Raw genomic sequence first — 41892 nt, forward strand, 5'->3', positions numbered from 1 at the left:
ATTCCACCCCCAGCCCCTATCCCCGAACATCACATAACCAGTCTCGGTCACCGCCACCGTATCCTCCAGCTTGATGAAGCCGCGCGTCGGATGGAGCATGGTCGTCTCGACCGAAAGCACCATGTTCCTTTCCAGCGGCTCGGCCGCATAGGTGCCTTCATAGGCGACCGGATGGTTGGTCATCAGGAACGGCGCCTCATGCGTGATCAGCCCCATGCCGTGGGCGAAGAAATCCGTGTAGGCCGCGACCTTGGAGGCCTTCAGCACGCTCTCGGCATGCGCGATCATGTCGCCGCCCAGTATACCCGCCTTGACTTTGGAAAAGGCCGCCTGCTGCACCGCTTCGACTTCGGCCAGAAGATCCTCCAGCTCGGCATCCGGCTCGCCGAGCACGCCCATGCGGCAGAGGTCGCCGATATAGCCGTGATAGTTGCCGCCGGAATCGATCGACATCACCTCACCCGTCTTCCACGCCTGGCTGGACGCGGCGCGGTTATGGCTGGAGCCCAGCGTCAGCAGGCAATATTCGAAATGCGCGCCGCGATTGGTCTCCTCGCGCCTGAGCTGCTCGATGATGTCGGTTTTGCTCGTGCCTTCCCGCGCCCAGCCAATCGTCGCCAGCATGGAATCGGTGATCAGCTCGGAGGCGATGCGCAGTTGCTCCAGCTCCGCCTCGGTCTTGATGGCGCGCATGCGTTCCAGCATGTCGGTCGCATCGACCAGCTCGGCATCCGGCAACGCCTTGCGGATCAGCATATAGGCGTCGGAGGGCAGGAAACCCGGTTCGATGCCGATGCGGGCCGCCGACTTGCCGATGTGGCGCAGATGCTCCACCGCCAGATTGGCGGCATCGAGCGTGCCCCAGCAGGCCGCGTGCAAGGTCGGCGTCCAAAACGGATGGTTCTGGTGCTCGCCGCCCTCCATCTTGTTGCCGATATAGGCGGCATGTTCCGGCCCGCCCTTCTCGTAAAGGACGATCGGCAAATAGCGGCTGTGGCCGATCGCATCCATCGCCGCGAAGAAGATGAACTTGTAGCCGCCGAGCAGATATTGGGTGTTGTGCTTGGAGGTGGCAAAGAGCACGTCGATGCCGGCCTCGTCCATCAGCCGGTCCACCCGCGCCTGATCGAACGGGACGCTGCTGACCTCGGTTTTGCCCGGAGCGATGTTCATCTGCTTCTCCTTGTTTTTCATCGGCCGCAGGAGCGCCGAACGTCATGATTTATGGCTGTCGGCCAAATCTGCATCATTTTGACCACTCTGGTCCAGCCAGAATTGATCACTTTCGCGCTAAAGGCGGTTCCCGCCCGAATCCTGATCCTTTTTCTCTCTGATCTGGTCCTACCAGATATGGGCATGAGGGCCTCTTTCGGCCGGCTGGTCCAGCGGACGGAAATTTCAAAGCCAAGCCATGATGCGCCAAATCCGTCTCTGGCGAAACCTTTGCCAAGGGCCATAATCACCGGATTGCCGCGCCTGCCACGGCGCGAAGAGGGGAGTTTGAGCGATGTCCGAATTGACGATTTCACGCCGCGGCCTGCTGGCCGGCTCGGCGCTGCTTCTGGCCTCGACCGCATTGCCGACCATCGGCTTCGCGCAGACGCCAAAGAAGGGCGGCCGGCTGATCCTCGCCGCCGATTCCGAGCCGCGCAACCTCAACCCGGCGATCGTCGCCTCCAACGGAGTCTTCTTCATCTCGAGCAAGATCGTCGAGACGCTGGCCGAAGCCTCCTTCGACGGGAAGGACGGGCTCGAACCGCGCCTGGCGCTTTCCTGGGAAGGCGCGGTCGACGGCCTGTCGGTGACCTTCAAATTGCGCGACGGCGTCAAATGGCATGACGGCAAGCCGTTCACCTCCGCCGACGTCGCCTTCTCGGCGCTGCAGATCTGGAAGCCGCTGCAGAATCTCGGCCGCACGGTGTTCAAGGACCTGGAGGCGGTCGACACGCCGGACGATCTCACCGCGATCTTCAAATTCGCCAAGCCGACGCCGTTCCAGCTGATCCGCAACGCGCTGCCGGCGCTGTCGAGCGTCGTGCCGAAGCACCTTTATGAGGTGGGCAAGATCGAGGACAATCCGGCCAACAACGCGCCGATCGGCACCGGCCCGTTCAAGTTCGCCGAATACAAGGCCGGGCAATATTACCGTCTGGCCAGGAACGACGCCTATTGGGGCAAGGACGAACCCTATCTCGACGAGATCGTCTACCAGGTGCTCCCCGATCGCACTTCGGCCGCCGCTGCGCTCGAGGCGGAAGAAATCCAGCTCGCCGCCTTCTCCGCCGTGCCGCTCGCCGATCTCGACCGCATTTCCAAGGTGCCGGGTCTCAAGATCATCACCAAGGGCTATGAGGGGCTGACTTACCAGCTCGTCGTCGAGATCAACCACCGCCGCAAGGAGCTGGCAGATTTGAAAGTGCGGCAGGCGATCGCGCATGCCATCGACAAGGATTTCGTCGTCAAGACGATCTTCCTCGGCTACGCCGCGACCGCGACCGGCCCGGTGCCGAAGAACGATCCGCAATTCTACACCGCCGACGTCCCGACCTACCCCTTCGACGTCGCCAAGGCCAATGCACTGCTGGACGAAGCCGGTTACAAGCGCGCCGACGACGGCAAGCGCTTTGCCTTGAAGCTGCTGCCGGCGCCCTATTTCAACGAGACGAAGCAGTTCGGCGATTACCTGCGCCAGGCGCTGGCCACCATCGGCATCGACGCCGAGATCGTCAACAATGATTCCGCAGCGCATATGAAGGCTGTCTACACCGACCACGCCTTCGATCTCGCCGTCGGCCCGCCGGTGTTCCGCGGCGATCCGGCGATCTCGACCACCATCCTGGTGCAGAGCGGCATCCCCGACGGCGTGCCCTTCTCCAACCAGGGCGGTTACAAGAACGCCGACCTCGACGCACTGATCGCCAAGGCATCGGAGACGCTCGATACGTCAGCCCGCACAGAACTCTACAGGGAGTTCCAGAAGAAGGTGGCGGCCGATTTGCCACTGATCAACGTCGCCGAATGGAGCTTCATCAGCGTGGCGAGCGACAAGGTCGGCAACATCGCCAACAACCCGCGCTGGGCGGTGTCTAACTGGGCGGACACCTATTTGGCCGGCTGATTTCCTTGCGGATCGGCTGTTGGGGTGCTCAGCTTTTAAGAATGAGAGTTCCTTCGCGCCCCCCTCTGTCCTGCCGGACATCTCCCCCACGAGGGGGGAGATTGGCAGCTTCCGCGCCCGGCTCAATCCTGCAGCATCTGCGATTGGCGAAAGCCGACGAGACAGCTGATCTCCCCCCTCGTGGGGGAGATGTCCGGCAGGACAGAGGGGGGCGCCGCAGAGCGCGACGCCCTCGGCTTAGCCTCAATCAGGCATCGCCATGACCCGCGCCCTCACGCTCCTGCGCCGCCGTCTCGTCGGCAGCGTCTTCGTGCTCCTCATCGTCGTCATCGGCAGCTTCCTCCTGCTCGAAGCCGCCCCCGGCGACGCCGTCGATGCCTATATCGTCTCGACCGGCGGCGATGCCGGCATGATCGAACTGCTGCGCCATCGCTGGGGGCTCGACCAGTCGGAACTGACACGGCTCGCCAATTACCTCTGGGCGCTGCTGCATTTCGATCTCGGCCAGTCGGTCACCTTCTCGCGGCCGATCCGCGAAATCGTTTTCGAGCGCCTGCCGACGACGCTGATCCTGATGGGCAGCGCCACCGCGCTTTCCTTCGGCCTCGGCTCGGCGCTCGGCATCTATGCCGGTGCCCGGCCCGGCAGCTTTCGCGACCGCTTCCTATCGATCGGTTCGTTGGCGCTCTATGCCGTACCCGGCTTCTGGCTCGGCCTTGTGCTCATCGTCGTCTTCGCCGTCGACCTGCGCTGGCTACCGATCGGCGGCATCGAGACCATCGCCTCCGGCAAGACCGGGCTGGCGCGGGCCGCCGACATCGCCACCCATCTCGTGCTGCCGGTGTCAGCGCTCGGCTTCATCTATCTGGCGCTCTATCTGCGCATGATGCGCGCCGGCATGGCCGAGGCCTGGCGGCAGGATTTTATCCTTGCCGCCCGCGCCAGGGGCTTGTCGCGCCGCCGCATCGTGCTTGCTCATGTCGCCCGCAATGCGCTGTTGCCTTTGATCACCATGCTCGGCCTGCAATCGGCGCAAATGCTCGGCGGCAGCGTCGTCATCGAAAGCGTCTTTGCCGTGCCCGGCCTCGGCCGCCTGGCGCAGGAAGCGGTGGCCGGGCGCGACACGCCGCTGCTTCTCGGTATCATCCTGGTCAGCGCGATGCTGGTCGTGGTCATCAACCTTCTCGTCGACCTCGCATACGCCTTCCTCGATCCGCGCGTCGGCGCCGGCGAGGCCGGCGCATGAACCGCCTGCGTCGTTTCCTGCGCACGCCGGAAGCAATCGCCGGCGCAAGCATCCTGGCCTTGCTCATCGTGATGGCGTTGGCCGCGCCGCTGCTGTTTCCCGGCGACCCGCAGGCGATCGCCGGCCCGGCGCTGCTGCCGCCGTTCCAGGACTGGTCGCTGCCGCTCGGCACCGACCGCCTCGGCCGCGACGTGCTGGCCGAGCTGTTCCATGGCGCCCGCACCTCGCTGGCGGTGGGATTGGCTGCAGCAGCGGCAGCGCTGGTGATTGGCGCGGTGGTCGGCACCCTGGCCGGCTTTGCCGGAGGCCTTATCGACGAAGTGCTGATGCGCATAACCGATGCCTTCCAGACCGTGCCGAGCTTCCTGCTGGCGCTCGCCTTCGTCAGCATTGTCGGGCCCTCGCTCGGCGTCGTCGTCGCGGCGATCTCGTTCGGCGCCTGGACCGGACCGGCGCGGGTGGCACGCGCGGAAGTCCTGTCGATCCGCGAGCGCGACTATGTCGCCGGCGCCCGCGTCATCGGCATGCATCCGCTCGAAATCGCGTTTCGCGAAGTGCTGCCCAATGCCTTGCCGCCGGTTCTGGCGCTGTCCTCGGTGATCGTGGCAGCAGCGATCCTCACCGAGGCAGCGCTCTCCTTCCTCGGCCTCGGCGACCCCAACCGCGTCACCTGGGGCGGCATGATCGCCGAGGGACGTACGGTGTTGCGAACCGCGCCCTTCCTGTCGGTCGTTCCCGGTATCGCGCTGGTGCTGACCGTGCTCGGTGTCTACCTCGCCGGCGAAGGCGTGGTGGAAAGCACCGCCGTGCGCAGGAGCCTGTCGTGACCGCGCTGCTTTCGATACGCGATCTGACGATATGCTACGGCCCCGATGGGGTGCCGGCGCTGAAGGGCGTGAGTCTGGATGTAGAAGCCGGAGAGCGCCTGGCGATCATCGGCGAAAGCGGCTCGGGCAAGAGCACGCTCGCGCTGGCGGTTGCGGGCTTGTTGACGAGGTCGGCCAAGATCGAAGGTTCGATTGAGTGGCAGAAACCTCGATCGTCCCGTTCCTTCGCGCCCCCCTCTGTCCTGCCGGACATCTCCCCCACAAGGGGGGAGATCAGCAGTTCCGTCGCCGGCTCTCCTTTTGCAACGCCGGCCATTGGCGAAAGCGGACGCGACAGTTCAATCTCCGGCAGGACAGAGGGGGGCGCGACAGAACGCGACCCATCCACGGTTGGCGAAAACCAGGCACCCCGCCTCGGCCGTGACATCGGCTTCGTCTTCCAGGACCCCTCCTCCAGCCTCGATCCGGTGATGCCGGTCGGCAGGCAGATCGCCGAGGTCGCCCGCACCCATCTCGACCTGACCTGGCCTGACGCCTTCGCCAAGGCCAAGACCCTGGTCGAACGCGTCCGTCTCCCCGATCCGGACTCGGCCCTCCACGCCTATCCCCACCAGCTTTCCGGCGGCCAGAAGCAGCGCGTGGCCATCGCCGCGGCAATTGCCGCCGGCCCGAAGCTGTTGATCGCCGACGAAGCCACCAGCGCGCTCGACACCATCGTCCAGGCCGAGATCGTTTCCCTGATCCGCAGGCTGGTGACCGAGGACGGCATGACGCTGCTTTTCATCAGCCACGACATCGCGCTCGCCGCCTCGATTGCCGATCGTATCGCGGTACTGCGCCACGGCGAACTGATCGAGCTCGGCGAGACGGACCGGATCATCAATGCGCCGCGCCATGCCTATACGCGGTCCCTGCTCGATGCCCATCTCGGCCTCGACGCCAAGCCTTTGCTCGGCCGGCAAGGTGCCTCGGCATGACCGTGCTTGCCGTCTCCAGTCTCGCCAAGCGCTATCATCGTGGCGGCAGGCCTTTCGCGGCGGTCGACGACGTGTCGTTCGAGATCGAGGCGGCGGAAACGCTGGCGCTGGCAGGTCCCTCCGGCAGCGGCAAATCCACCATCGCGCGGCTGGTGCTGCGTCTGATCGAGCCCGATGCCGGCCGCATCGAATTCGAAGGCGCGGACCTCCTCTCGCTGTCGGGCGCCGCGCTGCGCGCGCGCCGTGCCCGTCTGCAAATGGTGTTCCAGGATCCGCTCGCCGCCTTCAATCCGCGCGCCACGGTGGCGCGCGTGCTGGACGATCCCCTGCGCGTTCACAACATCGCCTCGCGCGCGGAGCGCCCGCGCCGGATCGCGGCGCTGCTGGAGCGTGTCGGCCTCGACGCCAGCCTGGCCAGCCGCGCCATCCACGAGATTTCCGGCGGCCAGCGCCAGCGCGTTGCGATCGCCCGCGCCATCGCCACGCGGCCGTCGCTGATCGTGCTCGACGAGGCGGTGTCGGCGCTCGACGTATCGGTGCGCGGGCAGATCCTGGAATTGCTGCTCGACCTGCAAAGACAGGAACGGATCGCTTATCTGTTCATTTCCCATGACCTCGGCGTCATCCGTGCCGTGGCGCACCGCGTCATCATCCTCGATGCCGGAAGGGTCGCCGAGAGCGGCGATGCCCGCGCCGTCATCGCCAACCCGCAATCGGCGATCGGCAAGGCGCTGGTGGCGGCGACGCCGAAGCTTGTAAGAACCAATCAGGACTCACCATGACCGATCCCGAATCCGCCAGAGCCGAAAAGTTGTCGGGCGAGCTCGACTCCGCCTTCCGCAACCGCGCCGACCTCTACCGCCTCTTCCTCGAAGAGCTGACAGCCGAGCTCGGCGCCGAGAGGGCCGAGGCGGTGATGATCCGCAGCATCGAGAAGCGCGGCCGGGAGGTCGCGGCGGCGGCCTTTGCCGGCTTCGGTCCCAATGACGCGCCGGCGATCGGCGAGGCCTTCCTTGCCGTCAGCCCGGATGGCGGCCGCATGTATCCCACCGATGTCGAGCGAGGCCAGAACCACATCGCCTTCAAGGTGAAGCGCTGCCCGCTGAAGGACGCCTGGGTCGAGGCCGGCGTCGGCGAGGAGAAACTCGCCACGCTCTGCCGCATCGCCGGCGCCTTCGACCGCGGCCTGTTCGAAGCGACCGGCGTGCGCTTCGCCAATGTCACCTGGACACCGGGCCACGGCTCCGGCTGCTGCCACATCGCGCTGACCAATCGAGACGCTTAGCCACGAAATCAAAGCATGTCTCCCGAAAGTGGGAACCGGTTTCGGGACAAAGACATGCGTAAAATCAAAGCCCTAAAGCGCACGGAGCGGATCTGAAAGATCGCGACGCGCTTTAGCTCTCGGCAAAGACGTGCAGCTCGCCGCCTGCCTCGTCGATCGCGGCGCGCAGTGCCGCCGCCGGCTCGCTGTCGGCGACGACATCGGAAATCTCGTTCAGCGCGCAGACGCGTTCGAGTCCGCTGCGGCCGAACTTGTCATTGGTGACGACCAAGATAGTCGACAGCGATCGTCCCATCATCGCGCGCTTCACCGCCGCGGCGCCCGAAATCATGTCGCTCGGGCCTTCGGCATTCAGCGCCGAGGCGCCGATGATGGCGACGTCGGCATTGTAGCGGCGCACGAATTCGACCGTGTCCTCGCCGAGCACCGCGGCCTCGCGGCTGTCATAGGTGCCTGGGCAAAGGATGACGCGGAAGCTGGGATTGGCGCCGGCCACCGAGGCGACGCCGATGGAGTTGGTGATGATCGTCAGATCCCTGCCAAGCTGCGAGAGGCTGCGCGCGACCTCGTAGGTGGTCGATCCGCCATCGATCATCACGATGCGGCCTCGCTCGATCAACCCGGCGGCGCCACGTCCGACGCGGGCCCGCTCCTCGACCATGGTAAGACCGCGTTCGGCGATCACCGGTTCCGACGTCACCAGCGAAATGGTGGCGCCGCCATAGGTGCGGTTGATAAGCCCCGCCTCGCCGAGCTCGATCAGGTCACGGCGAATGGTCTCGCCGGCGACACCGATCCGGCGCGCAAGCTTCGAGATGCGGATCGAGGCCGAGCGCCGCACCTCCGACAGGATCAGCTCATGGCGTTCCTTCTTCGTCAGCCGGCCCGGCTCGATATTCATCGCTCTTCCCTCTCAAGGTCCCCGGCGCGGAGACATTAGCCACGCCGGGGACAGGAAAGCCAGCGTCAGCGTCTGAGCCGATCGCGCATGGCGTACCACAGCATGCCGAGCACGTAGAGCGGGCCGCGCAACGCCGTTCCGCCCGGGAACGGCAGCGGCGTCAGCGTCGAGAACAGGTCGAGCCGCGAGGCATCGCCCGTGATCGCTTCCGCCAGAAGCTTGCCCGACAGCGTCGACAGGATGACGCCCTTGCCGGAATAGCCATGCGCGAAATAGACCTCGCCATAATGCCCGACATGCGGCAGGCGCGACGTCGTCACCGACACCAGCCCACCCCAGGCATGGTCGATGCGGCAGCCCTGGAGCTGCGGAAAGGTCTTTTCCATATGCGGCCGCACGAAGCCGGCGATGTCGGCCGGCGGCGACGGCGTGTAGCGCTCGCCACCGCCGAACAGCAGGCGGCCGTCCGCCGACATGCGGTAGTAGTTGACGACGAACAGCGTGTCCGAGACCGCGACATTCGCCGGGATGACATCCGCCTTTCCATCCAGCGGTTCGGTGGCGACGATATAATTGCCGACCGGCATGATGCGGCTGTTGACGCGCGGCTCCAATCCCTTGAGCAGCGCATCGCCGGCCAGCACCACATGCCTGGCGCGGACCGAGCCCTTGTCGGTGAACACTCGGATCGACGGCTCCCGCTCCAGCCGGACGGCAACCGAGTTCTCGTGGATGACGACGCCGGCGGCGGACGCGGCGCGGGCCAGCCCCAGCGTGTAGTTCAGCGGATGCATATGGCCGCCGAGCCTTTCGTAGACCGCGCCCTGATAGGGCGTATCCACCATCTGACGCGCCTGCGAAGCCGACAGGATCTCGACATCGGTGAACTTCATCACCTTGGCGAGGCATTCGGCCTCTTGCTCGAAGTCGCGCACATCCGAAGCGCTGACGGCGCCGACCAGATGGCCGGTCTGGCGCAAGTCGCATTCGATGCCGTGACGCTCGATGATGTCGAGCACCAGCCCGCGCGCCTCGAAGGCGAGGTCGAACAGCGCCTTTGCCCGTTCCGGCCCAAAGCTCTTGACCAAGCCCCTGGCGCCCTTGCGCAGGCCCGGGATCATCTGGCCGCCATTGCGGCCCGAGGCGCCCCAGCCGATCTTGCCGCCTTCGAGCAGCACCACTTTAAGACCACGCTCGGCCGCATGCAGTGCCGCCGAAAGGCCGGTGCAGCCGCCGCCGACCACCACCAGATCGGCCTCGACATCGCCGGCAAGTGCGGGATGGTCGGGCGCCGGATTGGCGGTGGCGACATAATAGGATTTGCCGATATCGAGACCGGAATTGAAACCTGTCGAACGCGAAGTCATGGTCACACCTTGAGCAACAGATGGTCGCGTTCCCAGGACGTCACGACGCTCTGGAACAAGTCGAGCTCGACGCTCTTCACGCGCAGATAGGTCTGGAAGAAATCCTCGCCGAGCAGCGCCCGCACGGGCTCGCAGGCGGCGAAGCGGTCGAGCGCTTCCTCCATCGTCTTTGGCAGTGTGCTCTTGTTTTTATAGGCATTGCCGAAGGCCTCTTCCGAGCGCGCAAGCTTCTCCTCGATGCCGAGATAGCCGGCGATCAGCGAGCCGGCCATGGCGAGATAGGGATTGGCGTCCGCTCCCGGCAGCCGGTTCTCGATCCGCCGCGCGGCGCGCCCGCCCATCGGCACGCGCAGGCCGCAGGAGCGGTTGTCGTGCGACCATTCGATGTTGGCCGGCGCGCTGTGGTTCGGCCGGATGCGCCGGTAGGAGTTCACGTTGGGCGCGAACAGCGGCATGATTTCGGGGATGTATTTCTGCAGGCCGCCGATGAACTGCGCGAACATTCCGGTGTCCTCGCCGTCTTCGCCGGCGAACAAGGGCTCGCCCGCTTCATCGACGATCGACATGTGCAGATGCATCGAGCTGCCGGCCTGCGCGGCGATCGGCTTGGCCATGAAGGTGGCGTGCATGCCATTCGCCTGCGCCGCCTGGCGCGCCAGGCGCTTGAACAACAGCACCTTGTCGGCAAGCGCCAGCGGATCGCCATGCAGGAGATTGATCTCGAGCTGCGCCGTGCCGGATTCATGGATCAGCGTGTCGAGCGGCAGACCTGCGACGGCCGCATGTTCGTAGATCCGTCGCGTCACCGCTTCAAACTCCTCCATCGCCTGCATGTCGTAAGGGTGCTGCACGCTTTCCGGCCGGCCGTTGCGCCCGGTCGGCGCGGTGATCGGGCGATCCGGATCGGGGTTCGGCGCCGTGAGATAGAATTCGAGCTCCGGCGCCATCACCGCGCGCCAGCCACGCTGGCGGTAAAGGTCGAGCACGGCCCTCAGCACATGGCGCGGCGAGGCCATCCACGGCCGGTCGTCCATATGGAAGGTGTCGGCAAAGACATAGGCCTTGCCGGCGCTGCCCGGCGCGACGCACAGCGTGGACGTGTCCGGCACCATGCGCATGTCGGGGTCCGAATAGGCAAAGCCCTCGTCGATGGAGCCGGAATAGCGGCCGTCGATGGCGACCAGGAAGGCACTGCTCGGCAGATAGAGCGCCCGGTCCTCGAGCGACTTGAGGAATTTGGCGACCGGCAAGGTCTTGCCGCGCAACACGCCGTTGACGTCGGGCACGAAGCACTCGACTTCATTGATCGCATGCGTTTTCAGCCAGCCTTGCGTGTCCGCGCCGGGGAATGAGGTGTTCAGATTGTCAGGCATTGGTCATGTCCGTACGAAGGAGAGATCGCTTCGGCGGGCATGTCCGTTCCGGGTGGGGCGTTATCTGAGCTGCGTTATCCGAGAACGGACGCCCGCCTGATGACCGGCCGAAAGGCCGGGTCCAACGCGCCCTGCACGCCTTCGGTCCAGCCGTCGCGAACGACATGCGAGCCGACCTTGGTCTCCTCCGCGCGCTGCAGGTTCTCGTGACGGCAGCAGCGCATGATCAGCGACACCCCGTACGCGCAAACGAGATACCGCAGGCAAAAATCGGACGCCTTTCGCGGTATTGATGTTTTGCTTGCATGACGGGTCTCACTAAAGGTGGAATTATGGTTTGACCGATCATCGCCGCCGGCGCAAGTCCGCTTTGCTGGACCAGATCAGCCGATGCTCTCGCCGCCATCGACGACCAGCGCCTGCCCGGTCATGAAAGACGAGCGATCGGAGACGAGGAACAGGATCGCTTCGGCTATCTCCTCCGCGCTCGCCCAGCGCCCCATCGGGATCTTGGTGCGGACATAGTTTTCGATCGCGTCGCGGCCGCCCATCTGGGCGATGAACGGCTCATTGAACGGCGTGTCGACCCAGCCCGGGCAGAGCGCGTTGATGCGCACATTGTGCCTGGCGTAGTCGAGCGACATCTGCCGTGTCATCGCCACCACGGCGTGCTTTGAGGTGGCATAGGCGATCATCTCGCGGTCGTAGAAGACTCCGGAATTGGACGCCGTGTTGAGGATGACGCCGCCACCTTGGGCAATCATCGCCGGCATGACGGTCTTCGCCGCCAGGAATTGCGCCCGCACATTGATGCGCCATGAGGCGTCCATGCCGTCGGTGCCGACTTCCGTCAGCGTGCCGCCGACCTGAATGCCGGCATGGCTGTGCAGGATATCGATCCGGCCGTGCTTGCCGAGCGTTCCCTGGATGAGCTCTTCGACGGCCGTGTCGTTGCCGACATCGGTGGCGACAGCCTCGGCGCGGCCGCCGGCGTCGCGGATACCAGCGGCGGTGGCTTCGCCCGCCGCCGGATCGCGGTCCGCGATCACCACGAGCGCCCCTTCCCTGGCCATGATCATCGCCCCGGCGCGCCCGATGCCCGACCCCGCGCCCGTCACCACGGCGATACGGTCTTTCAGGATCATGGATTGCTCTTTCAAGGCGATGGCTTTCGACGGCCGAGCTGCCATTGCGCAAGCAGCACGAGCAGGACGGATGCGCAGAGCACGATCGTCGCGATGGCATTGATCTCCGGCGTCACGCCGCGCCGGATCGAGGCGAAGACATAGATCGGCAGCGTCGTCTGCGCGCCGGCGACGAAGAAGGCGATGATGAAGTCGTCGAAGGAGAAGGTGAAGGCGAGCAGGAAGCCGGCGATCACCGCCGGCATGATCTGCGGGAGCACGATCGATCGGAACGTCGTCAGCGGCGTGGCATAGAGATCGCTCGAGGCCTCGACCAGATTGCGGTCGAGGCTGCTGAGCCGCGTGCCGACGATCATCGTCACCAGCGCCATCGAGAACAATCCGTGCGCGGCGATGATCGAGCCGTAGCCGAGCGAGAGCCGCGGCGGCTGGTCGGTCGGCCACAGCGAAGCGAGGAACGGATTGAGGACGGCGAAGAGCTGCACCAGCGCCACCAGCGTCGAGATGCCGATGACGACGCCCGGAACGACGATCGCGGCGCCCAGCAGCGCGTCGAACAGCGCCCGCGTCCGCGCGCCGACGCGCTGCAGCCCGAGCGCCGCGGACGTGCCGCAGAAGGCCGCGAGCAGCGCGCTCGTCGTGGCGATGAAAAGGCTGTTCTTCAGCGCTTCGACCAGGAAGGGATTGGACAGCGCCTTGCCGTACCATTGCACCGAGAAGCCGGTGAACTCGCTGGCATGATGCCCGGCATTGAAGGAGAACAGCACGACCAGCGCGATCGGCAGATAGAGGAAGGCAAAGACGGCAAAGACGAAGGCGCGCATCAGATCAGGTCCACCCGGCGTGCGCCCGAGAGCCGGGTCGAGATGCGATTGGCGACGATCAGCACCACGACCGAGACCAGCACCAGCGTGATGGCGATAGCCGATCCGAACGGCCAGTTGCGCGATTGCAGGAAGAGATCGACCAGCGCGTTGCCGATGAAGAACACCTTGCCGCCGCCGAGCAGCGTCGGGATCAGGTACTCACCGAGCAGCAGGATCATCACCAGCGAGAAGCCGGTCATGACGCCGGGCAGAGACAGCCTCAGCGTCACACCGAGGAAGGTCGACAGCGGCGTCGCACCCAGATCGGCGGAAGCCTCCAGCAGCCGGCGGTCGAGCCGCTCCAGGCTGACATAGATCGGCAGGATCATCAGCGGCAGGTAGCCGTAGACGATGCCGAGCAGAACCGCGCCCGGCGTGTTGATCAGCCGCAGGTCCTCGATGCCGACATAGGCGAGCAGGGCCGGGATGCCGCGCCCGCCGAGGATGTACATCCAGGCATAGGTGCGCATCAGAAGGCTGGTCCAGAACGGGATGACGATCAGCGCGAGCAGGATCAATCGCCAGCGATCCGGTGCCCGCAGCGCCAGACAATAGGCGACGGGATAGGCGACGAGCAGGCAGGCGAGCGCTCCGGCGGGGGCCAGCACCATCGTGTTCCAGAACGCGGTCGCCCGCGCCGGCAGGTTGGCGTATTGCGCGAAAGTCAGCGCTGCCTGGTAGCCGCCTTCGGGCGCTCGCTCGCCGACGCTGAAGATGGCGATGGCGACGAAGGGCAGCACCAGGAAGACGACCAGCCACAGCGCCGCCGGAGCAAGCAGCAGCGCCGTGATGAGGTTTTTGCGAAAGAGACTGCCGCGCATCGATAAAGCCGGTTGGGAGCCGGCGGACATTCGTCCGCCGGTCGCATTGTCTGGTTCAGGTTTGTGGCCGTTCCCGCTCAAGCCGACTTGAAGCGCGCCATCAGCTCGGCGCGGCCCGGATCGGTGAGCGTCGCGGCGGCGCCGAACTCCAGTGGCTTCAACAGGTCGGCGGCCGGATAGAGGATCGGATTGTCCAGCACTTCCTTCGGCAGCAGCGCGTTGACGCGCGCGTCGGTCGAGGGCGCGCCATTGGCCAGATGCTCCTTCACCGCGACCTTCGGGTTCATCAGGTAGTTGAGCAGCGCGTAGCCGGCCGGCTTGTTCGGCGCATCCTTCGGAATCGCGTAGAAATCGGTCCAGATCTCGCCGCCTTCCTTGCCGAGCACATAGGCGATTTCGGGGATGTCGCGATGGAGCTGCGCCCCGTCATTGGTCCAGCACATCGTCATCCAGGCATCGCCGGCGCGCATTCCCGGCTGATAGTCGCTCGACACCGCGAACAGATGCGGCTTGACCTTGAGCAGCAGTTCCTCCGCCTTGGCGAGCTCGTCCTGCTTCAGCGAATTGAAGGAATAGCCGTAATATTTCAGCGCATTGCCGATCGTCGTCAGCTGATAGTCGTGCACCATCGTGCGGCCGTCGCCTTCGGCCATCGCCGTGTCCCAGAATTCCTTCCAGCTCGACATCGGCTTGGTGAGCTTCTTGGTGTTCACGGCAAAACCGGTCGTGCCCCAGTTCTTCGGCACAGCGTAGGTCGTCCCGTCGATCGTGCCCTCGGCGGTGAAGCGTGCATCTTCCGACTTGCCATCGAAATTCCCGAGCTTGGCCATGTCGAGGGCTTCGATGATGCCGAGCTTCTTGTAGGTCGAGATGGTATAGTTGGTCGGCACGAACAGGCTCCAGCCCGAGCCGCCGGCCTGCAGCTTGGCCAGCATCTCCTCATTGGAGCCGAAGACGTTGACCTCGACGGCGACGCCCGTATCGGCCTTGAAATTCTCGAAGGTCTGCGGGTCGTGGTAGTTCGGCCAGGTGGCGATCGACATGCGGTCGCCGAGGTTCTCAGCGGCAAAGGCTGGCGTCGGCATGACGCCGAGCTCGCGCGCCATCACCGCGGTCGCGACGCCGAGGCCGGTGAGGCCGAGGAAATCGCGCCGGCTGATCGAGCCGCGCTTCAGGCGCATCAACTGGTCGACGAATTTATCGGGGCTTATCGGCAGTCCGTCACGATAGGATTTCGGCATGTTGGTCTTCCCTCTGGTTGGTCCCGTTGTTCTTGTGTCCCGGAAACGCCAGCGGCGCTCCGGCGGCAAAGCCGATGGCGACGGGTTCGCCCGGCTTGAAGAGATTGCCCTGGCCGATCACGTGATCGGCCTTGGCGAGCAGTGATCCGATACCCTGGACCTCGATCGCGTATTCCGCCGTCGAACCCAAGAATATGCGGTTGCGGACGATGCCGTTCAGGCTGCCCTTTCCAGGGGTCGAGAGGCTGAGCGATTCCGGCCGCAGGCTGACGGAGACGGCTTGGCCGTGTCTGAGCGGCACACGCTTGCGCGCGGCAATCACCGTGCCGTCTGCGAGCGCGACATCGACGAGATCGCCGGAGAGCCCGGCCACCTTGCCGCTCAAGAGATTGGTCTTGCCGACGAAATCCGCCACGAACAGATCGGCCGGCTCGTCATAGATTTCGCTTGGCTGTCCGATCTGGACGACGCGGCCGCCATTCATGACGCAGACGAAGTCGCTCATCGACAGCGCTTCCTCCTGGTCGTGGGTGACCAGCACGAAAGTGATGCCGATCTCGCGCTGCAGGTTCTGCAGCTCGATCTGCATGTCGGTGCGCAGCTTCTTGTCGAGCGCCGCCAGCGGCTCGTCGAGCAGCAGCACCGCCGGCTTGTTGACCAGGGCGCGGGCGAGCGCCACGCGCTGCTGCTGGCCGCCGGAAAGCTCGTGGATCTTGCGGCGTCCGTAGCCGGCGAGCTGCACCATGGCCAGCGCCTCGCCGGCCCTCCAGGAGATATCGCGCGACGACAGCCTGGGTCTCGCCTGGCGCAGCCCGTAGGAGATGTTGTCCTCGACATCGAGATGCGGGAACAGCGCATATTGCTGGAACACCATGTTGACCGGCCGCCGGTAGGGCGGCGTGCCGGCCATGTCGCGGCCGCGGATCAGCACTTGGCCTTCGCTCGGCTGCTCGAAGCCGCCGATCATGCGAAGGCAGGTCGTCTTGCCGCAGCCTGAGGGGCCGAGCAGCGCGACGAAGGCGGAAGGCGGGACGGCAAGGTCGATGCCGCTGACCGCGGTGACCGCGCCGTAGCGCTTGGTAACCGCGCGAAATTCGATATCGGGCACTGCAGTCAAGCCACGGGCTCCAGCGACAGCGTGAGGCAATGTCTTGACGCTAGCAGAGGCAATGCCGCCTAGTATATACCTCGCAGGTGGTATATTTAGCCGATTTTATCGTTTGGAGGGGTATGAGTTGGCCGCTTCCCGCAGTGACGACTACAACGCCTTGGCCACTGTCATCGCCGCGTCGCGCGAGACCGGCGGCGACCATTTCGGCAAGGCGATCGTCGGCTGGCTGCGCGGGCACGTCCGTTTCGACCACTGCGTGATCTTCGGCTATCGCGGCGCCTCGAGGCCGCCGCTCCTGTTCGAGACCTTCTCGCCGACGGAAAGCCACATCTTCGTCGCGCTCTATCAGGAAGGGCCCTATCTGCTCGACCCGTTCCATCACGCCGCTGTCGAGCGCAAGGAAGGCTTTTGGCGCATGCGCGAGCTTGCGCCCGACCGCTTCTATGCCAGCGAATATTACCGGTCCTATTACAGCCAGACCCGCCTCACCGAGGAGGTCGGTTTCTTCGTGCCTTTAGCCTGCAAGGACGCGCTGGTGCTGTCGCTGATGCGGCTGCGCGCCACCGGGCCGTTCGGAACGGCGGATGCCAGGCTGCTGCGCGACATGGCGCCGGCGGTGATCGGTTTCTGCAGGCAGCACTGGCCGTCCCTGCCTGCCGAAGAGGTCTCGACCCAGCCCTCCGGCGAAACCATCGCAACAGCCAACGAACTCGATCGCGCGCATATCTGGAAGAGCCTGTCGCTGACCTCACGTGAAAAACAGGTCGTCGATCTGGTGCTTCAGGGTCATTCCACGGAATCGATCGCCAGGGCGCTCAGGATCGTGCCCGGGACCGTGAAGGTCCACCGCCGCAACATCTATCGCAAGCTGAAGATCAAGTCGCAGGCCGGCCTCTTCGCGCGCTTCGTCGAGATCATCGACGCGCGGATCGGATAGCAACGCCGGCCGCCCTTGCGGCGGTTCGCGTTGAGCGTCTATCGTGCGGCCGAAACGACCGGCCAGCTATCCCGGCGGCGGATCAGCTGACGAAACAGATCTCGGGACGGATGAAGTAGCGTATCGCCAATGGCCGACAAATCGCATATCGGGCTGACCGCTGTCGATACCGTTCCCCTGCATGAGAAAGTCTACCTGGAGCTCGTGCGCGCCTTGATGTCGGGGCAACTCCAGCCTGGCCAGAAGCTGACCTCGCGCAAGCTCGCCAAGGAGCTCGGCACCAGCGACATGCCGGTGCGCAGCGCCTTCATGCGGCTGCAGGCGCTGAGAGCCCTGAGCCCGATGCCGAACGGCAGCGTCGAGGTGCCGCTGATTTCGGCCGACCGCTTCCAGCAACTGACCGCCGTGCGCACGATCCTGGAAGGCACGGCCACCGAGCTCGCGACGAAACTCATCAACGGCAACAATCTGCGCGCGATCCGGCGCCACTGCGCCGAGCTTACCGAAGCCGCCCGCGGCGGCGGGATCGATAACTATCTGCGCAAGAACTACGACTTCAAATTCTCGATCTACCGCCATTGCGGCAACGAGCAGATGCTCTTCCTGATCGAGACGGTATGGATGCAGGTCGGCCCCTTCCTGCGAAACCTGCACATCGGCTTCGAGGATGACCTGGCCGGCATTCTCGGCATCGACCACCACGAGGAGGTCGTGGCGGCGATCGAAGCCGGCGACGCCGAAAGGGCGCGCGCCGCCATCGTGCGCGATATCGCCGAGGGCGCGGCCCACATCCTCGGCCAGGTGAAATTTCCGCAACTGCGTCACTGACGGGCAAGCCGGCCTCGAATCCGGCTTGGCTTTCGTCGATCGGGCCGCTATGTTGCGATCGCAGATCGCAGAATTTGGACCCGAAATGCCGCCCGATATCCCAGCTAGTGACTTGAAAAAATGAAGGAAAACAACCCGGCAGCAGCCGTGTTGACCTTCACGAACTCACAAGCTGAAAAATTGGATATCGTAGCCGACAGGGCTACAGCACCTAGAAAAGGGGCTGGAAATTGAGCGATGCGATTGCGGACGTTTTGAAGTGGCTGGACGGCAGGAAGGACATCCAGAGCCTGCGGGCGGCGGTGTGCGACCTGAACGGCATCATGCGCGGCAAGCGCATTCCGGTCGAGCAGGCGCGCAAGGCGCTGGAAGGCAAGCTGCGCATGCCTTATTCGGCCATCGGGCTCGACATATGGGGCGAGGACATCGAAGGCAACGCCCAGGTGTTCTCGACCGGCGACGCCGATGGGCTTTGCCATTGGACGGGGCGCGGCATACTGCCCGTCAACTGGACGGCGCACCCGACGGCGCTGTTGCCGGTCTGGCTGGCGGACGACAGCGGCGCCCCCTACCTCGGCGATCCGCGCCGCGCGCTGGCACGCATTCTCGACCGCTACGCCGCGCTCCGCCTGACGCCCGTCACCGCGACCGAACTCGAATTCTACCTTGTCGACCCGACATCGCAGCGGCCTGTCGGACCGGTTTCGCCGGTAACCGGGCGGCGTCTCGATTCCGACGCGGCGCTTTCGATTGATGAGGTCGACGATTTCGAAGCCTTCATCCACGATATCTACGAAGCCTGCCGCATGCAGGACATTCCGGTCGACACCGCGATCGCCGAGAACGGCGTCGGCCAGTTCGAGATCAATCTCAACCACGTGCCCGACGCTCTGCGCGCCGCGGACGACGCCGTGCTCTTCAAGCGCACCGTCAAGGGCATTGCCCGCAAACATGGCTTCGCCGCCTGCTTCATGGCCAAGCCCTATGGCGAACGCGCCGGCAACGGCTTCCATGTCCATTTCAGCGTCCTCGACAAGGACGGCCGCAACATCTTCGACGACGGCTCGGATCAGGGCTCCGACACCATGCGCCATGCGGTTGGCGGCCTGCTTGCCGCGATGGCTCAAAGCACGCTGGTGTTCGCGCCGCATTTCAATTCCTACCGCCGGCTGCGGCCGCGTTCCTATGCGCCGACCGCCGTCGCCTGGGGTTATGAAAACCGCATGGTGGCGATACGCATTCCGGGCGGCCCGTCGGCCGCGCGCCGCATCGAGCATCGTGTCTCCGGCGCCGACGCCAATCCCTATCTGGTGCTGGCGGCGATTCTCGGCGCGGCGTTGATCGGCATCGAGCGCCAGCTCTCGCCCGGCGAGCCGACCGGCGGCGAGGGCCAGGGGCTGACACTCGCCAAGCTTCCGCCCGATTGGGCCTCGGCGATCGCCGCCTTCGAAGCCGGCCCGCGCGTTGCCGAGATCTTCCCGGATGTGCTGCGCGACGCCTTCATCGCCTGCAAGCGCCAGGAGCTGAACACTTTCGCGCTCAACGTCAGCGACTTCGAGATCGAAACCTATCTTGAAAGTGTTTGAGGTGCGTGGGTCACTGCCGCAATCCTGAACTACCGGGCCAGGCGCCTGGCCGCGCGGATTTCGCCGTTTCCGTGAAACGGTGAAACGCTCTAGATCACCGCTTCCTCGAGGAATGGTTCGTTGCGCGCGATCCTTTCGTAGCAGAATGGCGAAAGGTCCAGCGTCTGGAACGCGCCGTGGACGATCAGCTCCGACACCGCACGGCCGACCGCCGGCGACTGCTGCAGGCCGTGCCCCGAAAAGCCGTTGGCGAACATGAAGTTCTTCACTAGCGGGTGGAAGCCGACAATGCCGTTGTGGTCGAGCATGTTGTATTCGTAATGGCCGGTCCAGCTCGTCTGCACCTTCAGCGCGTCGAAGGCCGGAATGCGGTGCCAGAGCGCCGGCCAGATATGGTCGTCGAACTCCTCGAAATGCATTTCGAAGTCGTCGTAGTCGGCCGGCCCGTCGCCCTGCGGCGTGTTGCCGGTGAGGAAAAGCTCGCCCTCCGGCCGCACGAATGTGCCTGAAAGGTCGATGACATTGGGCATGCGGCCCGGGATCGCATTGGCGCTGGCAAACACGAAGCTGTAGCGCTTGTAAGGCGCGACCGGAATGGACAGCCCGGCCATGGCGGCGACCTGCTGGGCTCGCGGACCTGCCGCGTTGACCAGCGTGCCGCAAGCGACCGTCTCGTCCGTCGAGAGCCGCACCGAGACGACCCGCCCGTCAACGACGTCCAGCGCCGTCACGGCATTGTCGATATATTCGACACCGCTGCCGCGAGCGGCGCGGCGAAAACCGTTCAACATGCCCATGGAATCGAACCAGCCCTCTTCGCGAGCGCCCCACGAACCGCCGCCGAGATCGTCGACATTCAGCCACGGAAAACGTTCCTTCAAGGCGCCCGGTTCGAGGAAGACGGTATGGGCGCCGAGGCTGCGCTGCAGCTCGACCCGTTCGCGCGCCGCCTCCACACCCTCGGGCGAGCAGCAATAGAGATAGCCGTGCTCCTTGAAGCCGAGATCGGGCGCCGGCTCGTTCGTGTAGAACGGGGCCATCCGCTCCTGGAAACCACGGATGATCTCGATGCCGAACTGGCTGATCTTCACATTGATCGGATTGGAATATTGCTGGCGGATCGCGCTGGTGGAAAGCGCGGTCGAGGAGAATTCGTAGCTTGAGTCGCGCTCGACCACGAGGATCGAAGCGCCGCTGCCCAGCGCCTGGCTCAGCCAATAGGCCGTCGACGAACCGACGACCGCGCCCCCGACGATGACGATGTCATAGGCGTTGCGCGACGGTGCTTTGTAAGGGGGGATTGCCATGATTATTCCTACCGATTGAACGAGGCGACCAGGGCGTCCGAACCCCGCGCCAGCAGGCCGAGATCGGAACCGACCGCCACCATGGTGAAGCCGTCGGCGAGGTAGCGGTCCGCATCGGCCTTCACGGGAGCCAGGATGCCGCTGGCCTTGCCTGCCGAGGCGGCGGCCTTGCGCACCGACGATATCGCCTCCTGCACAGGCCCGGCGCCAGGATTTCCCATCGCGCCCATATTGGTGGAGAGGTCGCCCGGCCCGACGAACAGAACGTCCACACCGTCCACCGCAGCGATTTCGGCGGCGTTCGCCACACCGGCCCCGTCCTCGATCTGCACGGCAAGCAATTGCTGCTCGCACGCCTTGGCATGGTAGCCGGCGATGCGACCGAAAGCATTGGCGCGGTGGCCGACCGAGAAACCGCGGAAGCCACCCGGCGCATAGGTCATCGCCGCGACGATTGCGCGCGCCTGCTCGGCCGTGCGCACATTCGGGATCATCAGGCTGCGGGCGCCGACATCCAGCGCCTGTTTCATCAGATTGGGATCGTCGGATGGCAGGCGCACCACGGCTTCGCAAGGAAACGCCGCCACGACCTGCAGCTGCGCCATGATGCTGCGCAGGTCGTTCGGGCTGTGCTCGCCGTCGATCAGCAGCCAGCCCGCCCCGGAGCCCGCGACGACTTCGGTGGTGAGCGCCGAGGCCAGGGAGCACCAGATGCCGATATGAGCCCGGCCGGCCTGTGCGGCCGCCTTCAGCGAATTGATGCGCTCCTGCATGTGCGATCGGTCTCCGGTCGTGAAGAAGGTGCATTGAAATTTGTATGATGTCCTATATCATATGCCCAGCTTGAGCTGCAAGGCGCTCCGGCGCCGCGTGGGAGTTGCGTATGAAAATCGGCTTCATCGGACTTGGCGTCATGGGCGCGCCGATGGCCCGGCATCTCGCCGATGCCGGGCATGAGATCGTCACCGTCCTCAACCGCTCTCCCCTGCCGGAGGCCCTCGACGCATCGGTGGTCGCCTCTCCCGCCGAGGTGGCGCGGGCGTCCGAGTTCGTCATCACCATGCTGCCCGACACGCTCGACGTCGAGCGCGTCCTGTTCGGGCAGAACGGCGTGCTGGAAGGAATTTCGGCCGGCAAGCTGGTCATCGACATGAGCTCGATCAGTCCGATCGCCACGGCCGGCTTCGCCGCGGAGATAAGGCAGGCAGGCGCAGGCTATCTCGATGCGCCGGTCTCCGGCGGCGAGGTCGGCGCCAAGGCGGCCAGCCTCACCATCATGGTCGGCGGACCGGCCGCCGAGCTCGAGCGCGCGCTGCCGATCTTCGAGAGGCTCGGCAAGAACATCACCTTGATCGGGCAAAACAACGGCGCCGGCCAGACCTGCAAGATCGCCAACCAGATCATCGTCGCGCTCAACATCGAGGCGGTCGCCGAGGCGCTGGTCTTCGCCAGCAAGGCCGGTTGCGATCCGGCAAAGGTGCGCGGCGCGCTGATGGGCGGCTTCGCCTCGTCGCGGGTCCTGGAAGTGCATGGCGAACGCATGATCGCCCGCAGCTTCGCGCCGGGTTTTCGTATCCGGCTGCACCGGAAGGATCTCAATCTTGCGCTGGAAAGCGCCCGCGCGCTCGGCGTTGCCTTGCCGGGCACCGCAACGGCACAACAGCTGATGAATGCCTGTTCGGCCCGGGCGGGCGGCGCGGAGGCCGACCATTCTTCACTCGTTCGAGCCCTCGAAATCCTCAGTCATCACGAACTCTCAAACGGAAAGGAATAACGATGCGCGGAACCGGCAAGGCCGATGTTTTCGTCATGCTGGCCCATCCCGTGGGCCATGCGAAAAGCCCCGGCATCTTCAACGAGGTCTTCGAGCAGAAGGGGCTCGACAGCCTGATGGTGCCACTGAGCTGCCGCCCGGAGGATTTCGACACGTTCTGGGCCGGCATCACGGCGGCCGAGAACATCCGGGGCGTGATCATCTCGGTGCCGTACAAGGTTCCGGTCTTCCACAAATGCGCCGCCGCCCATGATCGTGCCGCGCGCGTGCAAAGCGCGAATTCCGTGCGCCGGCAGGCGGACGGCACCTGGTATGCCGACAATTTCGACGGCGTCGGTTTCATCGAGGGGCTGAAGGCCGGCGGACACCCTATCGCAGGCAAGCGCATCCTCCAGGTCGGCGCCGGCGGCGCGGGCGCCTCGCTCACTTACTGCCTTGCCGAAGAAGGCGCGGCGGAAATCCGTCTGGCCGACATCGACAAGGAGCGCGCGCAAAAGCTCGCTTCGCTGGTCGGCAAGGCTTTTCCCGACTGCCGCATCGACGTCGGAGAACCCGATCCGTCCGGCATGGATATGGCGATCAATGCCACGCCGTCCGGGCTGAAGGCCAGCGATCCATTGCCGATGGACGTCAGCAAGCTGACGCCGCAGATGACGGTCGTCGACATCATCATGGAGCCAGCCGAGACGGCGCTGCTCAAGGCGGCGAAGGAGATCGGCTGCCGTATCCAGCCGGGGCGCCCGATGATGGATTTCCAGGTCGAGGCCATGGCCGAATTCTTCGACATCGAGCGCAAGGATCGCCGCAATGGCTGATGCGATGACCGCCGTCGTGATCGGCGGCACGTCCGGCATAGGCCGCGCGATCGCCGAGCGCTTCGCCGGGGACAGCTATCAGGTTGTCGTCGCCGGCCGCGATGCCGTCCGAGGCAAGCAAGCCGCCGACGCCTGTCAGAGTGCCGGCGCGCCAAGCGCCCTTTTCGTGCAAACCGATGTCGCCGATCCCGCCTCGGTCGAAGGCCTGGCGCGAGACGTCGGCAATGCGTTCGGCACGCCACAGGTCGTGGTCAACTGCGCCGGTATCCTGCAAAGCGGCAAGCACGTCCTCGACCAGGATCTCGCCGAAGACGAGCGGATGTGGCGCATCAATTATCGCGGCACGCTGCTCGGCTGCCAGGTGTTCGGCCGGTTGATGTCGGCCGCCGGGCGCGGCGCGATCCTCAATGTCGGCTCGCTTGCCTCTTTTGCGCCACTGTCGCTGCCGGCCTACACGCCCGGCAAGCATGCTGTCCTGGCGCTGACGCAAATGCTGGCCGCCGAGCTCGGCCCGCATGGCGTTCGCGTTAATGCCGTGGCGCCCGGCTACACGCTGTCGGACGGGCTTAAGGCAAAGATCGAGAAGGGCGAGCGCAATCCGCAAGCCATCCAGGCTACGACTGCGCTGCGCCGCTTCGTCGAGCCGCGCGATGTCGCCGAGGCTGCCTTGTTCCTCTGCTCCGACCGCGCCGCATCGATCACCGGCGTCACGCTTCCGGTCGATGCCGGCTGGCTCGTCCAGGCGCCTTACGCGCAGTACCTGCAAGGCAACCCCATCCGGCAGACGCCGGCGATCTGAGAGAGAACAAGTGAGCGACATTCAGCGCTTCGACTTCGACACCCGCATCCATCACGGCGTCATCCACAACCGGACGCTCTACCTCACCGGCCAGGTCGCCCGGCCCGGCCAATCGGCTGCCGACCAGATGCGCGAGGTGCTCGGCAAGATCGACGCGCTGCTTGCCAAGGCAGGCACCGACAAGACGCGCATCCTCCACGTCCAGATGTGGCTGGACGACGTGCGCGATTTCGACGAGGTCAACACGGTCTGGGATGCCTGGATGCCGAAGGAGCACGCGCCGGCGCGATCCTCCGGCGAAGGTCGGATGGCCCAGCCCGGCATGCTGGTCGAACTGATCGTCACCGCGGCGGTTTGAATGGTCCTGCCGGTTCGGGCATCATCCCCGAATCTGGTCGAGCGCTTCAGCTTGTCACGGAAACGCCGAACCGCTCTATCTCTTTGTTTCTACGCAATTCCGGACGGAAAACCGCTACACACTTTTCCTGGAATTGCTCTAGGGGAGACTGATGACGAAGCGCAAGCCGCTGTCTACCGTCGTGGCGGAGAGCCTGTCCGAAAAGATCCGCTCCGGGTCGCTGCTTCCCGGCGCTCAACTGCCGACGGAGGCGGAGCTTTGCGCCGAATACGACGTCAGTCGCACCGTCGTGCGCGAGGCGGTGGCGCGGCTGCGCTCCGAGGGCATGGTTGTGCCGCAGCAGGGGCGCGGCATGTTCGTCAGCGAAACGCCCGCGCCGCGCAATTTCTCGATTCCGGAGGAGGCGCTGCGGACATTGCCGGAGACCATCGCCTTGCTTGAGCTCAGATTGAGCGTCGAAGTGGAATCCGCCGGGCTCTGCGCGGAACGGCGGACCGACAAGGAGGCAAGCGACATCCGCGCCATGATGGATGAGATCGACGCCCGGCATGCGGACCCCGCCGCCGTCCAGATCCACTACGACTATGATTTCCACCTCGCGATCGCCAAGGCTGCGCGCAATGAATTCATCCACGGCTTCTTGAGCTATCTCGGGCCGATGATCGTGCCGCGATTCCAGCTCGGCTACGTGGTCGAGCCCGCGCTCAAGGACAGCTACTACGCGCGCATCCACAGCGAGCACAAAGCGATCGTCGATGCCATCGAAAGGCAGGACGCAAGCAAGGCCCGCCAAGCGATGCGCAAGCATCTGCAGAACAGCCTGGGACGCGTGCGCGCGCTGGCGAAAGCTTCGGGCATCGAGGCCACCGAAGCAGAACAGAAAGCCGCTGCCGCCTCGCTTTTCACCGACCTGAGAAAGCCCTTGCCGACAGCCGGATAGTTTCGCCGGCTTCGATGTCGTTCGCCTCCGTCGCCGCGCGTCAAGCCAGTCGTTCGCGAAAGCCGTATTTTTTCTCGGTTTGCGGCCAATGGCCGGCTCTCGCGCGCTGAAGACGTTGTTTTCCTTGGGCTGTCTGCATTTGCCGCCGCACCGGAAGGTTGGAATATTCCGGTCGGCAGCAAGGCTTTCGAAAGCTTATCTTTCCTTTTTGCTGGTTTTCTTGGTTTCGCGGCATCGGCCCGCGCCGCACACTGAAAACTAGGCAAATGGGGAAGCCGCAATGGGGAAGCCCTAGTGACGACAGCCTTCATCACCGGAGCGACGAGCGGCATGGGACGGGCGATGGCGATCGCGCTGAGCGACGCCGGCTACGACGTCTATGCGGCCGGCCGCAGCCAGGCGGCGCTGAAAGACCTGCAGGCCGAGCGCTCGGGCATCGTCCCCATCGCCGTCGACGTCACCGATCGCGAGGCGCTGGAAGCGGTGCTGGCGGATCTCACCGTCGATGTGCTGATCAACAATGCCGGCATCATGCCGCCGCTCGGCAATTTCGCCGACATGAATATCGCCGACATCGACACCACGCTGGAGGTGAACCTCAGCGCGGCGATCCTGCTCACCCGCCTCGTCGTGCCGCAGATGCGCGAGCGGCAGTCGGGGCACATATTGTTCACCGGCTCCGTCGCGGGCCACGCCGCATTCTCCAACATTGCCGTCTATGCGGCCACCAAGGCGGCGATTTCCGGCTTTGCCGCCGCGCTGCGCGCCGACCTCTCCCCTTCCGGCGTGCGCGTCACCGAAATCGTCGCCGGCCGTGTCGAGACGCAGCTCTACCAGGACATCCTCGACGCCGAGGCGCGCGCCGCCATGTACGCCAGCAAGGTGGTGCAGCCCGATGACGTGGCCAGGATGGTCGTCGCGGTGCTCGCGCTGCCGGCATGGGCCGACGTTACCCGTTTCGACATCATGCCGACCTGGCCGACCTCGCCCAGCGGCACCAAGTAGGGAAAACTGGAATGAAGGATCTTTCCGTTCTGATCGTTGGTGGCGGCGCCGGCCTCGGCGCGCTCCTGGCCAAGATGGCTGTCGAAGCCGGGGCGGCAAAGATCGGCATCATCGACATCAACCAGCAGGCCGCGGAGAGCGCGCTCGAACCGGCGAAGGCCAGGGGCCTGCCGACCGCGGCGGCGACTGGCGACATCCAGGTCGGTCCGCAATGCCACGCCGCCTTCGACGCCATCGTCGCCAAGCTCGGGCGCGTCGACACGCTGATCAACTGCGCCGCCATCTATCCGCGTCGGCCGCTGCTCGAGATCACCGACCCCGACTGGGACGCCTCCAACGGCATCAACATCAAAGGCACCTACCATATGATGGTGGCGGCAGTCCGCCACATGCAGGCGCAAGAGCCGAAGGACCATGTGCGCGGGCGGATCGTGAACCTGACCTCCGTCGACGCTTTCAAGGCGCATCCGCAGAACGCCCACTATGCTGCGACCAAGGCAGCCGTCGTAAGCCTGACGCGGTCCTTCGCGCACTACGTCGCCAAGGACGGCATCCTGGTGAACTCCGTGGCGCCGGCCGGCATGGCTACCGAGAAGGCCAAGGCCCTCGGCTTCCTCGAGGAACTTGCCAAGGCAAGTCCGCTCGGCCGTGGCGCCGAGCCCACCGAGATCGCCGAATGGGTGCTGATGACCGGCGGCCCGAAGAACACCTACATGACCGGAGAAAACGTAATTGTTTCAGGCGGTTACATCTACGCATAGAGTCTCGGCGGCTTGGCGCCGCCGGACATGTGGCAGTGCATGATCGACGGAGCTCGAACGAAAGGAGGCGAAATTACCATGACCAGCAAGCTTCGCCTTCCTTCGCTCAATGCGCTTCGCGTCTTCCACGCCGTCGCGCAACACAAGAGCTTCCGGCAGGCGGCCGACGAGCTCTTGGTCACGCCGCAGGCGGTCGGGCAGCAGATCAAGCTGCTGGAAGACACGCTTCAAGTGACGCTGTTCGAGCGCAAGGGCCGCTCGATCGAACTGACGGAGTCGGCGATCCTTCTGTCGCACTACGTCAAGGCCGGCTTCGACGAGTTTTCCGAAGGCGTGCGCCGCGTCACCAAGTCGAACTACCGCGACCGCATCAACCTCAATGCGAGCCCATATTTCGCCACGCATTACCTGCTGCCCAGGCTTTCGCTGTTCCGCGATATGCTGCCGGGAGCGGACCTGCGCCTGACGACGATGGTCGACCTGCCCGACTTCGGCCGCGACGACATCGATATGACTGTACAGTGGGGCTATGGCAACTGGCCGGACTACGAGACCACGCTGCTGGTGCCGGATCCGAAGATCATTTGCTGCACACCGGCGATCGGCGAGAAGATCAAGTCGGCGCATGACCTGACGCGCTTCACGCTGCTCGACACCGTCAAGTCGAAGCGCCTGTGGCCGGACATATTGCGCCACCTCGGCGTGGAGCTGACCGACGGCGACCGCAGCATCAGCTTCGACGACGCGGCGACGATGCGCCGTGCGACCTTGCAAGGCATCGGCGTAGGCCTGGTCTCCGTCATCGACGCCGAGGAGGACTTCCGCTCTGGCGCGCTGGTCGCGCCGATCGGTCGCGACGCCATCGCCGACATGCGGCCGGAAGAAGTCCCCGGCTTCTACCTCATCGTTCCGCGTGGGCATCTGCGCGTGAAGGCTGTGGCCGCGCTCCATCGATGGCTGGCCCAGGAGGATTGGCGCAGCGACCTCAAGATCTCCTTGCCGAAACCGACCCCGCTTTCCGACTGACAATCGGCTTCGAGACCGAGCTCCGAAAGGCATCCTACGGGCTCCAACAACAAGAAACGGAACAACCTCAACAGTGGAGACAATCAAAATGAAAATGATCAAATGGGGGGCCGCCGCCATGGCCCTGGGCCTCATGCATCTGTCTGCGCCGGCGCAAGCCGCCGGCGGCAAGACGCTCGAAACCGTCAAGGCACGCGGCGCGCTCAACTGTACCGGCCATGACGGCTCCTATCTCGGCTTTGCCGAGGTGGACGACAAGGGCAACTGGAAGGGCATGGACATCGACCTTTGCAAGGCGGTGGCCGCGGCCGTATTCGGCGATCCGGCGAAGCTCAAGATCGTTCCGATCAGCTGGGCGCAGCGCTGGCCGTCACTCCAGTCGGGCGACGTCGACATCATCATCAAGGCCTCGGGCGGCACGCTCAGCCGCGACACCGAGCTCGGCCTGCAATTCTCCATGTCCTATTACCTCGGAACCACCAAGGTGATGGCGCACAAGGAGCTGAACCTGAAGTCGCTCAAGGACGCCAATGGCGGCACGATCTGCATTCCCGCCGGCACCTCGCAGGAGCAGCAGGTCGCCGCCTACGCCCAGAAGCTCGGCATCAAGCTCGAGCCGGTGCTGATCGAAAAGACCGAAGAGCTGGAACAAGCCTATTTCTCCGGCCGCTGCGACCTCTATGCGCAATGGGGACCGACACTCGCCATCGCCCGCATCGCCAAGAGCAAGGTCGAGGACCATGTGATCCTGCCCGACGTGCTCGCGGTCGAGCCCGAGGTGATGATCATGCGCCAGGGCGACGACAACTGGGTCGACATCGCCAACTGGACGCTGAGCACCCTGATCTTCGCCGAGCAGGAAGGCATCACCTCCAAGAATGTCGACGAGATCAAGGCCAAGCCGACCTCGCCGCAGGTGGCGAAATTCCTCGGCGTCACGCCGGGCATGGGCAAGGGTCTCGGGCTTTCCGACGACTGGGCCTACAACGTGATCAAGAAGGTCGGCAATTACGGCGAGATCTTCGATCGCGATCTAGGCAAGGACTCGCCCTACAAGATGGATCGCGAGCTGACCAACCTGTGGAACAATGGCGGCGTTCTGTTCCCGCTGGTGATCGATTGATCCCCTTGGTGACCGGCTGATCCGCGTCTGAAGTTATCCCGCTCTGGGCTCCGTCCGGCTTGCGCCGGGCGGAGCCGGCAGCAATTCGAGAAGGATAGGTCGATGGTCAGCCTGCTGAGAAATCAGAAGGTCCGCAACGCACTGTTGCAGGTTCTCTATGTCGGCGCGCTTGCGGCGCTCGTGCTCGCCGGCGTGGTCATCGCGCGGCGCAACCTTGCCGAGCAAGGGATCACCTCCGGCTTCGACTTCCTCTACAAGTCGACGGGCTGGGATGTGAACTTCTCGCTGCTGCCCGCCACGGCCAACGATCCCTATTGGTGGTTCTTCCTCATCGGCATCATCAACACGCTGTTCCTCGGCACCGTCGGGCTGATGCTGGCGACGCTGATCGGAACGATCGTCGGCCTGGCGCGGACGTCCTCGAACGAATTGGCGCGGCTGCTCGGCCGCACCTATGTCGATATTTTCCGCAACATCCCGCTGATCCTCCAGGTCTTCTTCTGGTACGCCGTCATCACGCACCTGCCGACGCCGCGCGCTGCGCATGAGGCATTCGGCATGCTGCTGACCAGCCGCGGCCTCTACTTGCCGGTCCCCAATGTCGGGGCCATCGCGTTTGCGGCGGCGATACTTGCCGTGATCGCGGCAATCGCGCTTCCCGTCTGGCTGGGCAGGACGTCGCGCCTTAGCCAACCATTCGGCGAGCGGCTCGGCATTCAACTGGCCGCGGCGGCGACGGCGCTGGCCACCGCCGCCGTCATCCTGGCGCTCGGTCGCTTGCCGGACCTGCCACTTCTCGACTTCCCCGCCTTGCAAGGCCTGAATCTTAAGGGAGGCCTGCGCATTCCGCCGGAGTTTTCCGCGCTGGCGATCGCCATCGCCATCTATGGCGGCTCCTACATCGCCGAGATCGTGCGCGGCGGCTTCAAGTCCGTCGGCAAGGGCCAGATGGAGGCGGCGCTCTCGCTGGGCTTGAGTCCTTGGCGCGTGTTCACGCTTGTGCGGTTGCCGCTGGCGCTGCGCGCCATGCTGCCAATCCTCGCCAACCAGTATGTCTGGCTGATGAAGGCGACGACGATGGGCATCGCTGTCGGCTTCACCGACTTCTTCATGATCGTGGCGCTGACCATCAACCATTCCGGCCAGACGCTGGAAACGATCGGCATCCTGATGGCAGGCTTCCTCGCCATCAACCTCAGCCTTGCCGCCATCTTCAACCGCATCAACAAAGCCATTGCCCTGAAGGGCAATCAACTGAGGGCGTGAGAGATGGAGATGGTTGTTGTCGCTCCCCCTGCCCCGGGGAAGGTCGAGGATCTTAAGCGCCGCTTCTTCGCGACGCCGCTTCAGGCGCTGCTGTCGCTGATCTCGCTGGCGATCATGGCTTTCGTCGTCTGGAAGCTGCTCAACTGGGCGGTCTTCTCGGCCGTTTTCACGACGAGCGGCGGACCCGAGGCCTGCCAGGCGGCGGCAGGCGCCTGCTGGTCGGTCATCGCGGCAAGGTGGCGCATCATCCTCTTCGGCCTCTATCCCTTCGAGGAGCAGTGGCGCTCGGCGCTGGCCTGCGTCACCGTCGTGGTGATGACGGTGCTGAGCTGCATCCCGGCCTTCTGGACGGGCCGCCGCATCGCGCTCGTCTGGGGAGCAGGCACGGCCCTCTACTACGTGCTGATGAAGGGTGGCGTGCTTGGGCTGTCCTATGTCGGCGAGGAAGCCTGGGGAGGCCTTGCGCTCACCCTCTTCATCTTCGTCACCACCTGCCTGATCGGCTTCCCGCTGGCGGTCTGCCTGGCTCTGTTGCGGCGGTCGGAGCTTCCCTGGATATCGCGTACCACCGCCCTCATCATCGATGGGGTCCGTTCGCTGCCGCTGATCTCGATCCTGTTCACTTTCGCAATCGTCCTGCCCTTCGCGCTGCCGCAATGGCTGGTTGGCGACAAGCTCTATAGGGTCATCCTCGGCTCCGCCCTGTTCTTCTCGGCCTACCAGGCCGAGATCGTCAGAGGCGGCATGCAGGGCGTGCCAGCGGGACAGGAAGAAGCCGCCATGGCGCTCGGCATGAGCTACTGGCAGCGCATCGGCCGTATCCTTCTGCCGCAGGCGATGCGCAATGCGCTGCCGGCGACGATCAACCAGTTCGTGATCTCGTTCAAGGAAACCTCGCTGGTGGTCATCGTCGGCTTCTTCGAGATCCTGGCCTCCGGCAACGCCGCCTACGGCACCGGCGAATGGCGCTTCGCCTATGTCGAGGTTTACGCCTTCATCGCCTTCATCTACTTCGTCTTCGTCTTCAGCCTGTCCCGCTACGGCGCCTTCCTCGAGCGCCGCATGTCGGTCGGCGAACGGTGAGGAGGCGGTAGACATGAATCCGGGCAAAGCTTCCGGACCGGCGGTCCGCATCGAGAACCTCGACAAACACTACGGGACATTCCATGCGCTGCGGAAGGTGAACCTGTCCGTCGGGCGGGGCGAAAGGATCGTCGTCTGCGGTCCTTCCGGCTCCGGCAAGTCCACCATGATCCGCTGCATCAACCGGCTCGAGGAGCACGATGGCGGCCGCATCACCGTGCTCGGCACCGAGCTCAACGACGATGTCGCCAACATCGACGGGATCAGGCGCGAAGTCGGCATGGTGTTCCAGCACTTCAACCTGTTCCCGCATATGACGGTGCTGGAGAACTGCATGATCGCGCCAATGATCGTGCGCAAGCTGCCGCGCGCGGAAGCGGAGACAACTGCCCGGCGCTATCTTGAGAAGGTCCGCATCCCCGAGCAGGCGATGAAGTTTCCCGGCCAGCTCTCCGGCGGCCAGCAGCAGCGTGTGGCGATTGCGCGGGCGCTTTGCATGCAGCCGCAGATCATGCTTTTCGACGAGCCGACCTCGGCGCTCGATCCGGAAATGATATCGGAGGTCCTGGATGTGATGGTGACGCTCGCCTCCGACGGAATGACGATGATCTGCGTCACGCATGAGATGGGCTTTGCGCGGCGAGTCGCCGACCGGGTGGTCTTCATGGACGGCGGAGAGATTGTCGAAGAGGCGCCGCCGGAGGAGTTCTTCACCTCTTGCCGGAACGATCGCACGCGACAATTCCTGTCGCAGATCCTGGGTCATTGAGCCGGACCGCCTTACTGTCTATACGCGGCTCGTCCCACAGCTCAGGTACCCAGATGGCTGATCTCGTTATCGCATTGCAGGCAATCCTCGGGCCGAAAGGCTGGCTTTCCGGTGGTGATGCCGAACCCTACCACCGCGATTGGCTCAACCGCTATGGCGTAGCGCCTCTTGGGATTGCCAGGCCTGCCAGCACCGCGGAGGTGGCGGCGGTCGTAAACATATGCAGGGAAGCAGGCGTGGCGGTGATTCCGCAAGGCGGGAACACCGGCCTGTGCGGCGGCGCCGTCGCCGATCGGCCGAACGCGGTGATCGTCTCGCTTTCACGCATGACGGCGATCGGCGAACCGGACCTGGAGAGCGGATCGATCATCGTCGACGCGGGCGTGGTGCTTGCCGCGCTGCATGAGGCGCTGGAACCGCAGGGCCTGATGTTTCCGATGCATCTCGGGGCCGAAGGCAGCGCCAGGATCGGCGGCCTGATCGGCACCAATGCCGGCGGCAGCCAGGCGTTTCGCTTCGGCATGATGCAGGATCTGGTGCTCGGCCTCGAGGTCGTGATGCCGGACGGCACGGTGTGGGACGGTCTTCGCGCCGTGCAGAAGGACAATGCCGGCTACCAGCTTCGCAAGCTGTTCTGCGGTTCGGAAGGCACGCTCGGCATCGTGACGCGCGCGGTGTTGAGGCTCTATCCGACGCCAAAACAGCAGGCGAGCGCACTCTTGGTGATGTCTGATTTCGCCACCGCCGTGTCCTTCGGCGCCTTCCTGCGCGGCGAGGCTGGAGAATTCCTGGCCGGCCTCGAGTTCTTTTCGGATGTCGGCCTGACGCTCGCGCTCAGGCATCTGCCGGATCTTGCCTATCAGCTGGAGACGAGGGGCGACGTCTATCTGCTCGTCGAAGTGGCGTCGGGCTCGACGCGCGTCCCCCTCGACGATATCCTGGCTTCGGCGCTGGAATCGGGCATGGAGCAAGGCCTGGTCGTTGATGGCGCGCTGGCCAATTCAGGCGCGCAACGGGCGCAGTTCTGGCGCTTGCGCGAGGAGCAGCCGGAGGGCCAGCGGCTGGAGGGCGAGCAGCTCAAGCATGACATCTCCGTGCCGCCGGGCGCGATCGCGCGCTTCATCGAGGCCGGCGCGAAACTATGCCACGACATTCTTCCCGACGTGCGGATCAACCCGTTCGGCCATCTCGGCGACGGCAACATCCACTACAATCTGTCGCCGCCGGAAGGCCGCGCCGATTTCGACGGCAAGGCTGGTGCATTCGCCGAGGCGCTGGCTGCCTTAGCCACCGACATGGGCGGCAGCTTTGCCGCCGAGCATGGGCTCGGCCGCGCCAAGATCGCCATGGCCGACCGTAACCGCGGCTCCACCGAGCGTAGCCTCATGGCGCGGCTCAAACGCGCATTCGATCCGCAGGCTACGATGAACCCCGGTGTTCTGGTGCGGATTCCATAGCAAAGAAAAACTTTCGTATGGATCGCATTTCTTGATTTCGCGCCGGCCCGCCGCGGTGCAGGTATAGCCGCAAGGGCAGGCCCAGTCCGCTTGCCGCCAGCTTTAAGAGGATGTCGAAGCATGGTCCGCAATGGCGGTCGCCTTCTTGTCGAGTGCCTCATTGCCTTGGGTGCCGCCAAGAGCTTTGGCGTTCCCGGCGAGAGCTATCTGGCCGTCCTCGACGCGCTGCACGATACCCATGGCAAGCTCGACTACGTGCTTTGCCGCAACGAAGGCGGCGCGGCCTTCATGGCTTCCGCCTATGGCAAGCTGACGGGCACACCGGGCATCTGCTTCGTGACGCGTGGCCCGGGCGTGACCAATGCCAGCATCGGCGTCCACACCGCCATGCAGGACTCCTCGCCCATGATCCTGTTCGTCGGCCAGGTCGGCACCGACATGAAAGGCCGCGAAGCCTTCCAGGAGATCGATTACCGGGCGGTCTATGGGACCGTCGCAAAATGGGCGGTCGAGATCGACGACGTTGCGCGACTTCCCGAGATCGTAGCGCGCGCCTGGACCACCGCCTTGACCGGCCGGCCCGGCCCCGTCGTCGTCGCGCTGCCCGAAGACATGCTGACAACCATGACCGAGGCCGCGCCGCTCAGCGGCCCTGCTTCGATTTTCGAAGCCGCTCCGTCGCGGGATGCCGTCGCGGCGGCGCTTGAGATGCTGGCTGCGGCAGAGAAGCCGGTGCTGCTCATGGGTGGCGCCAACTGGACGACCGATGGACGCGCCGCGCTCCAGGCCTTCGCCGAGGCTTCAGACATCCCTGTGGTTACCGCCTTTCGCTACCAGGACCAGTTCGACAACCATTCACCGGTGTTCGTCGGCGAAGCCGGCGTCGGCATGGTGGCGCATGTCAAGACGCTGATCCGCGATGCGGACGTGATTCTGGCGGTCAATGTCCGCTTCGGCGAGATGACGACGGACGGCTACACGCTGCTCGACGTTCCAGTGCCGCGCCAGAAGCTGATCCATGCGCACGGCTCCGACCGCGAGATCGGCAAGATCTATGTGCCCGCGATCGGTATCCACGCCGGCCCGAATGCTTTCGCCAAGGCCCTGTCCCCGGTGAAGGGTGGCTGGGCCGGCTGGCGGGCGGCGGCGCGCAAGGCCTATGAAGGCGCCTTCGCGGCACCCGTACAGCCCGGCCCGGTCGACATGGTCGCGGTCAGCGCCTGGCTGCGCGAGACCTTGCCGGCCGACGTCATCCTCACCAACGGCGCCGGCAATTTCACCGTATGGCCGAACAAGTTCTTCAAGTTCGGACCGCAGGCGCGGCTGCTCGCGCCGCAATCCGGCGCCATGGGCTACGGCCTGCCGGCGGCAATCGCCGCGAAGGTCGCCTATCCGGACCGCACTGTCGTCTGCTTTGCCGGCGACGGCGACTTTCAGATGAATTGCCAGGAGCTCGGCACCGCCATGCAGGCCGGCGCGCAGCCGATCGTGCTCATCATCAACAACGGCATTTACGGTACGATCCGCGCGCATCAGGAACGCAACTATCCGGCCCGCGTCTCCGGCACCTCGCTGGAAAACCCGGACTTCGTGGCGCTGGCCAAGGCCTATGGTTTTCACGCTGAGCGCATCGAATCGACCGGGGATTTCGCCGCCGCCTTCGACCGGGCGCTCGCCTCGACAACGGGCGCGGTCCTCGACATGGCCATCTCGCCCGAAGCGCTCACGCCCCGGCAAACCCTTTCCCAGATGCGCGGCGCCGCGCTCGCTTCGCAGAAGGCCAAGGCATGACCTCCAGATCAGACGACATCCGTCTCGGCGCGGACATCGGCGGCACCTTCACCGACATCGCGCTCGATGTCAGGGGAACGATGTTTTCGACCAAGGTGCTGACCAATTATGCGGCGCCCGAGCAGGCGATCCTCGACGGTATCGACGTGGTGATCCGCGATGCCGGCATTTCGCCGGCCGAGATCGGCATCATCATCCATGGCACGACGCTCGCCACCAACGCGCTGATCGAGCGGCGCGGCGCCCGGACCGCGCTGATCACGACGCAAGGCTTCCGCGACGTGATCGAGATGCGGACGGAGAACCGCTTCGAGCAGTATGATTTGAACCTGCAACTGCCGACGCCGCTGATCCCGCGCGAGGACCGTTTCACGGTCGGGGGCCGCATCGGCGCCGAGGGGCAGGAACTGCAGCCGCTCGACGAAGCCGCGCTCGAGGAGATCGCCGATCGGATCGCTGCCGGCAATTTCGGTTCGGTGGCGATCGGCTTCATCCATGCCTACGCCAACCCCGACCACGAGCGTCGCGCCCGCGAGATCCTCTCCAGGAAGCTCACCATCCCGATTTCGATCAGCGCCGAGGTCTCGCCCCAGATGCGCGAGTTCGAGCGCTTCAACACGGTCTGCGCCAACGCCTATGTGCGGCCGCAGATGGCCGACTATCTCGCCCGCCTGCAGACGCGCCTGAAGGACATGGGTGCCGACTGCCCGGTCTTCATGATCCATTCGGGCGGCGGCCTGATCTCGGTCGAAACCGCTTCGGAATTTCCTGTTCGCCTGGTCGAATCCGGCCCTGCGGGAGGCGCCATTTTCGCCGCCGACATCGCCCGGCGCTTTGGGCTCGAAAAGGTCGTCTCCTATGACATGGGCGGCACCACCGCCAAGATCTGCCTGATCGAGGATTTTGCGCCGCGCACGGCGCGGACCTTCGAGGTAGCGCGCACCTATCGCTTCTCGAAAGGCTCGGGCATGCCGATCTCCATCCCGGTGATCGAGATGATCGAGATCGGCGCCGGCGGCGGCTCGATCGCCTGGGTCGACGCCATGGGCCGCATCCAGACCGGACCGGAAAGTGCCGGCTCGGAACCCGGCCCTGCCTGCTACGGCCGCGGCGGCAAACGTCCGGCGATCACCGACGCCGACCTCGTGCTCGGCAAGCTTGATCCCGACAATTTTGCCGGCGGCGCGATCAAGCTCGACACCGCCGCGTCCGAACAGGCGATCCTGCGCGATGTCGGCGAGCGCCTGTCGCTGAATGCCATGGCGACCGCCTTCGGCATCTGCGAGGTGGTGGACGAGAACATGGCGAATGCCGCCCGCGTCCACGCCGTCGAAAACGGCAAGAACATATCCGACAATCTGATGATCGCCTTTGGTGGCGCAGCACCCCTCCACGCCGCGAGGCTCTGCGAAAAGCTCGGCATCGACCAATGCATCGTGCCGCGCGGCGCCGGCGTCGGGTCGGCGATCGGCTTCCTCAAGGCGCCGTTCGGCTACGAAGCCTTGGCGTCGAAGCTGACGCGCCTGTCGCGCTTCAAGCCGGCCGAAGTCAACGCACTCCTCGCCGACCTCAAAGCCTCCGCCGAGGGTTTCGTGCGCACCGGCGCCAGCGGAAAAATCGTCTGCGAAATCACCGCCTTCATGCGCTATGCCGGCCAGGGCTGGGAAATCCCCGTGCCGCTGGCGGACGAACCGTTCGGCGACGATGCCGTGGCAAAGCTCAAGGAGCTGTTCGAGCAGAACTACCAGCGCTTCTTCGGCCGCGCCATCGAAGGCCTCGACGGTTTGGAGATCGAGATCGTCACCTGGTCGGTCAAGGCGACGGACGTTCGGCCCCCAGGCGCAAGACATGAGCTCATCATCGGCAAGAAGACCAGCGAGCCGACAACGGCGCGCGCGGTGTTCGATCCGGTCGGCGGCGCGCCGCGCAGCTATGGCATTGTCGAGCGTGACACGCTCTGCGCCGGCGACCGCGTGGTCGGGCCCGCAGTCATCGTGGAGCGCGAGACGTCCACCGTCGTCACCACCAGCTTCGACGCCGTCATCCAGAGCGAAGGCGCGATACTCCTGATCCGCAAAGGCAGCCAGGCATGAGCGACCCAGGCATGAACAGCATTGGCGAAATCCGCATGCAGGTCATGTGGAACCGGTTGATCTCGGTGGTCGAGGAGCAGGCGCTCACTTTGCTGCGCACCGCCTTCTCGACCTCCGTGCGCGAATCCGGCGACCTGTCGGCCGGCGTGTTCGATCCGCGCGGCCAGATGCTGGCGCAGGCGGTGACCGGCACGCCGGGCCACGTCAACACCATGGCCGAGGCGGTGCTGCATTTCATGCACGCAATCCCGCGCGAGGAGATGTTCGAAGGCGACACCTATGTCACCAACGACCCTTGGCTCGGCACCGGCCACCTGCACGACATCACCATGGTGTCGCCGTCCTTCCTCAACGGCGAGCTCGTGGCCTTCTTCGCCTGCACCGCGCATGTCGTCGATGTCGGCGGCCGCGGCTTCGGCGCCGACGGCAAGTCGGTCTATGAGGAAGGCATCCAGATCCCGATCATGAAGTTCGCGGAAAAGGGCAAGGTCAACCTCGATCTCGTCCGCATCCTGCGCGCCAATGTCCGCGAGCCCAACCAGGTCGTCGGCGATTTCTATTCCTTGGCCGCCTGCAACGAGGTCGGCCACCGGCGCCTTGTCGACATGATGAGGGAGATCGGCTTGGCCTCGCTCGGCGGACTCGGCGACTTCATCTTCTCGCGCACCCGCGACGCAATGCTCGAGCGCATCGAGGCGCTGCCGAAGGGAAGCTGGTCGAACGAGCTGGTGACCGACGGCTATGACGAGCCGGTCAAGCTCGCAGCCACGGTCTCGGTCCGCGACGACCATGTCGAAGTCGATTTCACCGGCACCGATCCGATGAGCCGCTGGGGCATCAACTGCCCGATCATCTACAGCAAGGCCTATGCCTGCTATGCGCTGAAATGCATGGTGGCGCCCGACATTCCCAACAATGCCGCCTCGCTCGCCTTTTTCACCGTATCCTCACCAGTCAACATCCTGAACGCGGTGCGGCCGGCGCCGGTGGCGCTCAGGCATATTTTCGGCCACATGGTTCCCGATCTGGTGCTCGGCGCCTTCTCCAAGGCGTTGCCCGGAAAAATCCTCGCAGAAGGCGCCGGGGCGCTCTGGAACATCCATATTTCGGCCCGCCCCGTTGCCGGCGCATCCGGCCGACGCGCCGAGGTGCTGATGTTCAACTCCGGCGGCATGGGCGCCCGCCCCGAGCTCGACGGCCTGTCGGCAACGGCCTTTCCGTCCGGCGTGCACACCATGCCGATCGAGGCGACCGAGCATACCGGGCCGATCGTCATCTGGTGCAAGGAGCTGCGGCCCAACTCCGGCGGCGACGGCGAATTCCGCGGCGGCCTTGGACAGGTCATCGAGATCGCCGCGACCGACGGCCATGAATTCGACTTCTCTGCCATGTTCGACCGCGTCAATCATCCGGCCCACGGCCGCGACGGCGGCAAGCCGGGCGTCGCCGGCGTGGTCAAGCTCGACGATGGCACAAAGATGCGCCCGAAAGGCTGGCAGCATGTGCCGGCAGGGCGCAGGCTGATCCTCGAACTGCCGGGTGGCGGCGGCTATGGCGATCCGGCCAAACGCAACGCGGCCTCGCGAGCCAATGACCGGTCCAAGGGTTACATTACGGAGAACGACTGATGAGCTATGTTGCCTCGCGCCTGTCGGCGGTGAAGCCCTCGGCTTCGATGGCGGCTTCGCAGGCTGCCAAGGCGCTGCGCGCCAAGGGCGTCGACGTCATCGATCTCGGCCTGGGCGAGCCCGACTTTCCGACGCCGCATCATATAATCGATGCCGCTCATTTGGCCGCGAAGGCTGGGCAGACGCTCTACACGGCAGCTGCCGGCACGGTCCAAGTGCGCGAAGCCATAGCCGGAAAATTCCGCCGCGAGAACGGGCTGGACTACACCGCCGATGATATCGTCGTCGCCAACGGCGCCAAGCAGATCATCTTCAACGCGCTGATGGCGACGCTCGAGACCGGCGACGAGGCGATCCTGCCGGCGCCCTATTTCGTCTCCTACCCGGAAATGGTGAAGCTGCTCGGCGGCACGCCGGTCTTCGTCGAATGCCCGGAGACATCCGGCTTCCGGCTGACGCCGGCGCTCCTGGAGAAGGCGATCACGCCGAGGACGAAGTGGCTCTTCCTCAACATGCCGGGCAACCCGTCCGGCGCGGTCTACTCCGAGTCCGATCTGATGGCGCTGGGCGTGGTGCTGGCGAAGCATCCGCAGGTGCTCATCCTTTCCGACGAGATCTACGAGCACATCCTGTTCGACGGACGCGAGTTCGTTTCTTTCGGCAAGGCCTGTCCCGAGCTCAAGGAGCGCACGCTGATCGTCAACGGCGTCTCGAAATCCTATGCGATGACCGGCTGGCGCGTCGGCTATGCGGCGGGGCCCGCGCCGCTTCTCAAGGCGATGTCGACCATCCAGAGCCAATCCTGCACCTCGGTTTGCTCGATCGCTCAGGCCGCGACTGTCGCCGCGCTCAACGGCCCGCAGGACGAGGTCGCCCGCTTCCGGCAAGCGTTCGAGGCGCGCCGCGACCTGGTCGTCGACGGCATCCGGAAGATCAACGGCCTGACGCTGTCGCCGCCGGAAGGCGCTTTCTACGCCTATATCGGCTGCGCCAGCCTGATCGGCCGCAAGACGCCCAAGGGCGTCGTGCTGGAGGACGACGCGGCTGTGGCGAACTATCTTCTGAACGACGGCCGGGTGGCGTCGGTACCGGGCGTCGCCTATGGACTGTCGCCCTATTTCCGCATCTCGACCGCGACCAGCGAAGAGGTGCTGACCGAGGCGATCGCGCGGATCAACGCCGCCGTCGCGCAAGTGGAGTAAGTGATGCCGCATTACGAACGTATCCTGATCACCGGCGCCGCCGGCCGGCTCGGCTCGCAGCTGCGCAAGGGGCTGGTGCCGTTGGCCAAGACGATCCGCCTGGCGGGGCGCGAACCCTTCGGCGACCTTGCGCCGCACGAGGAGGAAGCGGTCTTCGATCTCGCCGACATGGAAGCCACGATCGCCGCGACCAAGGATTGCGACGCGATCGTCCATTTCGGCGGCGCGCCGCTCGAATGCGAATGGCAGACCATCCTCGATTCCAGCATCCGCGGCTCCTATCACATCTATGAAGGCGCGCGGAGACACGGCGTGAAGCGCGTCGTCTACGCTTCGTCGGTGCATGCCATCGGCTATCACGAGATCGAGGCGCATATCGGCGTCGACGCGCCGGTGCGCCCCGACAGCCTCTATGGGGTGTCGAAGAATTTCGTCGAAAGCCTCAGCCGGCTCTATTGGGACAAGTTCGGCATCGAAACGGTGTGCCTGCGCATCTTCTCGTCCTTCCCCGAACCCGCCGACCGGCGCATGCTGTGGTCATATCTCTCTTTCGCCGACTGCGTGCGCCTAGTCGAAGCGTCGCTGACCGCGCCGCGCGTCGGCCACACGATCTCCTTCGGCATTTCCAACAACAAGCTGAAGATGGTCGACAACAGCGGCGCGGACCACCTTGGGTTCATCCCGCAGGACAGCGCCGAGTCATTTCGCGCCGCGGTCGAGGCCAAAACCCCTGTTCCCGATCCGAACAAGCCGTCGGTGAAATATCTCGGCGGCTGGTTCTGCGAGCTTGGCCATCCCGACGACAAGCCCACCTGACGATCCCGTCCGCCAGGAACTGCGCCACGAAAGCAAAACGCCGGCAACTCGTTGAGTTGCCGGCGTTTTTCAATCGAAGCTGGTTGCAGGGCCAGGATTTGGCTTCTCTGTTCCGCCGCGTCGGCTTTACCGTCTTGCAGGCCCCTGGCGAGAGAGTGTGGCTTTTTGTGTTGGTTTTGCGTTTGGTTGCGGGGACAGGATTTGAACCTGTGACCTTCAGGTTATGAGCCTGACGAGCTACCGGGCTGCT

General features: G+C 64.9%; 39 protein-coding genes and 1 pseudogene. 27 read left to right on the forward strand and 13 right to left on the reverse strand.

From position 1 onward, the window contains the following. On the reverse strand, positions 1-1173 hold a 1173-nt coding region (locus FJ957_RS30560; RefSeq protein ID WP_140837034.1), incomplete at its 3' end, for a Xaa-Pro peptidase family protein. 334 nt (positions 1174-1507) lie between these two features. On the opposite strand from FJ957_RS30560, the gene FJ957_RS30565 reads away from it, so the two are divergent. After that, on the forward strand, positions 1508-3118 hold the full coding sequence (locus tag FJ957_RS30565) for an ABC transporter substrate-binding protein (RefSeq protein ID WP_140837040.1): 1611 nt from the start codon (positions 1508-1510) through the stop codon (positions 3116-3118). 54 nt (positions 3119-3172) lie between these two features. On the opposite strand, the pseudogene FJ957_RS32395 reads toward FJ957_RS30565, so the two are convergent. Continuing rightward, positions 3173-3333 (reverse strand): annotated as a pseudogene (locus FJ957_RS32395) (ABC transporter ATP-binding protein); the annotation flags it as partial. A gap of 44 nt (positions 3334-3377) precedes the next feature. On the opposite strand from FJ957_RS32395, the gene FJ957_RS30575 reads away from it, so the two are divergent. The 5 genes from FJ957_RS30575 to FJ957_RS30595 are packed head-to-tail and all read left to right on the forward strand — an operon-like array spanning position 3378 to position 7453. Beyond that, the gene (locus tag FJ957_RS30575; protein WP_140837042.1) at positions 3378-4364 is read left to right on the forward strand and encodes an ABC transporter permease; all 987 of its coding nucleotides are present in this window, start codon (positions 3378-3380) and stop codon (positions 4362-4364) included. Then, the gene (locus FJ957_RS30580) at positions 4361-5191 is read left to right on the forward strand and encodes an ABC transporter permease (RefSeq protein ID WP_140837156.1); all 831 of its coding nucleotides are present in this window, start codon (positions 4361-4363) and stop codon (positions 5189-5191) included. The genes FJ957_RS30575 and FJ957_RS30580 overlap by 4 nt, the downstream gene beginning before the upstream one ends. Next, the gene (locus FJ957_RS30585; RefSeq protein WP_140837043.1) at positions 5188-6168 is read left to right on the forward strand and encodes an ABC transporter ATP-binding protein; all 981 of its coding nucleotides are present in this window, start codon (positions 5188-5190) and stop codon (positions 6166-6168) included. The genes FJ957_RS30580 and FJ957_RS30585 overlap by 4 nt, the downstream gene beginning before the upstream one ends. After that, a complete protein-coding gene (locus FJ957_RS30590) occupies positions 6165-6950 on the forward strand; it encodes an ATP-binding cassette domain-containing protein (protein ID WP_140837045.1) in 786 nt (261 codons plus the stop codon). Before FJ957_RS30585 ends, FJ957_RS30590 begins: the two co-directional genes overlap by 4 nt. Then, complete coding sequence (locus tag FJ957_RS30595; protein WP_140837047.1) at positions 6947-7453, forward strand: L-2-amino-thiazoline-4-carboxylic acid hydrolase; 507 nt, start codon at positions 6947-6949, stop codon at positions 7451-7453. The genes FJ957_RS30590 and FJ957_RS30595 overlap by 4 nt, the downstream gene beginning before the upstream one ends. Before the next feature lie 112 nt (positions 7454-7565). On the opposite strand, the gene FJ957_RS30600 is transcribed toward FJ957_RS30595, so the two are convergent. The 9 genes from FJ957_RS30600 to FJ957_RS30635 all read right to left on the reverse strand — a co-directional run bounded on the left by FJ957_RS30600 (position 7566) and on the right by FJ957_RS30635 (position 16284). Continuing rightward, the gene (locus FJ957_RS30600; RefSeq protein WP_246686012.1) at positions 7566-8354 is read right to left on the reverse strand and encodes a DeoR/GlpR family DNA-binding transcription regulator; all 789 of its coding nucleotides are present in this window, start codon (positions 8352-8354) and stop codon (positions 7566-7568) included. Positions 8355-8419: 65 nt separating this feature from the next. Next, positions 8420-9721, reverse strand: coding sequence for an FAD-binding oxidoreductase (locus FJ957_RS30605; RefSeq protein WP_140837051.1), 1302 nt, complete (start codon positions 9719-9721; stop codon positions 8420-8422). Between the two features lie 2 nt (positions 9722-9723). Next, entirely contained in the window at positions 9724-11094 is a 1371-nt protein-coding gene (locus FJ957_RS30610; protein WP_140837053.1) for a glutamine synthetase family protein, read from the reverse strand. A 74-nt stretch (positions 11095-11168) separates the two neighbouring features. Next, entirely contained in the window at positions 11169-11330 is a 162-nt protein-coding gene (locus tag FJ957_RS32030) for a hypothetical protein (protein ID WP_181166937.1), read from the reverse strand. 147 nt (positions 11331-11477) lie between these two features. Next, positions 11478-12239 carry a glucose 1-dehydrogenase gene (locus FJ957_RS30615; RefSeq protein ID WP_140837055.1) on the reverse strand — a complete coding sequence of 254 codons (762 nt, stop codon included), beginning with the start codon at positions 12237-12239 and terminating at the stop codon, positions 11478-11480. Positions 12240-12250: 11 nt separating this feature from the next. Next, the gene (locus FJ957_RS30620) at positions 12251-13063 is read right to left on the reverse strand and encodes an ABC transporter permease (protein WP_140837057.1); all 813 of its coding nucleotides are present in this window, start codon (positions 13061-13063) and stop codon (positions 12251-12253) included. Continuing rightward, positions 13063-13926, reverse strand: a complete 864-nt coding sequence (locus FJ957_RS30625) for an ABC transporter permease (protein ID WP_140837060.1) — start codon at positions 13924-13926, stop codon at positions 13063-13065. Before FJ957_RS30625 ends, FJ957_RS30620 begins: the two co-directional genes overlap by 1 nt. A 77-nt stretch (positions 13927-14003) precedes the next feature. Beyond that, positions 14004-15167, reverse strand: coding sequence for a spermidine/putrescine ABC transporter substrate-binding protein (locus tag FJ957_RS30630; protein ID WP_140837062.1), 1164 nt, complete (start codon positions 15165-15167; stop codon positions 14004-14006). Then, complete coding sequence (locus FJ957_RS30635) at positions 15148-16284, reverse strand: ABC transporter ATP-binding protein (protein ID WP_140837064.1); 1137 nt, start codon at positions 16282-16284, stop codon at positions 15148-15150. Before FJ957_RS30635 ends, FJ957_RS30630 begins: the two co-directional genes overlap by 20 nt. Before the next feature lie 118 nt (positions 16285-16402). Here FJ957_RS30635 and FJ957_RS30640 point away from each other — a divergent pair, with 118 nt between their 5' ends. The 3 genes from FJ957_RS30640 to FJ957_RS30650 all read left to right on the forward strand — a co-directional run bounded on the left by FJ957_RS30640 (position 16403) and on the right by FJ957_RS30650 (position 19629). Next, positions 16403-17215 carry a LuxR C-terminal-related transcriptional regulator gene (locus tag FJ957_RS30640; protein ID WP_246686013.1) on the forward strand — a complete coding sequence of 271 codons (813 nt, stop codon included), beginning with the start codon at positions 16403-16405 and terminating at the stop codon, positions 17213-17215. A 129-nt stretch (positions 17216-17344) separates the two neighbouring features. Next, the gene (locus tag FJ957_RS30645; RefSeq protein ID WP_140837067.1) at positions 17345-18043 is read left to right on the forward strand and encodes a GntR family transcriptional regulator; all 699 of its coding nucleotides are present in this window, start codon (positions 17345-17347) and stop codon (positions 18041-18043) included. Between the two features lie 230 nt (positions 18044-18273). After that, a complete protein-coding gene (locus tag FJ957_RS30650) occupies positions 18274-19629 on the forward strand; it encodes a glutamine synthetase family protein (RefSeq protein ID WP_140837069.1) in 1356 nt (451 codons plus the stop codon). Between the two features lie 89 nt (positions 19630-19718). Here FJ957_RS30650 and FJ957_RS30655 read toward each other — a convergent pair whose 3' ends face one another. Both FJ957_RS30655 and FJ957_RS30660 read right to left on the reverse strand, forming a co-directional pair. After that, a complete protein-coding gene (locus FJ957_RS30655) occupies positions 19719-20936 on the reverse strand; it encodes an FAD-dependent oxidoreductase (RefSeq protein ID WP_140837071.1) in 1218 nt (405 codons plus the stop codon). A gap of 8 nt (positions 20937-20944) precedes the next feature. After that, on the reverse strand, positions 20945-21709 hold the full coding sequence (locus FJ957_RS30660) for an aldolase/citrate lyase family protein (RefSeq protein ID WP_140837073.1): 765 nt from the start codon (positions 21707-21709) through the stop codon (positions 20945-20947). Positions 21710-21819: 110 nt separating this feature from the next. Between FJ957_RS30660 and FJ957_RS30665 the strand changes: the two genes are divergently transcribed. The 18 genes from FJ957_RS30665 to FJ957_RS30750 all read left to right on the forward strand — a co-directional run bounded on the left by FJ957_RS30665 (position 21820) and on the right by FJ957_RS30750 (position 41642). Beyond that, positions 21820-22710, forward strand: a complete 891-nt coding sequence (locus tag FJ957_RS30665; RefSeq protein ID WP_140837075.1) for a 2-hydroxy-3-oxopropionate reductase — start codon at positions 21820-21822, stop codon at positions 22708-22710. A 2-nt stretch (positions 22711-22712) separates the two neighbouring features. Then, a complete protein-coding gene (locus tag FJ957_RS30670) occupies positions 22713-23525 on the forward strand; it encodes a shikimate dehydrogenase (protein WP_140837077.1) in 813 nt (270 codons plus the stop codon). Further along, on the forward strand, positions 23518-24324 hold the full coding sequence (locus FJ957_RS30675; RefSeq protein WP_140837079.1) for an SDR family oxidoreductase: 807 nt from the start codon (positions 23518-23520) through the stop codon (positions 24322-24324). The genes FJ957_RS30670 and FJ957_RS30675 overlap by 8 nt, the downstream gene beginning before the upstream one ends. 10 nt (positions 24325-24334) lie before the next feature. Next, on the forward strand, positions 24335-24682 hold the full coding sequence (locus tag FJ957_RS30680) for a RidA family protein (RefSeq protein ID WP_140837082.1): 348 nt from the start codon (positions 24335-24337) through the stop codon (positions 24680-24682). A gap of 151 nt (positions 24683-24833) precedes the next feature. Continuing rightward, complete coding sequence (locus FJ957_RS30685; protein ID WP_140837084.1) at positions 24834-25622, forward strand: FadR/GntR family transcriptional regulator; 789 nt, start codon at positions 24834-24836, stop codon at positions 25620-25622. Positions 25623-25916: 294 nt separating this feature from the next. After that, the gene (locus tag FJ957_RS30690) at positions 25917-26627 is read left to right on the forward strand and encodes an SDR family oxidoreductase (RefSeq protein WP_140837090.1); all 711 of its coding nucleotides are present in this window, start codon (positions 25917-25919) and stop codon (positions 26625-26627) included. 11 nt (positions 26628-26638) lie between these two features. Then, positions 26639-27388 (forward strand): SDR family oxidoreductase, encoded by a 750-nt coding sequence (locus FJ957_RS30695; protein ID WP_140837096.1) that lies wholly within the window; start codon positions 26639-26641, stop codon positions 27386-27388. Between the two features lie 78 nt (positions 27389-27466). After that, positions 27467-28414, forward strand: a complete 948-nt coding sequence (locus FJ957_RS30700; protein WP_140837102.1) for a LysR substrate-binding domain-containing protein — start codon at positions 27467-27469, stop codon at positions 28412-28414. An 88-nt stretch (positions 28415-28502) separates the two neighbouring features. After that, positions 28503-29537, forward strand: coding sequence for an amino acid ABC transporter substrate-binding protein (locus tag FJ957_RS30705; protein WP_140837114.1), 1035 nt, complete (start codon positions 28503-28505; stop codon positions 29535-29537). A gap of 102 nt (positions 29538-29639) precedes the next feature. Beyond that, positions 29640-30803, forward strand: a complete 1164-nt coding sequence (locus tag FJ957_RS30710) for an ABC transporter permease subunit (protein WP_140837121.1) — start codon at positions 29640-29642, stop codon at positions 30801-30803. Between the two features lie 3 nt (positions 30804-30806). Further along, positions 30807-31886 carry an amino acid ABC transporter permease gene (locus tag FJ957_RS30715; RefSeq protein ID WP_140837127.1) on the forward strand — a complete coding sequence of 360 codons (1080 nt, stop codon included), beginning with the start codon at positions 30807-30809 and terminating at the stop codon, positions 31884-31886. 13 nt (positions 31887-31899) lie between these two features. After that, positions 31900-32655, forward strand: a complete 756-nt coding sequence (locus tag FJ957_RS30720; RefSeq protein WP_140837134.1) for an amino acid ABC transporter ATP-binding protein — start codon at positions 31900-31902, stop codon at positions 32653-32655. Positions 32656-32708: 53 nt separating this feature from the next. Then, entirely contained in the window at positions 32709-34112 is a 1404-nt protein-coding gene (locus FJ957_RS30725) for an FAD-binding oxidoreductase (protein ID WP_140837141.1), read from the forward strand. Between the two features lie 120 nt (positions 34113-34232). Further along, the gene (locus tag FJ957_RS30730) at positions 34233-35903 is read left to right on the forward strand and encodes a thiamine pyrophosphate-binding protein (protein ID WP_140837147.1); all 1671 of its coding nucleotides are present in this window, start codon (positions 34233-34235) and stop codon (positions 35901-35903) included. Next, positions 35900-37996: a hydantoinase/oxoprolinase family protein gene (locus FJ957_RS30735; protein ID WP_140837149.1), complete on the forward strand. Its 2097-nt coding sequence runs from the start codon at positions 35900-35902 to the stop codon at positions 37994-37996. Before FJ957_RS30730 ends, FJ957_RS30735 begins: the two co-directional genes overlap by 4 nt. Beyond that, the gene (locus FJ957_RS30740) at positions 37993-39624 is read left to right on the forward strand and encodes a hydantoinase B/oxoprolinase family protein (RefSeq protein ID WP_246686014.1); all 1632 of its coding nucleotides are present in this window, start codon (positions 37993-37995) and stop codon (positions 39622-39624) included. Before FJ957_RS30735 ends, FJ957_RS30740 begins: the two co-directional genes overlap by 4 nt. Beyond that, entirely contained in the window at positions 39624-40826 is a 1203-nt protein-coding gene (locus tag FJ957_RS30745) for a pyridoxal phosphate-dependent aminotransferase (RefSeq protein ID WP_140837152.1), read from the forward strand. Before FJ957_RS30740 ends, FJ957_RS30745 begins: the two co-directional genes overlap by 1 nt. A 3-nt stretch (positions 40827-40829) precedes the next feature. Next, positions 40830-41642, forward strand: coding sequence for an NAD(P)-dependent oxidoreductase (locus FJ957_RS30750; protein ID WP_140837154.1), 813 nt, complete (start codon positions 40830-40832; stop codon positions 41640-41642). Positions 41643-41892 lie beyond the last annotated feature (250 nt).

Origin of the sequence: Mesorhizobium sp. B2-4-6 (assembly GCF_006442775.1) — a bacterium.
GTDB lineage: Bacteria > Pseudomonadota > Alphaproteobacteria > Rhizobiales > Rhizobiaceae > Mesorhizobium.

What these genes read in the sequence shown, in the direction of transcription:
- FJ957_RS30565 (WP_140837040.1), top strand. Translation starts at nt 1,508, where the DNA reads ATGTCCGAATTGACGATTTCACGCCGCGGCCTGCTGGCCGGCTCGGCG.
- FJ957_RS30575 (WP_140837042.1), top strand. Translation starts at nt 3,378, where the DNA reads ATGACCCGCGCCCTCACGCTCCTGCGCCGCCGTCTCGTCGGCAGCGTC.
- FJ957_RS30580 (WP_140837156.1), top strand. Translation starts at nt 4,361, where the DNA reads ATGAACCGCCTGCGTCGTTTCCTGCGCACGCCGGAAGCAATCGCCGGC.
- FJ957_RS30590 (WP_140837045.1), top strand. Translation starts at nt 6,165, where the DNA reads ATGACCGTGCTTGCCGTCTCCAGTCTCGCCAAGCGCTATCATCGTGGC.
- FJ957_RS30595 (WP_140837047.1), top strand. Translation starts at nt 6,947, where the DNA reads ATGACCGATCCCGAATCCGCCAGAGCCGAAAAGTTGTCGGGCGAGCTC.
- FJ957_RS30600 (WP_246686012.1), bottom strand. Translation starts at nt 8,354, where the DNA reads ATGAATATCGAGCCGGGCCGGCTGACGAAGAAGGAACGCCATGAGCTG.
- FJ957_RS30605 (WP_140837051.1), bottom strand. Translation starts at nt 9,721, where the DNA reads ATGACTTCGCGTTCGACAGGTTTCAATTCCGGTCTCGATATCGGCAAA.
- FJ957_RS30610 (WP_140837053.1), bottom strand. Translation starts at nt 11,094, where the DNA reads ATGCCTGACAATCTGAACACCTCATTCCCCGGCGCGGACACGCAAGGC.
- FJ957_RS30615 (WP_140837055.1), bottom strand. Translation starts at nt 12,239, where the DNA reads ATGATCCTGAAAGACCGTATCGCCGTGGTGACGGGCGCGGGGTCGGGC.
- FJ957_RS30620 (WP_140837057.1), bottom strand. Translation starts at nt 13,063, where the DNA reads ATGCGCGCCTTCGTCTTTGCCGTCTTTGCCTTCCTCTATCTGCCGATC.
- FJ957_RS30625 (WP_140837060.1), bottom strand. Translation starts at nt 13,926, where the DNA reads ATGCGCGGCAGTCTCTTTCGCAAAAACCTCATCACGGCGCTGCTGCTT.
- FJ957_RS30630 (WP_140837062.1), bottom strand. Translation starts at nt 15,167, where the DNA reads ATGCCGAAATCCTATCGTGACGGACTGCCGATAAGCCCCGATAAATTC.
- FJ957_RS30645 (WP_140837067.1), top strand. Translation starts at nt 17,345, where the DNA reads ATGGCCGACAAATCGCATATCGGGCTGACCGCTGTCGATACCGTTCCC.
- FJ957_RS30655 (WP_140837071.1), bottom strand. Translation starts at nt 20,936, where the DNA reads ATGGCAATCCCCCCTTACAAAGCACCGTCGCGCAACGCCTATGACATC.
- FJ957_RS30660 (WP_140837073.1), bottom strand. Translation starts at nt 21,709, where the DNA reads ATGCAGGAGCGCATCAATTCGCTGAAGGCGGCCGCACAGGCCGGCCGG.
- FJ957_RS30665 (WP_140837075.1), top strand. Translation starts at nt 21,820, where the DNA reads ATGAAAATCGGCTTCATCGGACTTGGCGTCATGGGCGCGCCGATGGCC.
- FJ957_RS30670 (WP_140837077.1), top strand. Translation starts at nt 22,713, where the DNA reads ATGCGCGGAACCGGCAAGGCCGATGTTTTCGTCATGCTGGCCCATCCC.
- FJ957_RS30675 (WP_140837079.1), top strand. Translation starts at nt 23,518, where the DNA reads ATGGCTGATGCGATGACCGCCGTCGTGATCGGCGGCACGTCCGGCATA.
- FJ957_RS30685 (WP_140837084.1), top strand. Translation starts at nt 24,834, where the DNA reads ATGACGAAGCGCAAGCCGCTGTCTACCGTCGTGGCGGAGAGCCTGTCC.
- FJ957_RS30695 (WP_140837096.1), top strand. Translation starts at nt 26,639, where the DNA reads ATGAAGGATCTTTCCGTTCTGATCGTTGGTGGCGGCGCCGGCCTCGGC.
- FJ957_RS30700 (WP_140837102.1), top strand. Translation starts at nt 27,467, where the DNA reads ATGACCAGCAAGCTTCGCCTTCCTTCGCTCAATGCGCTTCGCGTCTTC.
- FJ957_RS30705 (WP_140837114.1), top strand. Translation starts at nt 28,503, where the DNA reads ATGAAAATGATCAAATGGGGGGCCGCCGCCATGGCCCTGGGCCTCATG.
- FJ957_RS30710 (WP_140837121.1), top strand. Translation starts at nt 29,640, where the DNA reads ATGGTCAGCCTGCTGAGAAATCAGAAGGTCCGCAACGCACTGTTGCAG.
- FJ957_RS30715 (WP_140837127.1), top strand. Translation starts at nt 30,807, where the DNA reads ATGGAGATGGTTGTTGTCGCTCCCCCTGCCCCGGGGAAGGTCGAGGAT.
- FJ957_RS30720 (WP_140837134.1), top strand. Translation starts at nt 31,900, where the DNA reads ATGAATCCGGGCAAAGCTTCCGGACCGGCGGTCCGCATCGAGAACCTC.
- FJ957_RS30725 (WP_140837141.1), top strand. Translation starts at nt 32,709, where the DNA reads ATGGCTGATCTCGTTATCGCATTGCAGGCAATCCTCGGGCCGAAAGGC.
- FJ957_RS30730 (WP_140837147.1), top strand. Translation starts at nt 34,233, where the DNA reads ATGGTCCGCAATGGCGGTCGCCTTCTTGTCGAGTGCCTCATTGCCTTG.
- FJ957_RS30735 (WP_140837149.1), top strand. Translation starts at nt 35,900, where the DNA reads ATGACCTCCAGATCAGACGACATCCGTCTCGGCGCGGACATCGGCGGC.
- FJ957_RS30740 (WP_246686014.1), top strand. Translation starts at nt 37,993, where the DNA reads ATGAGCGACCCAGGCATGAACAGCATTGGCGAAATCCGCATGCAGGTC.
- FJ957_RS30745 (WP_140837152.1), top strand. Translation starts at nt 39,624, where the DNA reads ATGAGCTATGTTGCCTCGCGCCTGTCGGCGGTGAAGCCCTCGGCTTCG.
- FJ957_RS30750 (WP_140837154.1), top strand. Translation starts at nt 40,830, where the DNA reads ATGCCGCATTACGAACGTATCCTGATCACCGGCGCCGCCGGCCGGCTC.